Below are 54,995 nucleotides of genomic sequence, written 5' to 3'. Positions count from 1 at the left end.
GAACACTATCTGTGGGGTAATACGGCCTATGCCTTTGCTACCCGCTTGACGGACAGTTTCGCCCGGTATCGCTGGTGCCCGAACATTATCGGCCCGCAGAGTGGTGGTGCAGTGGAGGACTTGCCGCTGCATCACTTTCACAGCATGGGCGAGATCGAAACCAAGATTCCTACCGAGGTGCTGGTATCCGACCGACGCGAATACGAGCTGGCGCAAGAGGGCTTCATTGCCCTGACCATGCGCAAGGGCAGTGACAATGCAGCGTTCTTTTCCGCCAGTTCGGTGCAAAAACCCAAGTCTTTTGGAATCAGTGCCGAAGGCAAGGCTGCCGAGCTGAATTACCGGCTCGGTACCCAATTGCCGTACATGATGATCGTCAATCGCCTGGCCCACTATCTCAAGGTCCTGCAGCGTGAACAGCTGGGGTCGTGGAAGGAGCGCACCGACCTTGAGCTGGAACTCAACAAATGGATTCGCCAATACGTCGCCGACCAGGACAACCCCAGCACCGAAGTGCGTGGACGGCGCCCGCTTCGGTCTGCGCGCATTGTTGTCAGTGATGTCGACGGGGAGCCCGGCTGGTATCGCGTCAACCTGAGCGTTCGCCCGCACTTCAAGTACATGGGGGCAGACTTCACTCTGTCGCTCGTCGGCAAGCTCGATAAAGAATGAGCCGCCGCCACGTGATTACCCAGAACCGCAGCCTTTTCGAGCGCCTGGAGTCCGGCGTGGGGCGCAGCCCGCAAGGTTGCGTCGTGGAATCCGTGGCGGGTCATCTGGCGAAAATGCTCAGCACCCGTGCGGGCAGTGTCCAGACGCTACCTGATTACGGGTTACCTGATCTGAATGACATGCGCCTCAGCCTGCATGACGCGTTGAGCCAGGCTCGGTTCCTGATTGAGCGCTTTATCCAGGCCTACGAACCCCGTCTGAAGGATGTCCGTGTCAAGGCATTGCCACAGGACCGTGACCCGATGGTGCTGGCTTTTTCCATCGAGGGGGCCATGGAAGTCAATGGCATGACGCAAGCGGTCGCCTTTTGCGCCAGCCTGGCTCACGGCGTACGGGTCGAGGTCAAACCGGATGTCGTTTAACCGCTACTACCGGGGCGAGCTGAGTGCACTGCGACAGTTGGGGCGACGGTTCTGCGAGCGCAACCCGGCACTCGCGCCGTTTCTTGGGGACGCTGGCCAGGACCCGGACGTAGAACGGTTGCTTGAGGGTTTTGCATTCCTCACCGGTCGCCTGCGGCAGAAGCTTGATGATCAATTGCCGGAGTTGAGTCACTCGTTGATGCATCTGCTGTGGCCCAACTATATGCGGCCGCTGCCGTCGTTCAGCATGCTGCAGTTTGATCCGCTCAAGCGCACAGGGCCGGCCATCAGGGTCGAGCGGGATACACCGGTGGAAAGCATTGCGATCGACGGTGAACGCTGCCGTTTTCGTACCTGTTACCCGACGCAGGTCTTGCCGCTGCAACTGGCCGCCATGGAGTACTCGGTACAGGGCGAGGGCGCTTTGCTCTGCCTGCGCCTGGAAATGACGGCCGAGGGCAACTTCAGTGAGCTGGAACTGAACTGCCTGCGTTTGCATCTCGCGGGGGAGCAGCCCGTCAGCCAGGCGCTTTACCTGGGGCTTTTGCGCCACCTGGACGGGTTCGAGTTGCTGCCTTTCGGGCGCGACGCGCTGCCGGTCATCGGCGCCGACGGCGAGCCTGTTTCGTTGCGTCTGTCCAGCAACGATATCAGTCCTGTGGGCTTTTCCGAGGATGAGGCACTGATCCCTTATCCGTTGAATACCTTTCGTGGCTATCGCCATTTGCAGGAGTACTTCGCCTTTCCCGACAAATACCTGTTTGTCGATGTGAGTGGCCTTGGCGCGCTGAGCAGGTTGCCTATTGACGTACTCAAGCAGGTACATGGCGTGACGTTACGCTTCGACATGCGTGGTCGCGGTATTGAGCGAATGGCGCCTACCCTGGACAACGTGAAGCTGTACTGCACGCCCATCGTCAATCTGTTCAAGCACGACGGCGTACCGATTCGCCTGGACGGCAAGCAGGACGAATACCTGTTGTTGCCTGGCGAATACGCCAGGGGCAACTGCGGTGTATTTTCCGTCGACAAGGTCACGGGATGGCGGCCGGGAGGCCTCGGGTACCAGGAATATGTTCCGTTCGAATCGTTTGAGCACGATTTTGGCAGCGCCGCGCCCAGCTATGGCGTTCGCCAGCGCCCATCCCTGCAACATGCCGGCCTGGATACCTGGCTGAGCTTCGACCGGTGTCCAGTGCATGAACAGGAAACCCTGTCGATTGAACTGACCTGCACCAACCACAACCTGCCATGCCTGCTGCAGGTGGGCGATATCAATCAGGCGTGCGAACAGACGCCCGAGTTTCTCTCGTTTCGCAACATCACCGCGGCAACCCCCAGCTTTGCGCCACCCCTGGACAGCGACTTCCTGTGGCGACTGATCAGCAATATGTCGCTCAACTATCTGTCATTGACCGATATCAACGCCTTGAGGGTGATCCTCGAAACCTACGACCTGCCGCGTTATCACGACCGCCAGGTGGAAAAGGTCAGCAGGCGAAGGCTGGGCGCCCTCCGTTCGATCAGTCACCAGCCCGTAGACCGGCTGCACCGAGGCCTGCCATTTCGCGGCTTGCGGGTTGACCTCACCATCGATCCTGAAGGCTACCTGGGGGAGGGCGACGTGTTCGTCTTTGCCTCGGTGCTCAACGAGTTCTTCGCGCTTTACGCCAGCCTCAACTCGTACCACGAACTGCGAGTCATCAGCACACAAGGAGACGTGTACCTATGGCCACCCCGGATGGGCCAGCAGCCCCTGCTTTAACCGCACTGTCCCGAGTGATTCGCGAGTACTCGGTGTTTCAGGCGGTCGCGCAGATTATCGAGCGCCTGCGCGAGGCGCATCCCTCGCTGGACGAGGATGCGCTCTACGATCAATTGGAGTTCCAGGCCAACCCAGGCTTTGGCTTTCCCGGCAACGACATTGATCGTGTGGAGTTTTTTGTCGAGCACGGCCATTTGCGGGCACGGCTTCGCCTCAATGTGCTGGGCCTGTTTGGTACAGGGTCACCGCTGCCGGCGTTCTATGGCGAGCAAGCCTTTGCCGAGGTAGCGGGCGGTAATCCGACGCGGGAATTTCTTGATCTTTTTCACCATCGACTGCACCGGCTGATAGTGCCGATCTGGCGAAAATATCGTTATCAGGCGAGTTTTCAAACGGGCGCCCGCGATCCCTTTTCCGAGCAGATGTTTGCATGGGTGGGCCTGGGTGGCAGCGCGATTCGCAGCGCGGCTCAACTGAACTGGAAACGCCTGTTGCCCTACCTGGGGCTGCTGAGCCTGCGCGTGCACTCCGCCGCGCTGATCGAGACCGTGCTGCGTTATTACTTCAAGCACAACCGGCTGGTCATCGAGCAGTGGGTCGAGCGCAGGGTAGTGATCGACCAGGAGCAGCGCAATGACCTTGGTCGCGCCTATAGCTCGTTGGGTTCGGACCTGGTTCTGGGGGAGTGCCTTATCGACCGCAGTGGCATGTTCAGGGTTCATGTATTGGCACTCGACTGGCAGCGTTTTCACGAGTTTTTGCCCACCGGGGCGGGTTACGAGCCGCTGTGTGCGCTGGTGCGTTTCGCCGCCCGGGACCCCTTGGAATACGACGTGCGACTGGTGTTGGCGGCGGGCGAGGTCCGGCCGTTGCACCTTGGCGAGCACAACGTCTGCCGCCTGGGCTGGACCAGTTGGCTGGGGCATGAGCGGGCAGACGGCGTGGTCATCCTGGCCAGTAAAAATCATTAGGGATTGATGGATATGATGAATGTGGATCTGCAACAACTTATCCAGGCATTGACGGCGTCCACACGGCGCGACCTGGAACGCAGCGCCGAGCGTTGTGTCACCCGGGGCGGCGGCGAGGTGCTGGTGGAAGACTTGCTGCTGACGCTCCTGGAGCATCCCGAGGGTGTTCTTATGCGAGCGCTGCAGGATGCGGGCGTGGATGCCGGGGAATTGCAGGCCGTGCTGCAACCTCGGGTCGACCAGAGCGCGTCCCGCAATCCGGTGTTTTCGCCCGCCCTGGTGCAATGGCTGCAGCAGGCGTTGCTGGTTGCCCATCTGGAGCTGGGCCGACGGGAAGTGGACCATGGCGCCTTGCTGCTTGCCTTGTTGCGCAACCCGATGCAGCACGCTGGCAGCCGTTACCAGGCGGTGATGAGCACGCTTGATGCACCGCGTGTGCTCGGATTTCTCTTGAGTGAAAACGCGCAGGCGGCTCCCGCTGAGGCGGGGAGTTCCTTGCTGGAGCGCTTTACCCATGACCTGACTCGCCAGGCCCGGGACGGGAAACTCGACCCCGTGCTCTGTCGCGATAACGAAGTCCGGCAATTGATCGATACGCTCGCGCGGCGGCGCAAGAACAACCCCATTCTGGTGGGCGAGGCGGGTGTCGGGAAAACCGCGATAGTCGAGGGCCTGGCCCTGCGGATCGTCAGCGCGCAAGTGCCAGAGGTGCTCAGGAAGGTGCGCCTGCTGACCCTGGACATGGGCCTGCTGCAAGCCGGTGCCAGTATCAAGGGTGAGTTCGAGCGCCGCCTCAAAGGCTTGATCGATGAGGTCAACGCCTCGCCGCAACCGGTCATCCTGTTCATCGATGAGGCCCATACCCTGGTCGGCGCAGGCGGCTCGGCCGGCAGCTCCGATGCCGCCAACCTGCTCAAGCCAGCGCTGGCACGAGGTGAGTTGCGTACCATCGCCGCGACGACCTGGTCGGAGTACAAGAAGTACTTCGAGAAAGACCCGGCGTTGGCGCGGCGTTTTCAGCCGGTGCAGGTGCACGAGCCGACGGTTGACGATGCCGTGACGATTTTGCGTGGGTTGGTCCCGGTGTATGAGGCCAGCCACGGAGTCTACGTGCGCGATGACGCCGTGGTCGCGGCCGCGCAGTTGAGTGCCCGCTACCTGGCCGGCCGCCAGTTGCCGGACAAGGCTGTGGACGTGCTGGACACCGCTTGTGCCCGGGTGCGGATCAGCCTGGTCACGGCGCCGGACGAACTGCAGCAGTTGCGCGCCGAACTGGCCGAGGGCACGCGCCAGCAACGTGCCGTGCGCAGGGATGCCGACGCGGGGTTGGCCATCGATGAACAGGTGCTGCAGCACCTCACCCGGAGACTGGAAGAAGTAGAAGTCGCACAGTTACAGCTTGAACAACGCTGGACCCACCAGCGCGAACTGGCCGAGAAGGTGCTCTCGCTGCGCCAGCAACTGGCCGACGCCGGTAACCTTGGCGAAAGCACTGAGGCTCTCGCTCCGCTCCTGGCCCAGAACCATCAGGCGTTGCAGGCCATACAGCACGAACAGCGATTGCTCAGCTTCGAAGTATGCCCACGGTTGGTGGCACAGGTTATCAGCGCCTGGACGGGTATTCCCCTGGAGCAGCTTGCCCGCGAACACAGCGCGAAGGTCCTGAACTTTGCGGATGATCTGCGTGGTCGCATCCTCGGCCAGGAAGGTGCCGTGCAGGTCCTGGACCGTTGCCTGCGGGCTGTCGCGGCCGGCGTGAACAGGCCTGATGCCCCCGTGGGGGTATTTCTGTTGGTGGGCCCCAGTGGTGTCGGCAAAACTGAAACAGCCCACGCCCTGGCCGACCTGTTGTATGGCGGCGAGCGCTTTGTCACCACGATCAACATGTCTGAATACCAGGAGAAACACTCACTGTCCCGGCTGATCGGCGCACCACCGGGTTATGTCGGTTACGGGGAGGGCGGGGTGCTGACTGAGGCGGTGCGGCAAAAGCCCTATTCAGTGGTGCTGCTCGATGAGGTAGAGAAGGCGGATCCGGATGTCCTGAACCTGTTTTACCAAGTGTTCGACAAAGGGGTAGCCAATGATGGAGAAGGACGTGAAATCGACTTTCGCAATACCCTGATCCTGATGACTTCCAACCTGGGCAGCGATCTTGTCACCGGGCTGTGCGCCGACAGTCAACGACCGGCTGTCGAAGTACTGCACGCCGCGATCCGGCCGGTACTGACAGCTCATTTCAAGCCGGCGCTGCTGGCCCGTATGCGAGTCGTGCCGTATTACCCGGTGGCAGGCGCGGTGCTGCACCAACTGATTGAACACAAACTTCAGCGCCTGGGCCAGCGTCTGCTTCAGCGCAAGCTCGCATTCAGTCACGCAGGGGATCTTGTCGCACACATGGCCGAGCACTGTAGCCACAGTGGGAGTGGCGCGCGGTTTGTCGACCAATGGATCGAGGAAAACCTGTTGCCGCAGGTGGTGGATCGCCTGCTGGATGCGATGGCCGTTGGCAAGTCCCTGCAGTTCGTCCATGCCAGGCTGGATGCCAATGGCACCGTAATCTGTGAGTTCAGCTGATGGCGGACAATCCGTTTACCCAGTTGCCAAGCCCGCTGGACTACGCCGCTGCCTTGTTGGGATGGTTTACCCGGTTGGGCATCAATAGTGACGAATCGACATTGGCCGATGACTTTGCGGCAGGCGCCGCGCAATTGAGCGGCTGCGAGCTTGGCCAGTTGTACTTGCTCGACCAGGCCACCGGCCGCCTCGAACTGGCTGCCCAGTATTTGCCGGGCCTGTCGCCGCCAGGGGCGGTTGTGAGCTCGGGCGCGGATTTTCGGAACGAGCAACTGTTGCAGTACGTGCTGCAACAGAACCGGGTGTTTAACCTCACCGAGGCAGGCAGCAGTGTGTATGACACGGGGTTTCTGCCAGCGGGCGCGGCGTCCTGGCAATCACTCCTGTGCGTGCCGTTACCGGGGCCGAGCAAGCAGGTATCCGGGATGGTGTTGTGTGCCAGCCTGCGAGCGACGGAGCTGGCTGGCTACGGTGCGTCCCTGGGCCAATTGGGCAGTTTTGTCTTGAGCCAGTTGGCCCTGTTGCGGCGAATGCGTCGGGCTCCCGGTGCGTTGAAGGTGGTTCGCAGCACCCGCAGCACCAGCGCCTACGGCTTGATCGGAAACAGCACGGCCATGGACGAGACGTGCCGCCTGATCGGCAAGGTGGTGCATAGCCCCTACACCGTGCTGCTCCGGGGCGAGACCGGCACCGGTAAAGAGGTGGTCGCCCGGGCCATTCATGCTGCCGGCCCGCGCAGCAGCAAGGCATTTGTGGTGCAAAACTGCGCAGCGTTTCCCGAAGGCTTGCTCGAAAGTGAGTTGTTCGGTTACCGCAAAGGCGCGTTCACCGGGGCCGAAAGAGACCATGCCGGCCTGTTTGACACCGCCCACGGCGGCACGCTGCTGCTCGACGAAATCGGTGATATGCCGCTGTCACTGCAGGCCAAGTTGTTGCGGGTCCTGCAGGAGGGCGAGATTCGGCCGTTGGGTGCCAACACGTCCCACAAGGTCGACGTGCGAATCGTCGCGGCGACCCACCGGGACCTCACCAGCATGGTGGCTGAAGGAAGCTTTCGCGAGGACCTTTATTACCGGCTGGCGCAGTTTCCTATCGAGTTGCCGGCGCTGCGCCAGCGGGACGGGGACGTGCTGCAACTGGCCCGGCATTTCGCCGACAAGGCCTGTGCACTGTTGGGGCGAGCCACGGTGGGCTGGTCGAGTGCGGCCCTGGATCAACTGTCCAGCCACCACTTTCCCGGCAATGTTCGTGAGCTCAAATGCATGGTGGAGCGGGCGGTGCTGCTGTGCGACGACGAGGTGATCCTGCCTGCGCATTTATCGCTGCCATCAACCCTGTCCGCGCCCGCTGTCGACGCAACGCTGCGCCAGCGCATGGAGCGAGTCGAGCGGGTAGTGCTGATCGACTGCCTGCGCAAGAACCGTGGCAATCGAACCCGCACCGCCCGTGAACTGGGCCTCGCCCGGCGCACGTTGTTGTACCGCCTTGCACGCCTGGACATTCCGTTTGGCGAAGTCCAGGGAGAGTGCTGAATGGCACACCCTTTCAATTCCGGGAGATACCTGATGCCTGTTAGTCAGTGGCAAGCCCTGGTGCTTGTGTTGTTTTTGCTGAGTGGCTGTAACACCAATCATGTCTTTGACGACGATGACTACCGTCCGCTGGGTGATCCACGGTCCACCGGTCGTGGCCTGTGAGCGCGGAGGAGTCCTGCCATGCAGCTAGTGTTTGAGGTGTGCCCTGCGGGGCCAGCAGAGTCCGCGCCGGCGCTGCGCAAAGTCTTTGACGGAGTGGGGGGCGTCATCGGTCGGGGGGGTGGTTGCGACTGGACCCTGCCTGACACCAGTCGCCAGGTTTCCGGTCGTCACGCGGTGATCAGTTATCGTGACGGCCGGTATTTCCTGACGGATATCAGCAGCAATGGAACCCGCCTGGCAGGCCGCAGTGAGCGTCTGCATGAGGGGCAGCAGCAACCGATAGATGACGGCGCGGTATTTCAGCTGGGGCCGCTGAGTATTCGCGCACGACTGGTCAGCCCACCGCTGGGACAGGGCCAGGACGGATTACACAGGCTGATTCCCGATGATGCATTCCTTGAGCTGGACCCACTGCGGGCAATGGCCAGCGAACTGCAGCGCGAGGACGGGTCGCAAGAGCTGGCGGCCCTGAACATGACCACCTACGAGACATTGCGCTGGACGGACCACGCGGCGGCGGACCGGGATCACCTGACGGTTCCCGAGCTTGTGAAGCCTGCGCGCCAGGTTGCCCCAAGTCCGCAATCGCCCGTTCCAGGTCACGGCTCAGGGCCATTCTGGTTGGGGTTTGCGCAGGCACTCGGTATTGATCTGGGCGACCTCGATGAGTCGGCAAGAGAAGTCCTGGCGATCAAGGCCGCGAGCTTGCTCCGGCAAATGACTGAAGGGTTGCAACAGAGCCTGGGCACCCGTAACGAGCTCAGGCAAGAGCTGAAACTGGCACTCACCCAGACGCCGCTCCAAAGCCCCAACCCACTTAGAGACAGCGCAGACGCCAGTGCGGCCTTGGGGTCGCTGCTGGGTGTCGGGCAGCTGGGGCAGGTTTCCGCCGAGATGCTTGTCATGCGGGCGTACCGCGACATGCAGGCTCACGAGGTGGCCTTGCTGGCGGCCTGCCGCGCGGCAGTACGCGGCGCTCTGGCAGCCTTTGCGCCCGGCCATTTGCTGCTGTGCTTCGAACGCCAGGCAAGGCCGCCGCTGATCCCCCGGTGTGGCGCCCGCTGGCGCGCGTATCAGCGCCATTACCAGGCACTGATCGAGGACGAGCACTTGAGCGAGCGCCTGCTGGGCAGCGACTTCGCCAAGGCGTACGAGGAACAGATTCGCCTGATCTCAACCCTTCACCGTTATCCAGGATGATCTTCATGTCCCGAGTCACCGTTGCATTGTTGTGCGCTGTAATGGGTTTGCTGGGTGGTTGCTCCCTGTCGCCCTTTTCGAAGTTGACCAAGCTGGACCTGACACTGACCGCCAGCGAACGGGTCAACCCTGATCTCCATGGTCGCCCGTCGCCGATCGTGGTGCACCTGATGGAGCTTCGACACCCCGTGGCTTTTGAAAATGCGGACTTTTTCAGCCTTTATGCTCATGCCGAGCACACGTTGCCCAAGGACCTGGTGAACCTCGAAGAGCTGGAGTTGCGCCCCGGCGATCACTCCACGCTCAAACTCAGCCTCGAGCCAGGCAGTCGTTATGTCGGCGTGCTGGCGGCGTACCGTGATTTGCCTCACTCGCAATGGCGCTATGTGCTGCCGGTGACCGCGCAGCGATTGACCGGCGCTGAACTGATCCTTGATCAGGCCGGCATTCGGTTGGTCAACCCGCAACCCGCGAAGGCGGGCGACTGACATGTACAGCCAAAAAGTCATCTGGCAGGAAGGCATGTTGTTGCGCCCTCAGCATTTTCAGCAAAACGATCGGTACCACGATCAGCAACTCACGCGCCGCACCCAGCTGTTGTGCCGTCACGCCTGGGGCTTCCTGGCCCTGGAAATCGATGTGCAATACCTCAATATGGGCAAGGTCGTTATCAGCCAGGCCAGCGGCATATTGCCGGATGGCAGCCTGTTCGAGCTGGGCGGCGCGATGGAGTCGCTGGTGCTGGAGGTTCCGGTCAATACCGGGAAGCAGTCGATCTACCTGGCCTTGCCGCTGGCCACAGGTAACTGTGTTGAAGCCCGTCGACCCGAGCAGATTGATGTGTTGGCGCGCTACAAGACTCTTGCGGTAGACGTCAGCGACTCCAACGCCGGGGAAGAAGCTCGTCGTCAGGTCAATTGCGGGCAGCTGGATTTTCGCCTGTTGCTGGGGGAGCAACACAGCGACCCGCATTACGTGAAGCTCAAGGTTGCCCAGGTGCTCAGTTGCACCGAGGAGGGCGTCAGCCTGGACCCCGATTTTATCCCGAGCTTCATTCACCTGCATGGCTCCGGCTACCTGCTGTCTTGCCTCAAGGAAGTGATCAGCCTGCTCGCTTACCGGGGGGATGCCATCGCCGAGCGGATTCGCGCCAACGGTACCGCCGCCGGCGCGGAGGTTGGCGACTTCCTGATGTTGCAATTGATCAATCGCACCGAACTGGTCTTGCGTCACTACCTGAGCCTGAGCCAGGTCAGCCCTGAAACGCTGTATCGAACATTGCTGTCGATCCTGGGTGAACTCGCGACGTTTGCCAGCGACAGCAAGCGTGCGCACTTCGAGGGGCATTACCGGCACAGCGACCAGGGCGCCAGCTTTCGTGGATTGATGGAGCCGATTCGCAGCCTGCTGTCGATGGTGCTTGAGCAGCATGCCATTGAGCTGGCGCTGCAGCCTCGCCAGTACGGGGTGCTGGTGTGCCCGGTGAGCGATCTCAACCTGCTGGGTTCGGCGACCTTCATTCTGGCCGCCAGCGCCCATTGTGACGCCGAGGAGCTTCGCCACCGGCTGCCGGCGCACCTCAAGGTCGGCCCTGTGGAGCGGATTCGCGAGTTGGTCAACCTGCAGTTGGCGGGCATCAAGGTCAAGCCGCTGCCGGTGGCTCCCCGGCAGATACCGTTTCATGCCGCCAACACCTATTTCATGCTTGAACTCGGTGCCCGGGACATTGAGCAGTTGAAGCAGTCGGGAGGATTTGCCTTCCACGTCAGCGGTGAATTTGCCGAACTGGAACTGAAATTCTGGGCCATCAGGAACTGAGACCATGGACAGGGAATACCCGCAGGACGAGAAAACCGTCCTGCTTGATCGACAGGGACGCGGACCGGCGCAGGGACCGATGACCGACTTCGCATCGCCGCCGCGTTTCGAACAACTGGAAGACCGGATGATCTACGCGGCCCGCTTGCAGGGCGCGGAGCATTTCGACATTGGCCTGAACAGTTTGGTGGCGCCTGCCTGGGAGCTTCTGTCCGAGGTGGTCCGCCTCAAGCGCAGTTCCGCCGAGGAAAGCCTGCGCGCCCTGAATGAACGACTCTCGGCGGCAGTCACGCTGTTCGAGACGCGGGCCCGGCATGACGGGGCCCAAGGCAGCGAGGTCATGGCGGCGCGGTATGTGCTGTGCAGCGTGATCGACGAGGCAGTGGTCACCACCTCATGGGGCAGCCAGAGCGATTGGTCGAAGATGAGCCTGCTGAGCAGTTTTCACAACGAAACCTTCGGCGGCGAGAAGTTTTTCCAGTTGCTTGAGCGCATGTCGAGGGACCCCTTCAAGCACCTGGCGATGCTGGAGTTGATGTACCTGTGCCTGTCCCTCGGGTTTGAGGGCAAGTACCGGGTCATGGAGCGTGGGTTGTTGCAGCTTGAACAGGTTCGGGACGCGCTGTATCGGCAGATCCGGCATGTGCGGGGTGATACGCCTGCGGCGTGCGCGCCGTCGCCCAGGCCGGAACAGCCGCGCCGGAAACGGCTGAGAGTCGTGTCGCTCACCTGGATTGCAGTGTTTGTCGCCGCCAGCCTGTTGAGCCTGTATGCAGGATTTGCCTGGGTGCTGGGCCAGCAGCGTGAAGCGGTGTTGCAACCGTATCAACTCGTGGCGCCGGATATTTTCCGGGCGCCGCTCTAACGCAGGGAGCAACGCATGAACGCATTCTTCAGGAGCGCGGGCGCCGTGCTGGGCAGGGTTTGGGTCTGGAGCCTGCTGCTGGTGCTCGCGGTCGCAATGACCGTGTGGTTCTTCGGGCCACTGCTGGCTGTCGACGACTATCGATTCTGGCAAGCGGCGGCATCGCGCTTGCTGACAATCAGCGGGCTGTTTTTGTTGTGGGGCCTGGCGATGGTGTATGCCAATTGGCGCAGTATGGCCCGGCAATCAACCGTCGATGACGGCGAACCACGCCCGCGCAAAGGCCAGGTTGAAAACGAGCAGCGGCATCTGCGCGGTCGCTTCAAGGACGCTTTGTACACCCTGAAACACTCCCGGATTTATGGTGAACGCAGCCCGCGCTGGCGTGATGCATTGCCCTGGTATTTGCTGATCGGCAAGGAAGGCAGTGGCAAGTCCCGGATGTTGGCCGCCAGTGGCTTGCAGTTGCTCCAGGATCAGGGCGCGTCGGTAGCGACGCAGGGCGGTGCCACGCGGGACTGTGACTGGCATTTCGCCGAGGACGGCGTGTTGCTCGACGTCGCCGGCCGCTACCTTACCCAGCCTGACAGCCAGGTGGATGGCGCGGGTTGGTCGACGCTGCTGGAGCTGCTCAAGGTGCGGCGCCGGACACGCCCGCTCAACGGTGTGGTGGTGGCGCTGTCCACGGACACATTGCTCCATGGCAGCGAGCGTCAGCTGGAGAATGAGGCGCGGACAGTCCAGAGTCGGTTGCTGGAGATCCGCCAGACGTTGCATGTGGAGGTGCCGGTCTACCTGGTGGTGACCCAGGCCGACCGCCTGCCGGGGTTTGCGGAGTTCTTCGACCGGCCGTTGGGCGAAGGCAGTGATGCGGTGTTGGGCGAATCTATCGTCCCAGGCAAAGCGGGTATTGGCATTGCCCAGGTACGACAGGCGTTTGAAGCACTGCTGCAGCGCTTGAGCGGTGAGCTTGTGCAGCGCCTGCACCAGGAACGCAACAGTGATCTGCGCGGACGGATGCTCGACTTCCCCCATCAGGCGGCCCGGATTGGCGAGCGCCTGAGCCTCTATATCGACGTTGCTTTTTGCGGCCCGCGTTATCAGCACACCAACGGCTTTCGTGGTTTCTACTTGACCAGCGCCGACGGTGGCCCACAGGCACTTGAACCACGTTCGCACTTTATCCAGGGCTTGTTCAGCCGGGTGATTCTGGCGCAAGCCGACCTGGCGGACCTCGATAGCCAGGAGCGCCGTCGAATCCGCCGGCACCAGGGGGGGCTGGCCCTGGGCGCACTAGTGGTCGTCGTGGCGGCGGGCTTGCTGTGGACCCACAGTTACTCCTCCAATCATCAACGTCTGGAGCAACTGCAGGCGCTGGCACGACAGCCCGCACCCGTGCAGCCTGGGTCAGACGCTACCCAGGCACTCCTGCCGCTGCTGGACAGCCGCCTGGCGGCCACGCGGATTTTCCCCTTGCCGGGCGAAGCCAGGCTGGTTGAGCGGATGGGGTTGTATCAGGGCAGTATCAGCCGTCCGGTGCTGGAGCAGGCCTACGAGCGTGCCTTGGGCCGGCTGTTGCTGTCCCACGTCAGCGAGATGCTGCAGGAACAGGTTCGCGGCAGCCTGGAAGATCGTGAGCGGCTGCTGGATAACCTCCGGGCATACCTGATGCTCAACCTGCGGGAGCGGCGGGATGTCGGCTGGCTGCGTGAGCGGGTGGCGGGGCATTGGTCTGTACGGTTTGCCGGTGAGCCCTCCGTGCAAAACCGGTTGAATGAACATTTCGCGCGCTTGCTTGAGCAACCGTTCGTGCAGCCGCTCGATGACGAGCTGGTGGCCCGCGCGCGCCACGTGTTGCGCGGCGAATCGCTGGTTGACGTGGTGTACCGGGTGCTGCGCGAACAAGCTCGCGGCCTTGAACCGTTGCGCCTTGCACACGGGCGGGTGTTTGAGGGGGGCGAGCGTTCCATTCCGGGGTTTTATACCCGCACGTACCAGCGGCATTTTGAAGCGCAGGGCGCGCGGCTGGTGAATACCATCGTCCAGGACAACTGGGTGCTGGGAGAGGGCGCCGACCTGAGCGCCATGGATTTGCAACGGTTGATGGTGGAGCTTGAACAACGCTACTTCAGCGAGTATGCCGATGCCTGGAGCGAGGCGCTTGGGCAGGTTGGCCTGCGTGAAACTGAAAACTCCAGGCAAGGCGCCGAGCAGCTCGCCAGCTTGACGTCGGCCCAGTCGCCGTTGTTGCAGTTGTTGCAGCAGGTTCGTGACCACACGCGCCTGCCGTCGGCCAGTGAGCGCCTCGACGAGCTGGCTGCCAAGCTGCCTGGGCCTGCGGCAGAGCGGTTGCCGACCGCCGCCGGGCTGGTCAATGCCTTGCCCGACAGCGCACGGCGAGCCATGCAGCGCCGCTTCGAGCCCTTGCACCAGTTGCTGGACAGCCAAGAGAACCCGGGGGCCGAGTTGACCGGCGTGTTACAGGCGCTCAACGACTTGCACCTGCAGTTGGCGAGCTTGAATCGCGAAGGCGCGCCGGAGCCGGTCGCGTTCGAGATGGTCAAGCGGCGGATCCAGGGGCAGCAGGATGCGCTGAGTAACCTGCGCAACGTGGCCGCGCGTTTGCCGCTGCCGCTGGCGGGCTGGTTCGAAAGCCTGGCCGACGAGCATTGGCGCCGCCTGCTCGACCAGGCCTATCGGCATGTGAACCAGCGTTATCAGAGCGAGGTATATGGTTTCTACAGCAGGGCGATCAAGCTGCGTTTCCCGTTCAATGCCCACGCCAGCAGCGACGTTTCCCTCAACGACTTCCAGGAGTTTTTCAAGCCTGAGGGGATCATGGCGCGATTCTTTGACAGCTATCTGAAGCCTTTCGTCAGCGGTGATTCCGGGCGCTACAGGCTGCGTAGCCTGGATGGGCGCAGCTTGCCGATGTCTCGGGCGTTGCTCGACCAGCAGGCGAAGGTGCAGGTGATCAGGCGCGGTTTTTTTGCGGATGAGTCGGGGGACTTGCAGGTTCGTTTCACGCTCGCACCCTATAGCCTGGACCCGTCGGTGAGTCGCGCGGTCTTGCGTTTGGGTGGCCAGCAGATGGAGTACCGGCACGGGCCGATTGTCCCCATGGCGATGCAATGGCCAGCCGAGGCTGAGAATGGTCGCAGCAGCCTGGTACTGGAGCGTGGCCGCGAGCGGGCGCTGGGGCTCGAAAAAAATACCGGGGCCTGGTCCCTGTTTCGCTTGTTCGACTTGATGCAGAGCGAACCCTCCAGCGGGCAGGATGAGCTGATCCTCAAGGCTGACCTGGCAGGCTTGCGCGCCAACTACCTGCTGACCAGCCGACGCACCCCCAATCCATTCCAGATGGCGCAGTGGCGAACTTTTCGCCTGCCGGAGCAGTTGTGAGCCAACCTCGCGACCGCTGGCACAGCGCCGGTCGCACAGACCGTGGAAAGGTCCGTTTACGCAACGAGGATGCCTTTCTCGATTGCCCCGGGACGCGCTGCTGGGCCGTGGCGGACGGGATGGGCGGGCATCAGGCGGGGGATATCGCCAGCCAGCTGGTGGTCGATGGCCTGGCGTCATTGCCCGGCCAGGGCAGCCTGGATGAACGCGTCGAGGCGACCCGTCGTTGCCTGCAATGGCTCAACCGGCGGCTGGGCGATGAATTGACGCTGGCCTCCCATGGCGCCGAGGCCATCATGGGAAGCACGGTCGTGGCGTTGTTGCTTCAGGGCGATCGCGCTGCGTGTGTCTGGGCCGGTGACAGTCGTTGCTATCTGTGGCGCGGGCAGACGCTGTACCAGCTGTCGCGAGACCATTCGCTGTGTGAGCAATTGATTGACCAGCAGGTGAGCCCGGAACAGGCCAGGGCCCATCCAGACGCACGTGCCTTGACCCGGGCCATCGGCTCGCGGGCACCACTGAGCCCGCAGGTCCTGGAACTCGGTACCTTGGCAGGGGATGTGTTTCTGTTGTGCAGCGACGGCCTGTACCAGGCGCTTAGCCACTCTGAGTTGGGCCAGGCCTTGAGCCAGGGAAACCCGCAACGTGTCCTGGACCAGCTGTTTGCAGGTGTCTTGCGCGGCACGGCCGGCGACAACCTGACCGCTGTGGTGGTGCAGTCATGCGCGACCTGACCCACTTTGCCTTTGCCAAGGCCCCGGTAAACCCACCGCGCGACGGAGCCCCCGAGTTGCTGGCCGGGCGATACCTGATCGAGCGCGTGTTGGGCGCAGGCGGCATGGGCGTGGTCTATCGTGCGCGGGACCTGCTGCACGAACAGTTTGGCGAACCCTGTTCCAGTGTCGCGATCAAGGTGTTGGGCGAGGCCATCCGCGAGTCTGCGGATGCCCACGTGTTGCTGTACAACGAGTTTGCCCTGACCCGCAGCCTGCGGCATGAGCAGGTGGTGCGTGTGTATTCATTTGAAGTGGATGCTCCCGGCCAGATCGCATTCTTTACCATGGAACTGCTCCAGGGCATGACTCTGGACCGGTTGCTGCTGGAGTGCCCCGGCGGTTTACCCTGGCAAGCGCTGCAAGGCATCGCCGTGCAATTGCTCGACGCGTTGCGCCATAGCCATCAGCAGGGTGTGCTGCACGGGGATGTGAAACCCGCCAATGTCATGGTGGGAGACGGCGGCTTGCGCTTGTTCGATTTCGGTCTGGGCGAGGCTTGCGGACAGGCCCCGGCGGGTTCTCCAGGCTTGAGTCGCAGCCGCTTCAATGCCTGGACGCCCGCGTACGCCGCGCCGGAGTTGCTGGCTGGCGGAGCACTGTCGGCCAGCGCCGACCTGTATGCAGTGGCCTGTGTGTTGTACGAATTGGCACAAGGCCGGCGCCACGCCAGTGACAGGCCGGCCCGGCCCAGGCAACTGCCTCGCCATTGCTGGCCTGTATTGCGTACGGCGTTGACGGCTGACCCTGAACGCAGGGCCGTTACTCTTGATGAATTGCGCGCGGTGCTCGCTGATCGCAGGAAGGGCCTGGGCCGCTGGTTCTAGACGGGCAAGTCGTGCAGCTGGCAATACTCGAACCAACTCAGGCCTGCCATTTGCGCCACCTCCTTGTGCACCTCAAGGCGTTGCGCCTCGAAATCCGCCGGGGAATGCGCCGTCAATTTCAGCGTCAGTTCCCAGGCGAACAAGCCCTGTTGCTCGGCTTCTGCCTCGAAGGCTTCATGCAGGCGCTCGGCGCGGTACTGCTCCATGGTTTCCCCTTTGGCCTGGGCCGCCAGGGGGTTCAATGTATTCAGTTCCGCGGCCAGGGCCGGGTGTTCACTCAAGAATCGGTCCAGGGCTAGCTGGTGGTTTTCGCCGGGTTGGGACAAAGGTTTACTCCACGGTAAGAGAGACGGTCAGTGTGGCTTGGACATTAAAAAAGCCGCCATGGCTGCATAGGCGGGCAAGGTCACCCCATCATTGGCGGCGTTGCCGGCCACCGGGTGGGAGGCATAGCGAACAATCACCATTTCGGCCTTGGGGTCGATGTAGATGCTCTGGCCATGCACCCCGCGGGCCATGAAGGCGCCGTCGGGATTGTGGGTTACCCACCACATGTTGCGATAGCTCCAGCCCTTCAATTGAGCGTAGCCGGCCTGGGCGAACGCCTGCTTGTCACCGCCCTGGCGAATATCCGTCACCACGTTTTCGGGCACGATCTGCTGGCCATTGAAGCGCCCGCCGTTGCGCAGCATCTCGGCAAACCGGGCCAGGTCCCGCAGCCCGGTGTTCAGGCCGCCACCGGCGAAGGGTGTGCCGATGGAGTCGACGGTGAAGTAGGCGTCCTGTTCGGCGCCAAGCCGACTCCAGATGCGTTCGCTGAGCAGTTGCGCGACGTTGCGCCCGGTCGCGCGGGCAATCACCCAGCCGAGTACGTCGGTATTGACGGTCTTGTAGCCGAAGGCACGCCCGTGTTCGCCGCGCTGCTTAACCGTTTGCAGGAACTCGTAGTAGCTGCGCGGCCCGGTGTAGTCCTTGGGTTTGGGCAGCGGGTTGCCGGCCTGGGCGTGGGCCCAGACTTCGGCGTTGGGGTCGGCATAATCTTCGCTGTAGTCCAGGGCGGTGGTCATGTCCAGCACCTGGCGCAAGGTGGCGCTGCCAAAGGCCGAACCGCCGAGTTCGGGCACGTAGTCGACGATCTTTTTCTGTGGGTCCAGGGTGCCATCGGCCACCAGCATCGCGCCCAGGGTACCGATCACCGATTTGGTGACCGACATGGCCGCGTGTTGCCCATCCTCCTTGAGCACCCCGAAATAACGCTCATAAACCACCGTGCCGCGATGCATCACCACGATGCCATCGGTGTAGGTGGCGTCCAGGGCCTGGCGCCAGGTCAGCGGCTGGGCTGCACCCACTGGCTGCACGGGGATTGCATCGAGTGCCGGGTCGAGTTTGCGTGGCAATGCCAGCGGTGCGCTGAGCCCGCGGGAGACGTTAACCGTGGGCATCAATTGGCGAAAGTTGGCGACACTCCAGCGCATCGCCGGGAAGCGGAAATAGCTGCCGTCTTCAAAGCGTACGGTGCGGTCGGCCGGCGGCGGTGCGCCGACCATCCATTGCAGCCTGGCCGGGTCGCTGGCCTGGGCATCGGCGAAGGTCGGGGTGGCGGCGCCGGCCAACGGGCTGGTCAGCCCAAGCAGCGCACAGGCCATGAGGGGAGTGAATCGCAGCATCAGTCGAGTCCGTTCGAGGGGTGCGTCGTTTTTTACGACAACCAGTGCGCCAAAGGATGGGCCAACCCGAGCCAATCGACAAGCAGCAAGCCCCTGCGGTGATTCTGAATAAATGCGCCAGGGGCGGCAAAAGCCTTTCGCTTGCGGTGTCAGGGCGTGTAGCGTTACCCCGTGATAAGGCGACAGCCAGGTGTTATTTTGCGACCCTGGCATCAGGGACCGAGGGACAGGTGATGGCGCAAACGCTGTTCAAGCTTTTCTTCACCCAGCGGCTGGCGGCCCTCGCCAGTACCGAGTCGTTGCGGGCCATACGCGAGGGGCTGTTGTGGATCCTGCCGTGCCTGCTGGTATCGGCCGGTTTCCTGATCCTGTCCGAATGCGCCCGAGTGCTGGGTTTCGACCCTCAGGTGGTGGCCTTCCTGGCGGGGTTGCACAACCAGATCAGCTCGGTGATCCCGCTGCTGGTGGCAGCCTCCATCGGTTACATGCTCGCGATCCAGCACCGCCTGCCGCAACTCCCGGTAGCGTTCCTGTGCCTGGCCCATGTAGTGATCGCCACGTTTGTGCTGCGGGATTTTCCCCGAGCCTCGGCGACCTTCGTGTTGTTCATCGCCATCGCCTCACCGCTGATCAATGTGCCCGCCATCGCCTGGCTGCATCGGCGTCGCTGGACGCGGTTGATCAACGAAGACCTGGTGGGGCACAACCTCAAGGGCACCCTCAATATGGTGGTGCCGGGGGCAATCACGGCGCTCGGGCTGGTGCTCGTGCTGTCGTTGCTGTTGCAGATTCCGCAGGTGGCACAGCTTCAGGGGCCGCAGGTGCTCGATGCACTGGAGACGCCCTATGGCAGCGGCCTGTTTGTGACCCTGATGAATTCGCTGCTGTGGTTTTTCGGGATCCATGGGGTCTACGCCATGCAGCCGTTTTTTGATGTGCTGGACCAGGCGGTCGGGCTCAATAATGCGGCGGTGGCCGCCGGCGAGCCGGTCAAATATCTACTGAATGGCGGCTTGCTGGGCAGTTTCGCGTTTATCGGCGGTTCGGGTGGTGCCCTGTGCCTGCTGCTGGCGATCCTGCTGTTTTCCAAAAGCCGGTCCATGCGATTGGTGGCGATGGCGAGCCTGCCGTTGTCATTGTTCAATGTCAGTGAAGTGCTGTTGTTTGGCTTGCCGATCATTCTTAACCCGCGGCTGTTCATTCCCTTTCTGGTGGTCCCGGCGTTCAACGTGATACTGGCGTTGATAGTGGTGCAGATTGGCTGGGTGTCGCCTGCGGTGGTGAGCGTGCCATTTACTGCGCCGGTGTTGCTCAACGCCTACCTGAGCACCCACGGCGATCTCGCGGCAGTGTTGCTGCAGGTGGTGTTGCTGGGGGTTGGCATGCTGATCTATGCACCCTATGTGCGTGCGATCAACCGCCAGGCCACGGAGGGCGGCACGGTGTATTTGAAGTCGCTGGACATGACCTTTCGCGGCCTGGAAGAAAAAGGCCGCTTGCTGGAGCTGGACCCGGTGATGGCGTCCCACAAGGCCCAGGCGCGCCAGGTCAGCGAGTTGAGCCATATCCAGCAGATCAGCGACTATGAGTTCTACCTCGAATTCCAGCCGCAGATTTCCACCCGGACCGGGCTATGCACCGGTTGCGAAGCGTTGATGCGGGCCCGGGACGCCGGAGGTACGGTGCATTCACCCTGGGAGTTCCTGCAATGGCTGGCCCATGCCAGGTTGATGCCCGACGTGGATGTGTGGGTGGCATCCCAGGCTGTGCGCCAGTACCAGAAGTGGCAGAAGGTCGGGTTTACGTTGCCGATGACGATCAATATCTCCAGTGCCACGCTGACTACCCCGGCGTATGGTGATCGGCTGGTGGAGATACTGGCCCAGGCCCACGGGCAGGTTTCGGTGGAGATCACCGAGGATGCGCTGGTGGGCGATATCCAGGGCACGCGGCAGATGATCGAGAAGCTCCAGGCGATTGGTGCCAAGGTGTATATCGACGACTTCGGCACCGGATTTTCAGCGCTGAGTTACCTGCACCAGTTCCCCGTGGATTTCATCAAGATCGATCGCAGTTTCGTGGTCGCCCAGCATGATCCAAAGGGCGCCCAGGTGTTGACCGGGATGCTGCGGTTCTGTGAGGCGTTGAACCTCGGGGTGGTGGTGGAGGGCGTGGAAACCGCCGAGCAACTGGCGTTTTTGCAGTCGGGCTCGGAGCTGATCATCCAGGGCTGGTACTTCAGCAAGGCGCTGCCGGGCGATGAACTGGAGCGGTTCGTGCGCGGGCGGTATACCCAGATGCAATCTAACGCTCCAGAACCCCTCTGAAGGTTGCGCTCAACGCCCGCAATGTCTCGCGGGAGCGGCCGTCGCTGATGCGGCTGTGCAGCACGATTTCACTGACGGGCAATGCCGGTAATCCGTACTGTTCGCTGACGTCCACGGCGCCCGCCGGCGCCACTCGCCGGGCCAGCGCCGCCACACCCAGGCCGGCGCTGACTGCCGCACCCACCGCCATTACGCCGCCGCCGACAAACACTTCGGTCCAGTCAATCCGCGCCTCATCCAGCGCGCGCACCGCCAGGTGTCGCACGCCGCAGGGCGAGGCCATGGTTGCCATGCGCAGGGGCGTGCCGGGCGTGTGCTGCCAGGTAGGCGCGGCGAACCAGCCAAAGCGCTCCACCACCAATACCTCACCGTCCTGGCGATCGCCTTCGTTGCGCACGATCACCGCGTCCAGTTCGTTGCGGTCGAACGCCGCCACCAGGTCGCGGGACGAAGCAATCCGCACCTCCAGGATCACCAGCGGGTCATAGGCGGCCAGGCGGCTGAGCCACAGTGGCAGGTCCGGCCCGGCCACGTGGTCGCTGATGCCGATCACCAACCGTCGGGGGGCGCCATTGCCCATGTCACCCAACGCCCGTTCGTGGGCATTGAGCAATGCGCGGGCGGCGACGATGAACTGCTCGCCCTGGGGCGACAGCCGCACATGCCGCGGTGTACGAACCAGCAGGCGATAACCGAGGCGTTCTTCCAGGCGCTTGAGCTTGAGGCTGATGGCTGCCTGCGAGGTGTCCAGTGCCTGGGCCGCGCGGGTGAAGCTGGCGAAATCGGCGACCAGGACAAAGGCGTGCACGGTGTCGATATCCAGCGGCTTGAGTGCGTCGGTCATTTCAGTTCCTTATCACACCTATATCCGGTGATATCTTGCGGAAATCATGGGCGCTGCGCAAGCTGGGCACTCATCTGAACAGGAGCGCCATGATGTTTGCCAAACAGTATTCACACCGCTTGCCAGCCGATTACGACATGGGTGTCATCCGTGAGCGGGCCGCTCGCCTGGGGCCGTTGTGGGATCATGCCGAGGGTTTGCTGTTCAAGGCGTTTATCGCCCAGGAGCGAGGGCAGGGGCCGGGGGTGGGTAACCTGTATTCGTCGGTTTATCTGTGGTCGGATCCTTTGCAGGCTGCGGATTTCTTGCTCGGCGAGCGCTTCCAGAAGGTCCTCGACAGTTTTGGCCAGCCGCACATTGAGTCCTGGTTACCGCTGGACGTGCAGCGAGGTCCGGCGCAAGACGCCTTGAGCCTGTATCGGGAGGAGTGGGCGCTGGCGCCGGGGGCGGACCGCGGGCAAATCCTCGCCGCAGAAAAGGCCCGCAACCAGCAGCTCGCGGACAGCAGCGATAACTTCGCGGTGTTTCTGGCGCTGGATGTGCAGGCGTGGAAGCTGGTGCGAATTACCTTGTCGGCCAAGGCGCTGGATGTGAACCATCCGGGCAATGGCTACGAGGTGTTCTACCTGGCGCGGCCCGGGGTGTGAATGCCGGTAGCCGCCGATGCGTCGGCGGCTACCTGTACCGTCAGGAGTTGAGACGCGCCTGAGGCTGGCTCAGCTTGCGCTCGGCCACGGCGCCGAACACCAGGCCCAGGGTGGTCCACAGCACCAGTTGAATCCCCAGGGAGGCCACGCGGAATTTCCACAGCAACACTGCCGAGAACTGTTCCGGCACTTCGTTGATGGTCGGGAACAAGCTGCCGGCCACCGACACGATCACGATGTACAGCGCCACACCGAGAATCGCGCCTGCCCATAGGCCACGGCTGGCAATCAGCTTGCGCGCCGCGTTGATCGCAATCACCGCAGCCGCCACCGACACCAGCAGCATCAGGAAGAACAGCTTGGTGCGTTGCGCGATGGTGGCGGGGTCGCCCACCGATGGCGGGTTGGCCGGATACTTCAGCCCCGGCACCACGATGATCGTCACAAACGCCGCCAATGCCAGCAGCGCTGCCAAGCCACGAGGGCCGACCTTGCCGATGCGGCCCAGGGAGTAGGCGAACACCAGGGCGAAAATGCCACCCAGGGAGACGCTGTACACCACCACGCCGGTGAACAGGCCGAAGGTGCTTTGTACTTCGCGGCTCACCAGTTCTTCTTCCGGCGCGTCGCCGTGCATCTGTGCCATCTGATCTTCGAAGGCGATGGCCTTGTCGATCTGCGGCTCACCAAAAGTCTTGGCGAAGCCGAAGGCCAGGATGCCGGCGAGCAGGCCCACCAGCATCCCGCGAACGAGTAAATGCCCTGTCATGTCGTCACGCTCCAATCAATGGCAGGGGAAACCCAGCAGGTGGCGACCGTCATGCACAAACTCATGCACGTACATGCCTTTGAACACGGCCGTCGCGCCTTGCTCGGCGCCGACGAAGTAAATCGCGAGCAACAGCAGCAGGCCGCCGAAGATCGCCCAGGGCAGGATTTCGCCCAGGGGAATGGACGGTATTGAAACGTCGGAGCCAGTTGCAGCGGTATAAGCCATGAGAACCTCCAGGGATGACGCGTCCCGAAATGGATAGCGAGTTGGCTGAAACAGGGTCTGGCTTACGGCTAAAAGGCCGAATACAGTGGCGCGACCGCGCCGGCATTGAACCGGCTTCCTGTTGCAGAATAGTTGAAACATGTTGAAACAACTTCGCAAGTCTACGCTGACTGCCCCTTAAAACCAGAGCGATTTGTCATGCAGGCCACCCGTTTGACCCTTGTTGCCCACGCCGGCACCCGTGCCCAGAAACAGGCACGCTTTGCGCTGGATGAGTCGGTGGAGATGGACTGGCAGCAGGCGGCGCTTTCCCAGGGGCAACGCTTCAAGCGTGCACCCCGGGTGCTGTGCGGCCCGGAGGCGCGGACACGGCAGACGGCGGCGCTGTTTGCCGACGATGCTTTGGTTGAAACAGCCCTGCGCGATTGTGATTTTGGCCGCTGGCAAGGGTTGGCGATCGAGGAGGTTCAGCAGGCCGAACCCGAAGCGCTTCAGGCCTGGTTGACCGACAGCACCTCGGCGCCCCACGGCGGCGAGTCGGTAGTACAACTGTGTGAGCGGATAGGGCAGTGGTTGCAGTCCCTCGAGCAATCCCCGGGGCATGTCGTGGCGGTGACGCATCCATTTGTGATCCGCGCAGCGCTGCTGCATGTCATGCAATGCCCACCCGCCATGTTCAACCTGATCGACGTGGAACCGCTGTCATCCACCGAGTTGCGCTTCAATGGGCGTTGGCGCCTGCGCCTGGAAACTCACGCCTGACGTCCCGAACATGGCAAAATCCGTTCCCCGCACCGAGACCACCCATGAAGACTTTCCCATGAAACGCATCCTGATCATCGGCATTGGCGCCGGCAACCCTGACTACATCACGATGCAGGCGGTCAAGGCGCTCAACCGCACCGACGTGTTTTTCCTGATGGACAAGGGCCAGAGCAAGGACAAGCTGATCGACCTGCGCCGGGAAATCTGCGAGACCTACATCACCGATCACGCCTACCGCTTTGTCGAGGCCGATTGCCCCGAGCGGGTGCGTGGCGATATCGACTACACCACCGCCGTGAAGGACCTGAACCGCAACAAGCAGCAGACCTTCGAACGGATGATCAATGAAGAAATGGCCGACGGCGAAGTGGGCGCATTCCTGGCCTGGGGCGATCCCGCACTGTACGACAGCACCATTCGTATCCTGCAGGCGATCCTCGCCAGCGGCAGCTGCGAATTCGAATTTGAAGTGATCCCCGGGATCACCAGCGTCCAGGCGTTGGCGGCGCAGCACAAAGTGCCGCTGAACCGCATCGGTCGCTCCATCGAAATCACCACCGGGCGCCGGTTGGCGGCGGGGCAGGCGAGTGATGCCGACACCCTGGTTGTCATGCTCGATGCCGAAGATTCCTACCGCACCGTGGCCGATCAGGACCTGGATATCTACTGGGGCGCCTACCTGGGCACACCGGATGAAATCCTGATCAGCGGCAAAGTGGCCGAGGTTGCCGAAGAGATTGAACGTGTGCGCAAGGCGGCGCGCCAGGCCAATGGCTGGATCATGGATACCTATTTGTTGCGCAAACCCTAGAGGTTGATGCTCATGCTCAAACTGATTGCCCTGACGGTGGCGCTGTTTACCGGCGCCGCACAGGCCGAAGACGTATTGCACACCGACCTGCCGCTGCCTTACCTGGAACAGACCCAAAGCGATGCGCGCAACGAGCCGCTGGTGATCTTCCTGCACGGTTATGGCAGTGACGAGGCCGACCTGTTCGGGCTCAAGGACCGCTTGCCGTCGACCTGGACCTACCTGTCTGCACGGGCACCGATGCCGGTGGAGGGCGGTGGTTATCGCTGGTTTCGCAAGAAGCCGGGCGATGGCGATTTTGATGGCGAGACCGCCGACCTGCAGAGCAGCGCCAAGCTGATCGAGGCCTTCGTCGCCCAGGCCACCACCAAGTACCACACCCAACCTGAGCGGGTGTTTCTGGTGGGGTTCAGCCAGGGTGCGATCATGTCGTACGAAGTCGGGTTAAGACATCCCGAAACCCTGCGCGGGATTGCGGCGTTGAGCGGCAGCCTGCTGCCGGTACTCAAGGCCGAACTCAAGCCGGATGCGCGACTGGGCAAGCTGGCGATTTTCATCGGTCACGGGACGCTGGACCAGGCGCTGCCGTACTACTCGGCAACGCGGGCCAACGAGGTATTGCAGGGGATTGGCCTCACGCCGGAATTCCACGGCTACCCGGGGATGATTCATACCGTCGGTGAGGCGGAGTTGCTGGACTTGAAGCAGTGGCTGGAAAAGAGCCTGCGTTGAATCCTGCGATGTGAGCGCGATCAAAAATGTGGGAGCGGGCTTGCTCGCGAAAGCGGTGGGTCAGTTAATACCTGTGTTGACTGAAACACCGCTTTCGCGAGCAAGCCCGCTCCCACATTGGATTTTCACTGCCAGATAAAACCGGTTATTTACCGCCGATAATCTGCTTCACCAACAGTGCATGACCGGCTTCATCATCCGCCCGGGAAATGGCCTGCACCACCAATTGGTGGCTGCCGGAGCCCGTCAGGAAGGTGGAACTCAGTGTCTTGCCACCGCCCATGGTCGCGGTGCTGTCGACCTGGCGCAAAGCCAGGCCTTTCACGTTGAGTTTCTTCTCGGCGCCTTTCTTGAAGTCCGGCAGGGCGGCGCTTTGTTCCTTGACGAAATCCGCCACGGCACCGTCGAGGAACTGCGGGTCGTTGTCCTTGATCAGGCTGGCGACACTCGGTTTTTCGACGACGAAGATCACGCTTTTGGTGGCCTGGTCACTGTACATCGTGCCGCTGGCGCCTGCGGTGCCGTGCTCGGCATCACCGGCCGGCAGTGGGTCGGCCAGGTAGGACTTGGGCAGGTTGAAGCTGAACTTGCCATCCAGGGTGGAGATGGTCTGGGTGGCGGTCTTCTGCGCCACTGGCTTGCTGGCGGCGAGGACTTGGCTGGCGCCGAAGCCGGCGGCCAGCGCGAGGGCCAAGAGGGCTGCGGTCTTGCTGAGGGTGGCCATGAAGCTCTCCAGGGATGAACGAAATTGCGCCGTATTCTGTCAGAAAACTCGCAAGATCGTTCATCTCCATCCCTACACCTTGTCGGACTCTTCCTCGATCCGGTCCATCTCAAACAGCCGTGCCAGTTCCGTCCGGGCTTCCTGGGCAGACTGCATCACCTTGGCCGCGTCGTCATACACGGCGTGTTGGGCCGCCAGCAATTGCAGGTCATGGTTTTTGAAGCGGCTGATGCGCGCGTCGGCCTGGGCCTGGGTCAAGCCAAGGCCCACCAGGGTGCGGCGGCTCATTTCCAGGCTGGAGTAAAACGTCTCGCGCACCGGTGACGCGTCGAGGTCCACCAGGCGGTGCACATGCTGGCGGTTACGGGCGCGGGCGATGATCTTCATGTGCGGGTAGAGGCTGCGCACCAGCTCGGCGGTCTTGATGTTGATCTCGGGGTCGTCCATGGCGATCACGAAAAACTCGGCCTGGTCGACTTTCGCTGCGTGAAGGATTTCCGGGCGCTGCGGGTCGCCGTAGAACACCGGCATGCCGCCGAAACTGCGGGTCAGTTCGATGGTTTCCACCGAGGTGTCGAGGGCAATGAACGAGATGTTCTGTGCCCGCAGGATCCGCGCCACGATCTGCCCCATGCGGCCCATCCCGGCGATCACCACCCGTGGCGCATCGCTTTCGATGGCACGGTATTCCTCGGGCACTTCCACCGGCTTGGCCTTGGGCTTGAACAGCTTCGGGCAGAGCAACAGCAGCAATGGCGTCACGGCCATGGACAGGGTGATGGTCAACACCAGGATGTCGTAGAGGTGCGGCTCGAACAGGCCTTGGTCGCGGCCGATCTTGAACACCACGAATGCGAACTCACCACCGGCTGCCAGCACCACGCCCAGGCGCAGCGCGCTTTCAGGGTTCAGGCCGCCTGCCAGGCGACCCACGCAAAACAGCAGCGGCAACTTGATGGCGATCAGCAGCAGGGTCAGCCCCAGCACGATCACCGGCGCGCTGAACAGCAGGCTGATATTGGCGCCCATGCCCACGCTGATAAAAAACAGACCCAGCAGCAGGCCCTTGAACGGTTCGATCTGCGATTCCAGCTCATGCCGGTATTCGGAGTCTGCCAGCAGCAACCCGGCGAGGAAGGCGCCGAGGGCCATGGACACGCCCACCAGCTCCATCAGCCATGCGGTGCCGATCACCACCAGCAACGCGGTGGCGGTGGAGACCTCCCGCAGGCCGGTCTTGGCGACGATGCGAAACACCGGCCGCAACAGATAGCGCCCGCCGATGATCACCACGGCGATGCTGCCCAGTACTTCCAGGCCGTGTCGCAGGCCCTGGGAGGTGGTGGCGGGATGATCGCTGCCCGCGAGCAGCGGCACCATGGCGATCAACGGGATGGCGGCGATGTCCTGGAACAACAGGATCGCAAAGGCCAGGCGCCCGTGGGGCTGGTTGAGTTCCTTGCGCTCGGCGAGGCTTTGCAGGCCAAACGCGGTGGAGGAGAGCGCCAGGCCAAGGCCCAGCACAATCGCGCTGTTCCATGATTGGCCAAACACGAACAGCGCGACCACGCCGATCACGGTGCCCGTCAGCAACACCTGCGCCAGGCCTACACCGAACACTGCCTTGCGCATCACCCACAGACGCTTCGGTGACAACTCCAGGCCAATGATGAACAGCAGCAACACCACCCCAAGTTCGGAAAACTGACTGACGCTTTGCGGGTTGCCCACCAGGCCCAGCACCGATGGGCCGATGATCACCCCGGCCAGCAAGTAACCCAGCACGGCACCCAGTTGCAGGCGCTTGGCCAGGGGCACGGTCAGGACGGCAGCGAGCAGGAATACAACGGCCGCTTGTAACAGGTTGCCTTCATGGGGCATTGGGGACTCCGGGATCGTTTTGCTGAATCAACAGGTTTTCCTGTAGGAGCGAGCTTGCTTTGCAGGTCCCAAGGCCTTCGCCTCCGGGTTCATTGGATGTCGTCCGGTTCTTTCGCGGCACTCTCCAAACTATTAATACCATTTATTTCAATGAGTTTTATGCACGTGGCGGTCGGGATCATCCGTGGTGCCGGCGCTGTGGTCGTGTCTTCAGCCGCGCGAAAGGGTGGTTTTTTATGGGCTGAGCATTGTGCGGGAATAATCTACAAACACTTTTCCGGGACAAACGGAAGCCTGTACACGCCAGGAACTCCTACAATTATGCCCTTGAGTTTATATTCCATGGATGGAATATTTGCATGAGTTGGGACATTGAATACACGGACGAGTTTGGAATCTGGTGGGGCGGTCTGGATGCAAAGGAGCAATCCTCAGTATCGGTCAGTGTGGATTTACTGAGCCTTCTGGGGCCAGGCCTTGGCTTCCCCCCGCAGCAGCGATATCAAGGGCTCCAGGCATGGCTGCCTGCGAGAGTTGCGGGTGCAGCATGCCGGGCGGCCTTACCGCGTTCTGTATGCATTTGATCCGCGCCGGTGTGCCTTGTTGCTGATTGGCGGGGATAAAACCGGTCGAGGCCGTTGGTATGACGAATACGTCCCGCTGGCTGAGAAGTTGTATGACGAACATTTGGAAACACTGCTTAAAGAGGGCCGTCACCATGGCTAAAAAATTCAGTGAGCTGCAGGCTCGCATGACACCGCAAGCCCGGGCCGATGCAGAGCGCATCTTCCAGCAACACCTGAAAGAAATGCCCCTGCATGAACTGCGCAAGGCGCAACAGATGAGCCAGGATACGCTGGCCAAGGCGCTGAATATCAATCAGGCGGCAGTGTCCAAAATGGAGCGGCGTACCGACATGTATATCAGCACGCTGCGTAACTATATCCGCGCCATGGGAGGAGAACTGGAGATTGTCGCTACGTTTCCTGATGGCCAGGTAAAGATCGAGAACTTTGCCCACTGAGTCATCCGCTCCGTCAAAGCCCGGCCATGCGCCGGGCTTTTTTGTTCGCTGAATGCCTGTCGTCATTGTGCAGCTTAATGGACAATACTCGCCATTCTTGCCCTCATCGGACATCAACGTGAACCAACTCCTCGCCATGCGTGCCTTCGTCCGTGTCGTCGAAACCGGCTCCTTCAGCCGCGCGTCCGACCAGTTGGCACTGCCGCGTTCTACCGTCAGTAAACTCATCACGGACCTGGAGAAGCACCTTGGCGTCAAGTTGATGCATCGCACCACCCGTGCGCTGGCGGCGACGCCGGAGGGGTTGGAGTACTACAGCCACGCGCTGTGCCTGGTGGCGGAACTCGATGAACTGGACAATGCCCTGCGCGGGCAGAAGCTCAAGCCCGGCGGCCACCTGAAAGTGGATGCGCCGGCGTCCTTTGCCAATTGCCTGCTGATCCCGGCGCTGGTGGATTTTCATCGTGAGTACCCTGAGATCACCATCGCCCTGGGCATCAGCGACTGCGCCGTGAATATCGTGGGGGAGGGCGTGGATTGCGTGCTGCGCGCTGGCAAGCTCGATGACATGGCGATGATCGCCCGCAAGGTTGTCGACCTCGAGTACGTCACTTGTGCGGCCCCCGGCTACCTGGAGCGCATGGGTACGCCCGTGTCTCCCGAGGACCTCGAGAAGAACCACCTCAAGGCGGGGTATTTCTTTGCCGGGTCGGGTAAGCCGGAGCCGTTGATTTTCGAGAAGGGCGCGACTCGGTATGAGGTAGGCAACTGCGCGTTTTCCACCAACGAAGGCAACGGCCTCAAGGAAATGCTGCTCGCCGGCCTGGGCGTCGGGCAGCATTTCAAGACCATCGTTGACTACTACGTAGAGGCAGGCCAGTTAGTCCCGGTACTCGAAGACTGGACCCGGCCCGCCACGCCGTTGCACATCATCTATCCACCCAATCGCCATCAGAACGCCCGGCTGAAGGTATTTATCGACTGGGTGATCGAGCGGTTCGGCGTCAGGCAATAATCGCTGTCACGCGGATTTCAATGCGCATTGCCGGCAGCCCCAGGGCTTCTACTCCCAGCTCAGTCCAGATGGGGGCGTGATTGGGCATGTAATGGCGGTACCACTTGACCATCTGCTCGTTCACCTCCGGCGGGAAACCTCCCACGTGGTAGGAATTGACGTGTACCACATGCTCCCAGCCGGCGCCGGCTGCCGCCAGGGTGCGTTCGAGGTTTTGAAAGGCCAGGGCGATCTCGTCGGTGAGGGATTCGGGAATCTGGAACTCGTCATCCCAGCCGCCCTGGCCCGAGGTTTCGACGCGGTTGCCGATTTTGACCGCCTGGGTGTAATGCAGGGTCTCGCGTGCAATGTCGCCGTAACCGGGTGTGATGAAAAACTCGGGCTTGCTCATGGTGTTCCTCGGTTTCAGTGGTTGACCCGACAAAGGTTAATGGACTGAATCTGCGAACAAAATCCGCGTTTTTTGTCATCACTGTGCAGCGATATGGATAGTCCGAGTATCAGTTTTTCACATTCCCGTAGCCCGCCCTTTGTTACTATCGCCCTCCGTCGTCGCCAGGAGTCACCGTCACATGCAACACCAGTGGGATGAAATGCACCGCACCCGCAAGCCCACGTTTGTGTTGTGTGGCGAGCCCCAGGGGGATGTGCTCAATCTCTACGTGCATGGTTATTCGGCGTTCTTCAACCAGCAACAACTGGGTAGTTTCTCCCGGCAACTGGCAACCATCGAAGGCTCCACCAACCTGATGCTGTTCTGGCCGGCAGGGCATTTCCTGGAAAACCTGTTTGCGCCGTTCAAGGATGTGATTACCTCGATGTTGGGTGGCGGTAGCCTGGGTGCCGCAACCATCGGGGTGGGCAAGGCGATTGCCTATTTCCTCGACCACTACAAAAGCGTCGAGGCGCGGGTGGATGAGGTCGCCAAAAGCCTGCTGCCCGAATTGGCCAACTACCTCCATGGCGAGTCGATCAAGGTGCGGCAGATCAACCTGATCGGCCACTCCCTGGGCGCGCGCATCCTGGTCAAGAGCCTGCTGGCCAGCCCTGAGGTGGCCCGTGAGTTGCCGCTGAACAACCTGCTGCTGATGGGCGGTGCAATTTGTACCTCCAGCCCCTGGGACCTGGTCTCGGCGCCGCTCAGCGGTCGGGTGATCAACTGCCACTCGAGCAAGGATTGGGCGCTGGCGCTCAAGCCGGACACCGAGCGCTGCATCGGTCGTTATGCGATCCCGCTGACACCGGCGCTCAAGGCCAAGGTCGCCAACGTGCACCTGGCCACGTTCGACCACGCCGCGTATTGGCCGCAACTGAAGACGGTGGTGCAGTACACCGACCTGCTGCAGGAACGCCGGGGCATGATCCGCGCCGATCAACGCAGCAGCGAAGTGCGCTTTGCCGAAGAGGATGTCGAGCTGTTCCCGCTGCTGGTGCAGGCGCGGCCGGAGGAGTTGCAGTTTTTCGCCGAGCTGATGGCGCAAAAGCGCAGTGCCTCTATCGACGCCACCGTGCGCGAGCCCTTGAAGCTGGCCATCGAGTTGCAGCGCATGGGCGGCGACACCTTTATGAACCTGGCCCGTGGTCATGGCGTGAGCTATCGCGAAATCGCCCAGGACGTGGCGCAGCGGGTGGGTATCAAGTTTGATCAACCGATCGAGAAAGTGGCCCTTGCTGATCTGGAACTGCAGGTTGCCGAGCGGCTGATCGAGCAATACAAGGACAAGCTCAGCCAGGCTGATCGCCAAGTGTTCGAGGCAGAGTTGAAGGCCGCGGCACAAAAGGAACAGGGTTTTTTCAATCGTTTCGATGTCGGGCGCTCAGCCACCACTGCCCTCAGCGGGACCGCGCTGGCCGGGTTGACCGGGTTTATCCTGCGCCGGGGCGCGGCCACGGCCATTCCGGTGGTGGGGCAGGCGCTCGCGGCGGCGATGCTGCTGGTGACCGGCGTGCGGGCGTTTTCCGGCCCCGCGTATTCCATCACCACCCTGGCGGTGCTGGTGATCGGGGTGATTCGCGAGCGCCTGGAGCGTGAAGCACTGAACCAGGAGATGGATCTGGTGGTCCAGGTGGTAGAGGCATTTGATCTGCCCCGGGAGACGGTGATGCGTACCATTGCGTCTGACTGATAAGCTGCGTTCACGTCTTGTGTGAAAGCCTGGTACCCCGCGTGAAATTCAGCCTGCCCAAAATCGCTACCGCCCCGTTCTGCCCGCCGGAAGTCGCCGGCTCCATCGTCGTTGATCCCCGTGCCTCGTTTTTCAAACGTGCGCTGATGTTTGCCGGCCCTGGCTTGCTGATCTCCATCGGCTATATGGACCCGGGCAACTGGGCCACCGCCATCGAGGCCGGTTCGCGCTACGGCTACAACCTGTTGTTCGTGGTGCTGCTGGCGAGCCTGGCGGGGATGGCGGTGCAGTGCCTGTGCTCACGGCTGGGCATCGCCACCGGCAAGGACCTGGCGCAACTGAGCCGCGAGCGCTACAGCCGGCGCTCGTCGTTCGTGCAGTGGATCCTTGCGGAAATCTCGATCATCGCCACCGACCTCGCCGAAGTCCTCGGCTGCGCCCTGGCGTTTCACCTGTTGCTGGGCGTGTCACTGACCACCGGGATTGTCATCACTGCCTTCGATACCTTGCTGATCCTGGCCCTGCAAAATCGAGGCTTCCGCCGGCTGGAAGCGATCATGCTGGCACTGGTGGCGACTATCGGCGTGTGTTTCTTCATCGAGCTGGTGCTGATCAAGCCTTACTGGCCCGACGTGTTTCGTGGTTTCACCCCGTCGTTGTCCGCCATCAGTGATGCCGCACCGTTGTACCTGGCCATTGGCATACTGGGGGCCACGGTGATGCCCCATAACCTCTACCTGCACAGCTCCATCGTGCAAACCCGGCTGTTCGGCAAGGACCTGGCCAGCCGCCAGGACGCGGTGAAATTGGCGCGTATCGATACCATCGGTTCCCTGTCCCTGGCACTGCTGGTCAACGCGGCAATCCTGATACTGGCCGCCGCTGCGTTCCACCAGACCGGCCACACTGATGTGGTGGAAATCCAGGACGCCTATCACTTGCTCGACCCGCTGGTGGGTGGCGTGTTCGCCAGCGTGCTGTTCGGTGTTGCGCTGTTGGCTTCGGGCCAGAGCTCCACGTTCACCGGCACCATTGCCGGGCAAGTGATCATGGAAGGCTACCTCAACCTGCGCATTCCCTGCTGGCAGCGACGGCTGATCACCCGTGGCCTGGCGCTGATCCCGGCGTTCCTCGGGGTGTGGCTGATGGGGGATGATGCCATCGGCAAGCTGCTGATCCTCAGCCAGGTGGTGTTGAGCCTGCAGTTGCCGTTTGCGTTGTTTCCGCTGATCCGCATGACGGGTGACAAGCGCCTGATGGGGCCGTTCGTCAACAGCTTGCCTACGCGGCTGCTGGCCTGGAGCTTGTTTGTGGTGATCAGCGGGGCGAATGCCTGGCTGATCGGGCAGTGGTTGTTTTGAGCGAAGTGAATTAAGTCAAAACGGCCAATGATGTGTATTTCGCCACCATGGGGTCGGCTGTCACTAACTTCATCGGCTCAATGATAGCCGTTGCAATGATGAGCCGATCAAACGGGTCCCTGTGATGGTGTTCAAGGTCCTTGACCGCGATGGCGTGCTCCGAGGTGATGGGCAGTTCCACGTAGCCGCTTTCCAGGCAGTATTCGCGAATTTCGTCCAGGTTTACGTTGAGCTTCCCGAGCCCGACCTTTATCGCCAGCTCCCAGAACGTGGCGGCACTGACGTAAATTTCAGCCGCGTTCTCGATCAGCTTTCTGGCCTTCGCTGGCAGTTTTGGATCATCGCTCAGGGCCCAAAGCAGGATGTGGGTATCCAGCAGTATTCTCATGGGTGGTTTCCCTCAAACGCATCCAGCATGTCGTCTAGCAATGGCGCATCGAAGTCATCCGGCACCACCAGTTTGCCCTTCATCGCGCCGATTCGCCGGCCTGTCGGTTTCCCGACAGGAACAAGGCGAGCCATCGCGCGCCCATGCTTGGCTATGGTGATGATTTGGCCGGCGGCGGCATCATCGACCAGTTTTGATAAATTATTTTTTGCTTCACCCAACGGTACGGTAATCATTTGGTCTTCTCGAGGTTTTGGCCAAATATAGCCAAAATTTCGTAAGCAGGCAAAGATCAACCGACTGCTGGCGGAGGGTGATTTTTGCGGGGACGATTGCAGGTTTCCGAACGGGTAATGACTGGCATCCATGACGTCTCTCCTGAAGGAATTCCTCGAAGTCTGCCCGAGTGCAAGCGGTTTTTGACCCGTGTTGTGGAAAATCAGATCGGACTTACTTGAAGGGGGATTTTTCCCGACAGTGCGGGCCGAATAGTTTCCCACAGTTGCTCAACGGTCCCAGTAAGGCACTGCCCCAAAACACTCGACGAAGTAATCAATCACGGTCCGCACCTTCAACGACAGCCGCCGGCTACCCGGCCACAGCGCAGCAATCTGTTGCGGCTCCAGGGTCGTCGCCACTTCATAGTCGCTGAGCACCGCCTGCAGCGTGCCGGCGCGCAGGCCTTCACCGATCAACCATGACGGGAACACCACCAGCCCCAGGCCTTGTTCGGCAGCGTGGGTTAGGGTGTCGGCGTGGTTGCCGGTGATCGGGCCCTTGACGCTGTAGGACGTCCAGTCGCCCTGGTCCCGGCGGAAGAACCAGCGCTGCTGGCCGGTGACGCCCTTGTAGGCCAGGCACTGGTGGTTCACCAGTTCGTCCGGATGCCGGGGCGTACCGAAACGCTCCAGATAGCCGGGGCTGGCAGCGAGACGAAAGCGCTGGGGGGCGAAGATTCGCGCCTGCATGCCGGAATCGTTCAGCACACCGATGCGAAACAGCAGGTCTGTGCCGTCTTGCAACGGGTCGACGTAGGTGTCGGTTTGCTGGATATCCAGTTGCAGCTTCGGGTAACGCCGACACAGCTCCCCAAGCCACGGCGAGAGGTGGCGTTGGCCAAACACCATCGGCGCATTGATGCGCACCAGGCCGCTGGGTTCGCTTTCCTGTTCCTGCAACGCCTGGCCGGCGGCTTCCAGTTGCTCCAGCATCAATCGCGCATGCCGGCCCAGCAGGCGACCGGCTTCGGTAGGGCTGACCGCACGGGTATGGCGGTACAGCAACTGTTGGCCCAGGGCCTGCTCCATCAACTGCACCTGCCGGGAAATGGAGGAGGGCGCCAGGCCTTCGCGGCGTGCGACTTCGGAAAAGCTGCCGTAGTCCAGTACCGCGACAAACAGGCGAAGCGCCTTGAAGCTCAGTTCGTTCAAACCCTGCATCATCACTCCATGCTGTGCGTATTGCGCAAAGGTGTTGTCGGTATGCTCCCATTTATCGCACAGCAGTGCCACCGGATAATACGCGCCATTGTTCCTCTCTCTAACGCGCAGGTGATGTATGCAGGCTTCTTCAGTGGCGGGTGTGGCTCAGGCCAAGCCCAAGACGTTTCTTCGGTTGTTGCTATTGCCGCTGGTGATCTTCGCCGGCATGGGCTTGTCGGTGGAGGCCGGCTTGCTGGGCCCGCTGGGTGTGCAGGTCGGCCACTTGTGGGCGACCTTGAGCATCTTCGGCGTCGGCTCGGCGATCCTGTTCCTGCTGTTGCTGTTCAGCGGCCCGCAAAAGGGTCCGGCGTTGACCGACCTGCCGCGCTGGCAATTGATCGGTGGCTTCCTGGGGCCGATGTACGTGGTGGTGCTGACCCTGGCGACCCCGCATATCGGGATCGCGATGACCATGATTGCGATCTTGTCGGGCCAGGTGGGCAAGAGCGTGCTGATCGACCACTTCGGCTGGTTTGGCACTGCCCGCAAGCGGGTCAACGTGGAGCGCTGGATTGCATTGGCGTTGATTGTGGTGGCACTTGTTCTGATTGCGCGAGGTTAAGGGGATGAACCTGATTCTGTTGTTGGTATTGGTAGTGGCCGCTGGTGCGGTATTGAGTGTGCAGGCCGCCATCAATGGCCGCCTCGGGCAGGCGGTGGGCGTATTGCGCAGCAGCCTGCTGACCTTTGTCGTGGGCGCGATCAGTACCGGGTTGCTGATTCTGTTCTTTGAGCCCGCCCACGCGGTCAGCCTGCTGGACGTGCCGAAGTGGCAACTGACCGGGGCGTTGTTCGGGGTGGTGTACATGATGGTGATGGTAGGCGCGGTCCCGATTGTCGGCACGGCAGTGGCAACGGTGGCGGTGATTGTCGGGCAGCTGGGCATGGGCATGCTGATCGATAACTTCGGCTGGCTCGGCAACCCGGCGATCGAACTGTCCGGCAGCCGCATCGTGGCGATGCTGTGCCTCGCGCTGGCCCTGGTGTTCATGTACCGCAGCAACGCTCGTCGGGCTGACTGACGGGCCTTTGAACCTTGAATCGTTGCCTATAGTCATTGCTTGAGGTGCCGGCGTTCGCCGCACTTGGACGACCACGAAAAAGGAGTCTGACCATGCAAGACATGCAAGAAAAAAAATGCGCCTGCCAGGACTGCAACTGCCCGTTGGGGGAAACTGCGGTGATGAAGGATGGCAAGGGGTATTGCTGCCAAGGCTGCGCCGAGCATCATGCCCATGGCGAGCCTTGTGCTTCGGCGACCGGGTGCGAATGCACCAAGTCCGCCCACGGCTAACGCAGGCTGCCTTCTGTAGGAGCGAGCTTGCTCGCGAAACACCCGAGAGCGACGCGGGGCACCAGGTGCCCCGCGTCATCGTTAACGACCTTCGCGAGCAAGCTCGCTCCTACAGTTTCACGCGCTGGGGCGCGCATCCGAGCGGCGCCATTGCACGTTTTCGATGCCGAATTTCTCGGCCTGGGGCTGGCTCGTCTTCTTCACCTGCTCACGGGCAAAGCGCCCGATGCGGCCTACGCCGGCGTCGCAGCTCGCCCAATGCCAGGCTTCGGCGTTGTCGAGTTTTTCCAGGCGGATGATGAATGACTTGGGCTGGCCATGCAGCGTGTAGTCGATCACGAAAAGTTTTGCGTTAGTCATGGATCCGTAAACCCTCCTTGTGTCTTTAAGTGACCCTGCGCAGGCAGTAAAAATTCACTCGGATTGTCCGGGTCACGTCTTATCATGGCGCTCCATACTTGAACGATGTGTCTTCCATGGCCCTTGCCGCGCCTCCCGACCTCAGTGATCACGCCGTCCCCGTGCAACCCTTGGCGCGCACCTACCCGCGTGGGTTGTATGTCGAGCCCCATCAACACGATTGGGGCCAGTTGCTGTATGCCATGAGCGGCGTGATGTGGGTCGAGACACCCCGGGAAGCGCTGGTGGTGCCGCCCCAGCGCGCGGTGTGGCTGCCGCCGGGTGTCGATCATGGGATTCGCGTGGTGTCGGACTTGCAGATGCGCAACATTTACCTGCGCCCGGCGCTGGCAGCGACCCTGGACAGCCAGGTGCAAGTGATCGAGGTCGGCGGGCTGCTGCGCGAACTGATCGTGGCGCTGGTGGAGCAGGGCGACAAGGGGGACCAGGCCTATTACGAGGCCGTGGTCGGCCTGGCCCTGCTGGAATTGCAACGGGCCCGGCGCTCACCGATCCGCATCGCCTTGCCCGTGGGCGCCGACCGACGCCTGACCAGCGCCTGCCAGGCGGTGATGGCGTCACCGTCCCTGGACATTCCCTTTGAACAGCACGCCGAAGCCGCCGGCGCCAGCGTACGCACCCTGGCCCGGCTGTTCCAGAACAGCCTGGGCATGGGCTTTGCCGAGTGGCGCCGCCAGGTGCAGTTGGCCACCGCCGTGGCCGAGTTGATCCAGGGCCAGTCGGTCAGCGCGATCGCCCGTTCCCTGGGTTATTCGCCGAGCAGTTTCAGCGACATGTTTCGCCGTGAACTGGGGATGGCGCCGTCGCAGTATCCCGTCTGAGGCTTGGCCGAAATCCTGAAGCACTTGGCCGATGCTTCGGTTTCAGCCCCCCTACACTGACCGCATCAACCCTTGCTGCGGAGTGTTCCATGAATTACCTGATTTCCTTGGCCATCGGCCTGTTGGTCGGCGTGATTTACGGTGCCCTGGACTTTCGCTCGCCTGCGCCTCCTGCCATCGCCCTGATCGGGCTGATGGGCATGCTGATGGGCGAGAAGCTCTGGCCCATGGGCCGGCAAATGGTCAGCGCCTGGTTCTCCTGAAACCCTTTTTAACCTCGATGGATATTGGTCATGAAAGCACTGCAATTTTCCGCCACCGGCGATCTCGCTGCCCTTGCTTACGTTGATGTCGCCACGCCGGTGCCGGCGGCCGGTGAAGTCCTGGTGCAGATCAAGGCTGCCGGGCTGAACCCCAGCGACGTGAAGAACGTGCTCGGGCGTTTCCCCTACACCACGTTGCCACGCATTCCCGGCCGTGATTTTGCCGGGGTGGTGGTGGAAGGTCCGCAGGAACTCGTTGGCCAGGAAGTCTGGGGCACCGGTCGCGACCTGGGTTTTTTCGCTGACGGTTCCCACGCCCAGTACCTCACCGTGTCGGCCAAGGGCGTGGCGCACAAGCCCAGCCATCTGAGCTTTGCCCAGGCCGCCAGTCTCGGCGTACCGTACACCACGGCGTGGGATGCCCTTGAGCGCAGCGGTGTCGGCAAAGGCACTCGCTTATTGGTGATTGGTGCCAATGGGGCTGTAGGCAGCGCGGCGTTGGCCCTGGCGAAGATTCGTGGGGCCCAGGTGCTCGGGGCCGTGCGTCGGCCGGAACAGGTCGAGGCCTTGCGCGAGCAGGGTTTCGAGGGCTTGTTACTGGGCCAGCCGGAAGCGCTGGGAGGGCAGGTTAATGCGCTGTTCGGTACGGGCGCCGATGTGATCTTTGACACCACCGGCTTCTGGTTGCCGGCAGCGGTGGCGGCGCTGGCGCCTTTTGGCCGTATCGCGATCATCGCCGCGCCGGTGGACGGGCACGTGCAACTGCCGGCCCTGGCGTTGTATCGCAAGGGTGGTTCGGTGGTGGGGATCAATTCGCTGCTCTACAACTGCGAGCAATGCGCCGTGATGCTGGAGCAGTTCGGGCGGTTCTTCGATGAGGATTTGTTGCCGCTGCCGACTGGTTTGCGAGAAGTGTCGCTGGCCGACGGTGTGAAGTGCTTTGAGCAAGTGAACCAGGGCAGTGCCGACAAGATTATCTTCCTGCCCTGACCCGCTTATTGTGGGAGCGGGCTTGCTCGCGAATACGGTGTGTCAGCCAATACATTCGGCACTGATCCACCGCTTTCGCGAGCAAGCCCGCTCCCACATTTGATCTTTATTCAGGCTTCGGGAACGCCTTTTTCCCACGCCGACCAGTTCTTCAGAATCGCTTGTACCAGCGGATTACCAGTGCGATACAGGTTCTCCAGCGCCGGTACAAATCCGCCCTGGTCCGCATACTTCAGCAGATTGTCCACTTCGCTGTAGCCCGGGTATGGCCGGTCAAAGTCGGAACCCGCCCGCACGACGGCCAACCGCTGGATATCCACCAAACCTTCGCGGCTGGCTCGCAGCAACGCTTCATAGGTGGAGTTGTCTTCCTGCTGGGTGGTGCAGTACACGCCTTTATTGTCCGTCAGCAATTTGGTCCAGACCTCGGCGCGCTCACTCAGGCGCGTCCCGGAGAACCAGGTATTGCCCGCCAGGGTGTCGCACTGGGTGACCTGCGGCGGCTGATTGGCCGGCGCGTACGGATAGTGTTTGCGCCAGGCCGTGGACTCCTTGCTTTCACTGAGCTCGACTTTTTGCGACAGCGCAAACGCCTTGGCTTGCAGCTTGGGATTGAGCTCGAACACTTCGGTCTTGTAGTCCAGCGGCGGCTTCTCGTTCGGCCCCTTGGTATTGATGCCGATATAGCCGGTCGGCCAGTCCTTCGGCGCGTCCCGTGAATCCAGTTCCCATTGGGTTCCGAATTCCACCAGGTAATGGGCCCACGCGGCGGTGCCGATGGTGCCATGGTGCGGGTTGATCCCGGCGATCCCGGCGATCAGGAAGTAGCTCTGGCGCAGGTCGAACTTCGGCGACAACGCCAGCGCCAGGGTCGAGGCGGCAGCGTTGGTCTGGCCCATGCCGGTCACCAGCAGGCACACGTCCTGGGTGTTGCAGCGGATCACTGGATACTCGGCCGACAGGCCTGGCACGCGAACTTCCTGCTTGAGTTCCAGGCGATCGATCCAGTTCTGCGCTTCGGGGGCGAACATGGTGATCAGCATCACCTTGGGCTTGATCGGTGCCGGGGCATCAGCCAGCACGACGTGCGGCAACAGAGCCCCGGCGGCCAGCCCGATGGCGATTGAAAGGCGGGTAAAGGTCTTCATCTACTGCTCCTTGTTCACACTCAGAATTGATAGCCCACACCGGCGTAGTAACCCCAGCCGTTGGAGCGGGCGCGGAAATTGCCGTCGCCAAAGTTCAGCTCGCTGCCGTCTTCCCAGTTGCCGCCGTTGTGGAAGTAACGGCCTACCAGGGTGAAACGCAGGTGAGTGAACGAATACAACAGCACGTTTGTTGCAACCAGGGAGTTGGCGGTGCGCGCGGGGTTGTCTTTGTGCAGATCCGAGCCGAAATCGTAGTTGGTGAAGCCGATATAGGTCAGCGACGCACCATTGTCGAAGCTGCCGATGGGCACGATGTATTTCATCTGCGCACGGTAGCCGTCCCATGAGTATTCGTTGCTGGCGCCGTAGTTTTCCCACTGGTAACGGCCATAGAAGTTGGCCGACAGGTTGACCCGCGAGTGGGTCTCGATGTCGGTGCCCAGGCCGCTGTACAAGGTGTTGGCACGGTTGTCCTTGTTGCTGCCGTGGTCGTAGATCCAGTCGAACGCCACATACCATTCCTTGAACGGGCCGATGGCCAGGCTGCGACCGGCCAGGTAGTCGATGGAGATGCGCGGTTCGTGCTCCATGAACACCGGCGAGCCGTGGTCCCACGCGCCTTTGTCATTGCTGTTGCCGATCCCGAAGATCTTCGGGATATCGACGTAGCCATACAGTTCGAACGGGCCCTTGCGGCCGAAGTATTCGTACTCCAGGTACACGTCATCGGAGGGTTTGGGGCCGAAGCTGATGTCTTTGCTGCCGATCACCGTCAGGTCCTGATTGAACCAGTCCGACAGGTACACGCCTTTTTTCGACGGGCTGGCTTCCGGGGCCAGGGCTTCGCCCTGTGCTGAGTCATCGGTGGGTTTTTCCTGCGCCAAAATGGGTCCGCTGAGTACTCCCGTAACGGCAGCCAGTAGCAGGGAAACAGCAAAAGGGGTAGCCGACGCGGATCGTCTGGAAGTGGGTTGCATTGAAAATCCCTGTTCGTACGCGGTTGGGGCCCGATTCTTCGGGTTGAGGTGAACCTGGTTGCCAAGTTCGTTCCGCAAACGTTTGCATAGGTTGTACCAATTTGTGTCAATTGCATGAAGGAATTGAGAAAAGTGGGAAATAGTCGGCCTTTTGGTCAGAAATGCGCCTTGGTAAACGGCAGCGCCTGATCACCATTGCGGTTAAACAGGTACATCGCGGTTTCCCGGCGATATTCGCTGGGCGTCTGGTTCATCTCGATGCGAAAGTGCCGGTTAAAGTTGGAGAGGTTGGCGTAACCCACTTCAAAACAGATATCGGCCACTGACATCTCGCTTTGCAGCAACAGGCGGCAGGCGCGCTGCACCCGGAACTTGCGCATCAGGTCGATAAAGCCGTGACCGGTGACGCGCTTGAAAAAACGCGAGAAGCCCGGTTCGCTCATGTCCAGCCGTTGGGCGATCACCGACAGCCGCAGGTCGCCGGTCAATTCCGTCATCAGGTATTCGAAGGCCTTGTGGATACGCTCCGAGCTGCGGGCATCCAGGCTTGGCGTGTAGCAGGCACTGGCCAGGCAATGGGATTCCCCGGAGGGTGCCTGCCCCAAGGTATGCAGTAACTGGATGAACAGAATCAGGCGCGCCAGGCCCTCGGCGGGGCCGATGGACTCCAGCAGGTGCGCAGCCTTCAGGGCGGTTTCACCGGTGAATTCCAGGCCGCGCCGGGCCCGGTCAAACAGGCCTTGCAGGTCGCCCAGCTCAGGCAGCGTGGTGCGCAGGGCCAGCAATGCTGCGCCGTCGAACTGCAACACCACATCGCGCCCCGTCAGGTACTCGCCGGGGGTCAGGTCGCCGATCCAGTCGTGGGGCAGGTCGGGGCCGATCAGTGCTACATGGCCGGCGCCAAACGCACCGATATAGTCGCCCGCCACGAGCTTGCCGCTGCCGTGGCGGATCAGGTGGATTTCGAATTCGGGGTGATGGTTCCAGCGGGCCAGCTCGAATGGATAGTCATGTTCGTACCAGCGAAAGCCATGCTCGGGCTCGGCCAGAATCACTTCCAGCTCGGCGGGGCGTTGCTCGAAAAGGGCGGATCGGCTTGCTGGCATGGGCTTGGCCCTTCTGGGCTTTTTGGAATGGCACCAAAATACGCCCTTTGTCCAAGTAGCCGCTACCCCGGGTTTTGCCCGCCACTGATACTTTTTTGATCTTGGCGATGCGGTTAAAAAAGTATCAGCCGGGCATCCGCCAGTCGTTTGTCCGGCCTTGGGCAAGCTGCTGTAATCGGGCCGTCAACAACAAAAACAATAAGTGGAAACCGCCATGCTCAAGATTCCGAAAGCGCTGTTCCTGCTCTCCGGCCTCACTCTGGCGATGGCCAGTCACGCGGCCGAAACCGTGACCATCGCCACGGTCAACAACAGCGACATGATCCGCATGCAGCGCCTGTCCAAGGTGTTCGAACAGCAGCACCCCGAGGTGAAACTAAACTGGGTGGTGCTCGAAGAAAACGTCCTGCGCCAACGCCTCACCACCGACATCGCGACCCAGGGCGGCCAATTCGACGTACTGACCATCGGCACCTACGAAACCCCGTTGTGGGGCGCCAAGCACTGGCTGGAACCGATCACGCCGCTGCCCGCCGACTACGACGTGGAAGACATCTTCCCCGCGGTACGCCAGGGCCTGTCGGTGAACAACACCCTCTACGCGTTGCCGTTCTATGGCGAAAGCACCGTCACCTATTACCGCACCGACCTGTTCAAGCAGGCCGGCCTGGCGATGCCCGAGCATCCGACCTGGACCCAACTGGGCGAGTTCGCCGCCAAGCTCAACCAGCCCGCCAAGGACCAATACGGCATGTGCCTGCGGGGCAAGGCCGGCTGGGGTGAAAACATCGCGTTGCTGAGCACCATGGCCAACGCCTTTGGTGCACGCTGGTTCGACGAGCAATGGAAACCCGAGCTGACCAGTCCCGAGTGGACGGCGGCGGCGAACTTCTACGTCAACACCCTGAAAAACTATGGCCCGCCGGGCGTCTCCAGCAACGGTTTCAACGAAACCCTGGCGCTGTTCAACAGCGGCAAATGCGCGATCTGGGTCGACGCCAGCGTTGCCGGCTCGTTCACCACCGACAAAACCCAAAGCAAAGTCGCCGACAGCGTGGGTTTTGCCGCCGCACCCACCGAGGTCACCGACAAGGGTTCGTCGTGGCTGTACGCCTGGTCCCTGGCGATCCCGGCCACCTCCAAGCACAAGGACGCCGCCAGAGCCTTTATCACCTGGGCCACCTCCAAGGAATACATCCAGCTGGTAGCGGATAAGGACGGCATCACCAACGTACCGCCGGGCACGCGCCAGTCCACCTACAACGCGGCGTACCTGGCCGCAGCGCCGTTCGCCAAGGTGACCTTGCAGATGATGCAACACGCCGACCCCGCGCACCCGTCGGCCAAACCCGTGCCGTACGTGGGCATCCAATACGTGACGATCCCCGAGTTCCAGGCCATCGGCACCTCGGTGGGCAAGCTGTTTTCGGCAGCGCTCACCGGCGGCATGACGATCGACAAGGCACTGGCCGAGGCGCAGTCCACCACCGAGCGTGAAATGAAACGCGCCGGCTACCCGAAATAATCACCTCAGGGACACTGCATTGATGAATCGACTGGAAGGTAAAAGTGCGCTGGTCACCGGCAGCGCGCGGGGCATTGGCCGGGCGTTTGCCCAGGCCTACATCAACGAAGGCGCGACCGTCGCCATCGCCGACATCAACCTGGAGCGGGCGCGGGCCACCGCCACGGAGCTGGGCCCGAAAGCCTACGCGGTGGCGATGGATGTCACCGACCAGGCGTCCATCGATGCCGCGATTGCCGCCGTGGTGGCGCAGGCCGGCAAGCTCGACATCCTGATCAACAACGCCGCCTTGTTCGACCTGGCGCCCATCACCGACATCACCCGCGAGAGCTTCGACCGGCTGTTCTCGATCAACGTCGCCGGTACCTTGTTCACCTTGCAGGCGGCGGCCCGGCAGATGATCAAGCAGGGGCATGGCGGCAAGATCATCAACATGGCCAGCCAGGCCGGGCGCCGGGGTGAGCCTCTGGTGGCGGTGTACTGCGCGACCAAGGCGGCGGTGATCAGCCTCACGCAATCGGCGGGGCTGAATCTGATCAAACAGGGCATCAACGTGAACGCCATCGCGCCGGGAGTGGTGGACGGCGAACATTGGGACGGGGTGGACGCGATGTTTGCCAAGCACGAAGGGCTGCCGCTGGGCGAGAAGAAAAAGCGCGTAGGAGCAGAGGTACCGTTTGGGCGGATGGGGACTGCCGAGGATTTGACCGGAATGGCGGTTTTCCTCGCGTCCAAAGAAGCCGACTACGTGGTTGCCCAGACCTACAACGTCGACGGCGGCAACTGGATGAATTGAGCGGGACGCAGCTTCTCGAACCATCGCAGATCAAAAACTGTGGGAGCGGGCTTGCTCGCGAAAGCGGTGTATCAGTCAATCTATCCGGCGACTGACACTCCGCATTCGCGAGCAGGCCCGCTCCCACAGTTGATCTTCATTGTTCTGGGAAGGGGGCTTGGTCTTATTCGGCAAAGCTGCGATCAAAGAAGTACACCGCCCCAGGCTTCAGATTCTCCACTGTCGCCTGCGGCCGTCCGCCCTCGCCATGCTTCTTGCGCCCCGTCTCCCGCAAAAAACCGGCCTCGGTCAACTTCAGCAACCGCTGGCGGATACTGGTCTTCAGCACCGGCCGCGCCAATACCAGCGAAAAGATCGTAGTCGCCTCCGGCGCACTGAACTCATTGCCCAAAAACATCAATGGCAAGCTGCTGTACAGCGACTTGGAAAACAGCCTTTCCTGTACCGCTGCCACAATCGCGTTGTGATCGAAGGGCAGCTTGACCCCGCCAGTCGCCACGGCATCAACAGAGCACCACTTTTGATGCCCCCCCAGCTCCACCTCATCAGCCACGATCGCCAGGTAATAGGTCGACGACGACCAGCAGCGCGGATCGCGAAACGCATCGCCCACCGTCCCCACTTGCTCATACCAGGCCAGCGGCAACCCAACCTTGTCACTGGCCCGCAACCGCTCCACGGCATCCTGCAGGCTCAGATCTTGCACGCCGCCATTCACCACTACACCGGGCAAGGCCCAGTGCCCGGCGAAGGGCTCGGCGTCGCGCTGGTTGAGCAATATCTTCAGTTCCCCGGATGCACGGCAATAGAACAGCACGCACAAGTCCACGGTGTGCAGGTAGGCGCTAAGGGTTGGGGCGTGGTCTGGCATGTCGGGTCCTGTTGGCAGCGGTGGGGCACAGTCTAACGGATCAAACGGGTGTGTCGTGTACTTGATCCAGCATAGATAACAAAATGTTTCTTGCTATGAAAGTACATGACGTGTACTTTTATGTCCGGGCCACAGGAGAACACGACCATGACCGTCTCTAAGAACGCTATCGCCTCATTCGACGTTGACGCCCAGAAGAGCTTCACACCGCTGTGCCCCAACGAATTGCCGGTCGCTGGCGGTGACCAGATCGGCGCCGAGCTCAATTACATGGCCAGCCTCGCCGCGCGCCGTGTCGGCAGCAAGGACGCCCATACCCCGCACGCGCCCTGGGTGGTGCAACAGCACAGCGAGATGCTGCAACCCACCGGGCTGGTACATGCCGATGTCACCTGGGTCGCCCACTGTGTGCCCGGCACTGAAGGTTTCACCCTGTTGGACGAATTGCCCACGCCTTATGACTACGACTACTTCATCTGGAAGGGCGTCGAACCCGACCTGCATCCCTACGGCGCCTGCTACCACGACCTCCACGACAAACTCTCTACCGGCGTCATCGAATACCTCAATGCCCAGGGCATCCAGCGTGTGATTGTCGGCGGCCTGGCCCTGGACTACTGCGTCAAGACCACCGCCTTGCAACTGCTCAAGGCCGGTTTCGAGGTGATCCTGCACCTGCCGGCATGCCGTGGCATCAGCGAGGAGGGCGGTGTGCAGGCGGTCAGCCATTTGCAACAAGCAGGCGTTGTAATTACCCGCAATCGGGAAGAACTGGCCGCGATGGCCGCGCGTTAAGGAGTACCTCATGGAAAGTGCATACGACTACGAAAACGCTGTGATCCAGGGCCTGCTGGACACCGACTACTACACCTTCACCATGATGCAGGCCGTGTTGCACCAGCACCCGAATGTCGATGTGGAATACCAGTTCATCGTCCGCTCCAGAGAGAAACTGGGGCACCTGATTCCCGAGCTGCGGGTGGAGCTGGAAAAACTCGCCGGCCTCAGCATGCGCGAAGGCGAGCTGCGCTTTCTGTTCAACCAGCGCCGTGAGTACTTGACCCCGGATTTCGAGCGCTTCCTGGGGCTGTTCCGCTTCAACCTGCGCTATATCCACGTCAGTGAAATCGACGGCCAACTGAACGTCCGCGTGGTCGGCCCGATGCTGCACTGCATCATGTTCGAACAGCCGGTATTGGCCCTGGTCAGCGAGCTGCGCAACCGCGACAAATACCCCGACGTCAGCCTCGAAGACGTCACCCGCAAGCTCTACCAGAAATTCGACTGGCTGGAAAAAAACCTCACCCGCGACGAACTGGCCGACCTGCGTGTCTCGGACTTCTCCACCCGCCGGCGGTTGTCGTTCAAGGCCCAGCGTGAAGTGGTCGACATCATGCGCCGCGACTTTCCCGGCCAGTTCATCGGCACCAGCAATGCGCACCTGGCCTACGAATTCGACCTGCCGCTGATCGGCACCATGGCCCACCAGTGGCTGATGGTGCACCAGCAACTGGGGCGGCTGCGGGAAAGCCAGAATGCGGCACTGGAAAACTGGGTGCGCGAATACCGTGGGCGCTTGGGTATCGCCCTGACCGACTGCATCAGCACCGACTTTTTCCTCAAGGATTTCGACCTGTACTTTGCCAAGCTGTACGACGGTTTGCGCCAGGACTCCGGTGACCCGATCGTCTGGGCCGACAAGGTGTTGGCCCGCTACAAGGAGCTGGGCATCGACCCGATGACCAAGGACCTGATGTTCTCCGATGGCCTGAATTTCGAGAAATGCCTGCCGATCCTGCGGCACGTGCGGGGCAAGGCCAAGTTCGGCTTTGGCATGGGCACCAGCCTGGCCTGTGATGTCGACGGAGTGGAGCCGCTGAGCATCGTGATGAAACTGGTGCGGGTGCACGGTGAGCCGGTGGTGAAATTCTCCGATGACCCGATCAAGAACGTCTGCGAAGACGCCTCGTTCCTGCAGTATGCGGCGCAGGTGTTCAACGTCGGCAACGTCAATCCGCAACTGGGGGTGTGACATGGACACTCAGGCACGTATCGCACAAGAACTGAAGATCAACCGGCTGCTCGGCAAGGGAGGCGAGGGCGCTGAGCTGCAACGGCGCATCGACTTCATCAAGGGCACCTTGCGCCAGTCCGGCTTCCATGCGCTGGTGCTGGGCATCAGTGGCGGTGTCGACTCACTGACCGCCGGGCGGCTGTGCCAACTGGCAGTGGAACAACTGCGCAACGAAGACTACGAGGCGCGGTTTATTGCCATGCGCCTGCCCTATAAAACCCAGGCGGACGAGCGCGACGCCCAGGCTTCCCTGGACTTTATCGCACCGGACCGGATCGAGACGCTGAACATCGCCGCCTGCGTCGACGGGCTGATGGGCTGCCTGTCTGCCGCGCAAGCCAGCGCCGAACGCATCGACTTTATCAAGGGCAACGTCAAGGCCCGGGCGCGGATGATGGCGCAGTACGCCGTGGCGAACCTGCACAACGGCCTGGTGGTGGGCACCGACCATGGCGCGGAGGCGCTGATGGGATTTTTTACCAAGTTCGGTGACGGCGCCTGCGACCTGGCGCCGCTCTCAGGGCTGACCAAGACCCAGGTGCGCCTGCTGGCCAGCGCCCTTGGCGGGCCACGGCAGTTGGTGGCCAAGGCACCGACCGCCGACCTGGAAGAACTGGCACCGGGCAAGCCGGATGAGTTGGCGTATGGCTGCAGCTATGACGAGATCGACCGCTACCTGATGGGCGAGGCAGTGAGTGAGCGGGTGAGGGCGATTGTCGAGAGCGCCTACCTCAAGACCGCCCACAAGCGAGCATTACCGGCTGTTCCCGACTAGGGTTTCCTGCTCCTTCCCGGCACTGTTGACGTTGACCGTACGCGCCACGCTCACGCGGTCACCGTCAAACCCGCATACCACCCGATCGCGAAACGCGGTTTGCGGGTAGATCCAGGTCATCTCCAGCGTCCTGGTATCCAGCCAGCGCGCGCCGGCAACGATCTGCGCATCCTTGAACTCATAACCGTGGTGCAACGCCCGGCCCGGCATGTTGGTGGTGCCGGCGATCCAGTGATCAATCCCCACCTCTAGGGCATGAGTCGCCTTGCTGTCGGTCAGTTGGAAGCGCAGTACATTGCCTTCGACGGCGAACGCCAATTGCTGCACATCCAGCCCGTTGGGCTCTACCTGATACACGCCCGTGAAATCTCTCGGCCCTGCACACGCTGAAAGCAACTCAGGCCGCTGTGCCATGCTCGCCAGACGTTGCTCCAACCGTGAATCCGCTTCGGGTTTGACCGTGCAATCATCGCCAAACGCCGCCGGAAAATGCCGCTCGACAAACGGAATCAGCTCCGCCGAATTCTTCATCCCGCCGATCACCACCAGCGTTGCACCGTACTCGCGGAATACCATCGCCATCTGCACAAACACCCCGACAGCGCTGAAGGCGTGTGCCGGTTTCATCATCCAGTGATAACCGTAGCGGCTGTCCGGCCCGCCTTGTGGTCGGGTGGCCGCTGCAACCCAGGCCGCCGGTAGAACCTGCTTGCCATCCCACACGCCGCCTTGTGCATGCAGCACACCCAGCTTGAGCATGGCCGAGGTCGGCGCCTTCAAGCCATTGCCGCCGGGATTCACGCCATCGGGGCCGATGTCCCAGCTTTCATTATGGATATCCAGCGGTACAAACAGCCGGGGCTTGAGGTACGCGTGCAAGGTTTGCCCGGTGACCTTGTTGATCAGCGCCGAGAGCATGTAGCTGGCCGCACTCGTATAGACGTAGGTGGTGCCCGGTGCATAGGCCAGCGGAATCTTGAAGAACTCGGCAATCCAGCTGGTCTCGATACCCCGCCACACTGACCCCGAGGTATTGGTGGCGTGGCCGGTGCGCATGGTCAGCAGGTGTTCTACGGTCATGTCCGCCAGGCGCGGGTCGGCATCCATCGGCACACACTCCGGAAAGAACGCCACCAGCCGGTCATCCAGTTTCAGCAAGCCTTCATCCACGGCCAGGCCAATGGCGCAGGCGGTGAAGCTCTTGGCCACCGAGTGCAATACCCGCGGCTCGTTGGGGTCCACCGGCCAGCTCCAGCCTTCGGCGACCACGTGGCCGTGGCGGTGCAGCATCAGGCCTTGCAGGTCGAGGCCGGCCGCTTTCACTTCATCGAGAAAGGCAATCAGGTGCTCGGGATCAACGCCGACGCTGCTGGCGCTGGCGCGGGACAAACCATCGTAGGACATGGGCATAAACAGGCTCGTAGGGGGAGGGAAATCAACGGCTGCGGTGCACCAGCCGCGAATAGGAAATCAGCATGCTGGTCAGTTCCTGGCTGACGCTGGTGAGCGGCGACGAACGGCGGCTGATCAGGCATACATCGCGGGTCGCCAGCGGTTCTTCGATGGCGATGGTGGTCAGGGCGCTGGAGAACAGCTTCATCCCCGGCAGCATGCGCGGTTCGATGGTCAGGTAATCGGTTTCCGATACGATGTGCAGGGTTTCCAGCAACGAATCAGTGGTGATCGCAATCTTTGGTGGCGCCAGGCCCTGGGTACGGAACAGCTCGATCAAGCGGTTCTCCGCGCCGCCCACTACGCCGGCCGGGCGTACGCTGATCCACTGGCAGTCGGTGAGGGCTTGCACGGATTTTGCGTGGGCCTGCGGGTGGCCCTTGCGCGCAATGATGCCGGCGTTTGAGCTGTAGAGGCGGTCGATGGCCAGGTCGATATCGGCCACGTTGGGCGCCAGCGGGCACAAGACGAAATCCAGGCGGCCATCGCGGACTTTTTCCACCAGGCCCTTAGTGGTGCCGCTGGCCACGTGCACCTGCATGCGCGGGAAGCGCTGGGTGAAGTTGCTCAGTACCGGCAGCAGCAATTCGGCCAAGGGTTCGGAGGTGACGCCCAGGGCGATATGGCCTTCGGGCTCGCCTTTCCAGGGTTGCAGGTCGAGCAGGGCGCGTTCGCAGTCGAGAGTGATGGAACGGGCACGGGCCAGGAACACCTCGCCGGCCGGGGTCAGGTTGATGCCTTGGTTGGAGCGTTGCAGCAGCACCACCCCGAGTTCCTTTTCGAGGGTCTGGATTGACTGGGTCAATGTGCTTTGGGCCACATCCAACTGGCGTGCGGCCGAGCGGAAGCTGCCTTTTTCAACCACGGAGCAGAACGCGCGAAGATGGGTGAGGGTCATGACGGTGGGCTCGCTCAGTGCTGCATTTAAACCATTGAATGCCAGCCAGCTTATCTGATGACTATAGGTGAGCACAGATCGGTCTGGATGATCGCGATCATTATTTCTGATCAGGAAAACCCCATCTTTTCCAGCTCAAGGCCCTGATTTCTCGGTACGGTAAGGCCAGGGCAACCCACGGACGGTTGATGATCGGATAAACCGAGCCCGATCACTCGGAGCGTTCTTCTCAAGTTGATCGGGGGGCGAATAAGATCGGTCCAGGAACATTCGCAAACCGTAATCAGCGACTAAAACAACAACAACTATTCAGGTGTTCGGCCGTGCCTCTTTTTGGGTCCTGCCAGCGTCCGAACCCAAGCGTAAGGATCATTCAAGGTGCATTTATCATGAACAAGACTTTATTCCTGGCTGGCGCCTTGTCCGCCGCGCTGGTGGGCACTGCCCACGCCGAGAATCTATTGAAAGTCGCGTTGAACGCCGACATTCGCAGCACCGAGCCAGGCGTCAACCGTGACACCAATTCCGACGCCGTCATCTTGCACATTACCGAAGGACTGGTGGCCTTCCGTGAAGATGCCACCGTCGGCCCGCTGCTGGCCAAGGACGTGCAGGTGTCCGACGACGGCCTGCGCTACACCTTCCACCTGCGCAACGGGGTCAAGTTCCAGAACGGTGCGCCACTGACCTCCGCCGAAGTGCTGTGGACCTGGAAACACTACCTCGACCCGAAAACCCAATGGCGCTGCGCCCCTGAATTCGACGGCCATGGCGGCGCGAAAATCGTCGACATGAGCGCCCCGGACCCACTCACCGTGGTGTTTACCCTGGACAAGCCCAACGGCCTGTTCCTCACCAGCACCGCGCTGCCGGAATGCGGTGGCAGCGGCATCCTGCACCCCGACTCGGTGGTCGACGGCCAGTGGAAAGCGCCCATCGGCACCGGCCCGTTCCGCCTGGGCGAGTGGAAGCCCGGCCAATACATCGACCTGCTGCGCAACGCCAACTACACCCCGCGGGACGAGAAAGAGCCGGATGGCTACACCGGCAATAAAACCACGACCCTCGACCGCGTGCGCCTGCTGGTGATCCCGGACCCGGCGGCGGCCAAGGCGGCCTTGCTGTCGAAGAACGTCGACCTGCTGATTGACGTCACGCCGCTGGACGCCACCGAACTGGCTGCCAACCCCGGCATCAAGGTCACCTCCAGCGGCACCATGTCAGTCAACGCGTTGCTGTTCCAGACCCGCGACCCCTTGCTCAAAGATGTGCGCCTGCGCCAGGCCATCGCCCATTCGCTGGACTCCGCACAAATCGTCGCCGCCCTGACCGGTGGCCGTTCCCAGGCCAACAATTCGATGGTCGCCAGTGGCAGCCACTACCACCAGGCAATCGAGAACCAGGGCTTCGATTTCGACCCGGCCAAGACCGCCCAACTGCTGCGGGAAGCTGGCTATAAAGGCCAGCCAATCAAACTGATCGTCAACAAGCGCTACGCCGCGATCTTCGACATGGGCGTGTTCGTGCAAGCCATGGCCAAGGCCAGCGGCATCAACCTGGAACTGGAAACCCTGGAGTGGGGCACCCAGTTGGAGCGCTACCAGACCGGCAACTACCAGATGATGGCGTTCCCGTATTCCGAACGCCTTGACCCGGCCCTGAGTTTCGACTCGATGACCGGCGACAAGGACAAGGAAGCGCGCAAGGTCTGGGACAACCCCCAGGCCCAGGAATGGCTGCGTGAAGCCCAGCGCGAAGGCGATATCAGCAAGCGCCAGGCGCTGTTCGACCAACTGCATCAGCAGATGCTCAAGGACGTGCCGATGATCCCGATGTACAACGGCAACGCCATCGCCGCCAGCCGTGATTACGTCAAAGGCCTGCGCACCTGGCCGGTGTCCAAGCCGCGCCTGTGGACCGTTAGCGTGCCTGCGACCGGGAGTAACTGAGGATGTTGCGTTTCATCTTTCAACGGCTGGCGATGTCGATCCCGACCTTGCTGCTGATCTCGCTGATGGTGTTCGCGATCATCCGCCTGGTGCCCGGTGATCCGGCGCTGCTGATGCTCGGCGACATGGCCGATGCCCACAGCCTGGAGGTCGCCCGTGCGTCCCTGGGCCTGGACCAGCCGCTGCCGCTGCAGTTTGTGATCTGGCTCAAGGCGGTGCTCAGCGGCGACCTCGGGCATTCCATCACCACCAATGAAGCGGTGTTGCCGCTGATCCTTGACCGCTTCCAGGTGAGTGCCGGGATCGTGCTGGTCTCGGTGTTGCTCGCGGCGTTGATTGCGGTACCGGCGGGCTTGCTCTCGGCGTGGAAACAGAACAGTTCCCTGGACTTTGGCGTGGTCTCCACCGCGACCCTGTTGCTGTCGATCCCGAGTTTCTGGCTGGGCCTGCTGTTGCTCTACGCGTTCGGCATCAAGCTCGGCTGGCTGCCGGTGGTGGGTTACGTGTCGTTCGGCCAATCGCCGTGGCAGGCCTTGAGTTTTATTGTGCTGCCGATTGTCACGCTGACGTTGGTGGAACTCGGCGCGATCACCCGCATGGCCCGGGCCAGTGCAATTGAAGTGCTGCGCCTGGAATACATCACCCATGCCCGTGCCAAGGGTTTGTCGGAGCGGGCGGTGTTGTGGCGCCATGCGCTGCGCAACTCGTTTGCACCGACCCTGACCCTGATCGGCCTGATCCTCGGCAACCTGCTCAGCGGCATCGCGGTGCTCGAAACCGTGTTCACCCTGCCAGGTATCGGCCGGCTGATGGTCGACGCCATCTACGCCCGGGACTACCCCGTGCTGCAAGGCTGCCTGCTGCTGGTGACCTTTGTTTATGTGCTGGTCAACCTGTTGGTGGACCTGCTGTACCCGCTCTTCGACCCCAGGGTTAAGTTATGAATAAGCCTCTACCTGTCGCACCCGAGGTGCTGTTGCCGGCACCGGCGCGTGCCCCCAGGGCCTGGCGTGTGCCGCCGCTGAACGCGCTGATCGGTGCGCTGCTGCTGGCCTTGTTGTTGATCATGGCCTTGCTGGGCCTGGTCTGGACGCCCCATGACCCGTTGGCCTTGAACCTGCTGGCGCGCTTGCAGGCGCCCACCGCCGCGCACTGGCTGGGCACTGACGAGTACGGTCGCGACGTGCTGAGCCGCCTGATGATCGGCGCGCACACCAGCCTGTGGGTGAGTGTGTTGACGGTGACGCTGGCGATCACCGCCGGCACGGTACTGGGCCTGCTGGCCGGGTTCCTGCGGGGCTGGGTCGACCGGGGCTTGATGATGGTCAACGATGCGTTGCTGGCGTTTCCCGGGATCCTGCTGGCCCTGGGCTTGATGGCGATCATCGGCCCGAGCCTGTACGGCATCGTGTTTGCCTTGAGCCTGGCCTACACACCGTCGGTGGTGCGGGTGGTGCGCGGCACGGTGTTGTCGTTGCGCGAGAAAGAGTTTGTCGAAGCCTCGCGGGTGATCGGTAACTCCGAGCTGTACACCATGCTGCGGCACATCGCGCCGAACTGCGTGGCGCCGGTGTGCGTGCTAGCCACCAGTATGTTCGGCTGGGCGATCCTGGCGGAAAGCTCCCTGAGCTTCCTCGGCCTGGGCGTCCCGCCGCCGGCCGCCACCTGGGGCAACATGCTCGCCGCCAGCCGGCCGTATATCGCCACGGCCAGTTGGCTGGGGCTGTTTCCCGGTGTCTGCATCGCCATGGCGTTGCTGGCGTTCAACCTGTGCGGCGATGCCTTGCGCGATCGTCTCGACCCGCGGATGAGTAAATGACCATGACTGACATCCTTCTGGCAGTCGACAAGCTG

56 protein-coding genes, 1 pseudogene and 1 riboswitch (2 of these 58 only partly in view) are annotated in these 54,995 nt (G+C 61.8%); of the genes and pseudogenes, 39 read left to right on the top strand and 18 right to left on the bottom strand.

The genetic code is table 11. The features are described 5' to 3' along the window. The 14 genes in view from tssC to HX818_RS02630 are tightly spaced (at most 33 nt apart) and all read left to right on the top strand, a layout consistent with a single transcriptional unit that may run on beyond the window. Positions 1-672 carry the end of a type VI secretion system contractile sheath large subunit gene (tssC, locus tag HX818_RS02695; RefSeq protein ID WP_177019439.1) on the top strand. 804 nt of this gene lie to the left of the window's left edge, so the window shows 672 of its 1,476 coding nt (coding positions 805-1,476); its start codon lies off the left edge, out of view; the stop codon is at positions 670-672. Beyond that, the gene (gene tssE, locus HX818_RS02690; RefSeq protein WP_087694182.1) at positions 669-1,094 is read left to right on the top strand and encodes a type VI secretion system baseplate subunit TssE; all 426 of its coding nucleotides are present in this window, start codon (positions 669-671) and stop codon (positions 1,092-1,094) included. Before tssC ends, tssE begins: the two co-directional genes overlap by 4 nt. Continuing rightward, positions 1,084-2,859 carry a type VI secretion system baseplate subunit TssF gene (tssF, locus tag HX818_RS02685; protein WP_177019438.1) on the top strand — a complete coding sequence of 592 codons (1,776 nt, stop codon included), beginning with the start codon at positions 1,084-1,086 and terminating at the stop codon, positions 2,857-2,859. Before tssE ends, tssF begins: the two co-directional genes overlap by 11 nt. Continuing rightward, complete coding sequence (gene tssG, locus HX818_RS02680; RefSeq protein WP_177019437.1) at positions 2,823-3,830, top strand: type VI secretion system baseplate subunit TssG; 1,008 nt, start codon at positions 2,823-2,825, stop codon at positions 3,828-3,830. The genes tssF and tssG overlap by 37 nt, the downstream gene beginning before the upstream one ends. A 12-nt stretch (positions 3,831-3,842) precedes the next feature. Continuing rightward, positions 3,843-6,407, top strand: coding sequence for a type VI secretion system ATPase TssH (gene tssH, locus HX818_RS02675; RefSeq protein ID WP_177019436.1), 2,565 nt, complete (start codon positions 3,843-3,845; stop codon positions 6,405-6,407). Continuing rightward, a complete protein-coding gene (locus HX818_RS02670) occupies positions 6,407-7,939 on the top strand; it encodes a sigma-54-dependent Fis family transcriptional regulator (protein ID WP_087694178.1) in 1,533 nt (510 codons plus the stop codon). Before tssH ends, HX818_RS02670 begins: the two co-directional genes overlap by 1 nt. 33 nt (positions 7,940-7,972) lie before the next feature. Then, on the top strand, positions 7,973-8,104 hold the full coding sequence (locus tag HX818_RS02665; protein ID WP_003208049.1) for a hypothetical protein: 132 nt from the start codon (positions 7,973-7,975) through the stop codon (positions 8,102-8,104). Between the two features lie 18 nt (positions 8,105-8,122). After that, positions 8,123-9,304 carry a type VI secretion system-associated FHA domain protein TagH gene (gene tagH / locus HX818_RS02660; protein ID WP_177019435.1) on the top strand — a complete coding sequence of 394 codons (1,182 nt, stop codon included), beginning with the start codon at positions 8,123-8,125 and terminating at the stop codon, positions 9,302-9,304. A 5-nt stretch (positions 9,305-9,309) separates the two neighbouring features. Further along, positions 9,310-9,792 (top strand): type VI secretion system lipoprotein TssJ, encoded by a 483-nt coding sequence (gene tssJ / locus HX818_RS02655; protein ID WP_023658927.1) that lies wholly within the window; start codon positions 9,310-9,312, stop codon positions 9,790-9,792. A 1-nt stretch (position 9,793) separates the two neighbouring features. Next, positions 9,794-11,122, top strand: coding sequence for a type VI secretion system baseplate subunit TssK (tssK, locus tag HX818_RS02650; protein WP_177019434.1), 1,329 nt, complete (start codon positions 9,794-9,796; stop codon positions 11,120-11,122). 4 nt (positions 11,123-11,126) lie between these two features. Further along, positions 11,127-11,987 carry a type IVB secretion system protein IcmH/DotU gene (gene icmH / locus HX818_RS02645; protein ID WP_177019433.1) on the top strand — a complete coding sequence of 287 codons (861 nt, stop codon included), beginning with the start codon at positions 11,127-11,129 and terminating at the stop codon, positions 11,985-11,987. Positions 11,988-12,002: 15 nt separating this feature from the next. Continuing rightward, complete coding sequence (tssM, locus tag HX818_RS02640) at positions 12,003-15,389, top strand: type VI secretion system membrane subunit TssM (RefSeq protein WP_177019432.1); 3,387 nt, start codon at positions 12,003-12,005, stop codon at positions 15,387-15,389. Then, the gene (locus tag HX818_RS02635; RefSeq protein ID WP_023658926.1) at positions 15,386-16,123 is read left to right on the top strand and encodes a PP2C family serine/threonine-protein phosphatase; all 738 of its coding nucleotides are present in this window, start codon (positions 15,386-15,388) and stop codon (positions 16,121-16,123) included. Before tssM ends, HX818_RS02635 begins: the two co-directional genes overlap by 4 nt. Continuing rightward, positions 16,111-16,989, top strand: a complete 879-nt coding sequence (locus HX818_RS02630) for a serine/threonine-protein kinase (RefSeq protein WP_003208060.1) — start codon at positions 16,111-16,113, stop codon at positions 16,987-16,989. The genes HX818_RS02635 and HX818_RS02630 overlap by 13 nt, the downstream gene beginning before the upstream one ends. Here the strand turns inward: HX818_RS02630 and HX818_RS02625 are convergent. Continuing rightward, a complete protein-coding gene (locus HX818_RS02625) occupies positions 16,986-17,315 on the bottom strand; it encodes a DUF6388 family protein (protein ID WP_003208062.1) in 330 nt (109 codons plus the stop codon). The genes HX818_RS02630 and HX818_RS02625 overlap by 4 nt on opposite strands. A 27-nt stretch (positions 17,316-17,342) precedes the next feature. Further along, entirely contained in the window at positions 17,343-18,638 is a 1,296-nt protein-coding gene (locus HX818_RS02620; RefSeq protein ID WP_371315690.1) for a serine hydrolase domain-containing protein, read from the bottom strand. A 254-nt stretch (positions 18,639-18,892) separates the two neighbouring features. Between HX818_RS02620 and HX818_RS02615 the strand changes: the two genes are divergently transcribed. After that, positions 18,893-20,986: an EAL domain-containing protein gene (locus HX818_RS02615; protein ID WP_177019430.1), complete on the top strand. Its 2,094-nt coding sequence runs from the start codon at positions 18,893-18,895 to the stop codon at positions 20,984-20,986. Here the strand turns inward: HX818_RS02615 and HX818_RS02610 are convergent. After that, positions 20,964-21,830 carry a LysR family transcriptional regulator gene (locus HX818_RS02610; RefSeq protein ID WP_087694167.1) on the bottom strand — a complete coding sequence of 289 codons (867 nt, stop codon included), beginning with the start codon at positions 21,828-21,830 and terminating at the stop codon, positions 20,964-20,966. The genes HX818_RS02615 and HX818_RS02610 overlap by 23 nt on opposite strands. 92 nt (positions 21,831-21,922) lie before the next feature. Between HX818_RS02610 and HX818_RS02605 the strand changes: the two genes are divergently transcribed. Beyond that, positions 21,923-22,477, top strand: coding sequence for a DUF4865 family protein (locus HX818_RS02605; protein ID WP_087694166.1), 555 nt, complete (start codon positions 21,923-21,925; stop codon positions 22,475-22,477). Positions 22,478-22,517: 40 nt separating this feature from the next. Here HX818_RS02605 and HX818_RS02600 read toward each other — a convergent pair whose 3' ends face one another. Both HX818_RS02600 and HX818_RS02595 read right to left on the bottom strand, forming a co-directional pair. Beyond that, complete coding sequence (locus tag HX818_RS02600; protein WP_032899583.1) at positions 22,518-23,246, bottom strand: CbtA family protein; 729 nt, start codon at positions 23,244-23,246, stop codon at positions 22,518-22,520. Between the two features lie 15 nt (positions 23,247-23,261). Beyond that, positions 23,262-23,474: a CbtB domain-containing protein gene (locus HX818_RS02595; protein ID WP_003208073.1), complete on the bottom strand. Its 213-nt coding sequence runs from the start codon at positions 23,472-23,474 to the stop codon at positions 23,262-23,264. Positions 23,475-23,505: 31 nt separating this feature from the next. Next, a riboswitch (cobalamin riboswitch) is annotated at positions 23,506-23,645 on the bottom strand. 27 nt (positions 23,646-23,672) lie between these two features. Here HX818_RS02595 and HX818_RS02590 point away from each other — a divergent pair. From HX818_RS02590 to HX818_RS02580, 3 genes are read left to right on the top strand one after another with little or no spacing between them, the layout of a single operon-like run. Continuing rightward, on the top strand, positions 23,673-24,236 hold the full coding sequence (locus HX818_RS02590) for a histidine phosphatase family protein (protein ID WP_177019429.1): 564 nt from the start codon (positions 23,673-23,675) through the stop codon (positions 24,234-24,236). 58 nt (positions 24,237-24,294) lie between these two features. Next, positions 24,295-25,050 (top strand): precorrin-6A synthase (deacetylating), encoded by a 756-nt coding sequence (cobF, locus tag HX818_RS02585; protein WP_177019470.1) that lies wholly within the window; start codon positions 24,295-24,297, stop codon positions 25,048-25,050. Positions 25,051-25,062: 12 nt separating this feature from the next. Further along, entirely contained in the window at positions 25,063-25,782 is a 720-nt protein-coding gene (locus HX818_RS02580; protein WP_087694209.1) for an alpha/beta hydrolase, read from the top strand. A 145-nt stretch (positions 25,783-25,927) separates the two neighbouring features. Here the strand turns inward: HX818_RS02580 and HX818_RS02575 are convergent, their stop codons facing one another. After that, positions 25,928-26,506: a hypothetical protein gene (locus HX818_RS02575; protein ID WP_177019428.1), complete on the bottom strand. Its 579-nt coding sequence runs from the start codon at positions 26,504-26,506 to the stop codon at positions 25,928-25,930. 72 nt (positions 26,507-26,578) lie between these two features. Continuing rightward, the gene (locus HX818_RS02570; protein ID WP_008437055.1) at positions 26,579-28,387 is read right to left on the bottom strand and encodes a monovalent cation:proton antiporter-2 (CPA2) family protein; all 1,809 of its coding nucleotides are present in this window, start codon (positions 28,385-28,387) and stop codon (positions 26,579-26,581) included. A 359-nt stretch (positions 28,388-28,746) separates the two neighbouring features. Between HX818_RS02570 and HX818_RS02565 the strand changes: the two are divergent. The 3 genes and pseudogenes from HX818_RS02565 (at position 28,747) to HX818_RS02555 (ending at position 30,426) form a co-directional block, all read left to right on the top strand. Next, a pseudogene (locus HX818_RS02565) lies at positions 28,747-29,113 on the top strand (type II toxin-antitoxin system RelE/ParE family toxin). Further along, positions 29,106-29,411, top strand: coding sequence for an XRE family transcriptional regulator (locus HX818_RS02560; protein WP_003208085.1), 306 nt, complete (start codon positions 29,106-29,108; stop codon positions 29,409-29,411). The pseudogene HX818_RS02565 and the gene HX818_RS02560 overlap by 8 nt, the downstream one beginning before the upstream one ends. 118 nt (positions 29,412-29,529) lie before the next feature. Continuing rightward, complete coding sequence (locus HX818_RS02555) at positions 29,530-30,426, top strand: LysR family transcriptional regulator (RefSeq protein WP_371315688.1); 897 nt, start codon at positions 29,530-29,532, stop codon at positions 30,424-30,426. Here HX818_RS02555 and HX818_RS02550 read toward each other — a convergent pair. After that, on the bottom strand, positions 30,416-30,817 hold the full coding sequence (locus HX818_RS02550) for a RidA family protein (protein ID WP_003208087.1): 402 nt from the start codon (positions 30,815-30,817) through the stop codon (positions 30,416-30,418). The genes HX818_RS02555 and HX818_RS02550 overlap by 11 nt on opposite strands. A gap of 181 nt (positions 30,818-30,998) precedes the next feature. On the opposite strand from HX818_RS02550, the gene HX818_RS02545 reads away from it, so the two are divergent. After that, positions 30,999-32,552, top strand: coding sequence for a DUF726 domain-containing protein (locus HX818_RS02545; protein WP_177019427.1), 1,554 nt, complete (start codon positions 30,999-31,001; stop codon positions 32,550-32,552). A gap of 41 nt (positions 32,553-32,593) precedes the next feature. Next, positions 32,594-33,913, top strand: coding sequence for an Nramp family divalent metal transporter (locus HX818_RS02540; RefSeq protein WP_177008242.1), 1,320 nt, complete (start codon positions 32,594-32,596; stop codon positions 33,911-33,913). Between the two features lie 10 nt (positions 33,914-33,923). On the opposite strand, the gene HX818_RS02535 is transcribed toward HX818_RS02540, so the two are convergent. From HX818_RS02535 to HX818_RS02525, 3 genes are all read right to left on the bottom strand, one after another. Next, the gene (locus HX818_RS02535; RefSeq protein ID WP_003208092.1) at positions 33,924-34,301 is read right to left on the bottom strand and encodes a type II toxin-antitoxin system VapC family toxin; all 378 of its coding nucleotides are present in this window, start codon (positions 34,299-34,301) and stop codon (positions 33,924-33,926) included. Next, on the bottom strand, positions 34,298-34,669 hold the full coding sequence (locus HX818_RS31130) for a type II toxin-antitoxin system Phd/YefM family antitoxin (protein ID WP_256346357.1): 372 nt from the start codon (positions 34,667-34,669) through the stop codon (positions 34,298-34,300). The genes HX818_RS02535 and HX818_RS31130 overlap by 4 nt, the downstream gene beginning before the upstream one ends. A 138-nt stretch (positions 34,670-34,807) precedes the next feature. After that, entirely contained in the window at positions 34,808-35,740 is a 933-nt protein-coding gene (locus tag HX818_RS02525; protein ID WP_023658922.1) for a LysR family transcriptional regulator, read from the bottom strand. A gap of 118 nt (positions 35,741-35,858) precedes the next feature. Between HX818_RS02525 and HX818_RS02520 the strand changes: the two genes are divergently transcribed. From HX818_RS02520 to HX818_RS02510, 3 genes are all read left to right on the top strand, one after another. Further along, positions 35,859-36,344, top strand: coding sequence for a DMT family transporter (locus tag HX818_RS02520; protein WP_008437061.1), 486 nt, complete (start codon positions 35,859-35,861; stop codon positions 36,342-36,344). A 4-nt stretch (positions 36,345-36,348) separates the two neighbouring features. Further along, positions 36,349-36,804: a DMT family transporter gene (locus HX818_RS02515; protein ID WP_003208100.1), complete on the top strand. Its 456-nt coding sequence runs from the start codon at positions 36,349-36,351 to the stop codon at positions 36,802-36,804. Positions 36,805-36,905: 101 nt separating this feature from the next. Continuing rightward, positions 36,906-37,076, top strand: a complete 171-nt coding sequence (locus HX818_RS02510) for a metallothionein (protein ID WP_177019467.1) — start codon at positions 36,906-36,908, stop codon at positions 37,074-37,076. Positions 37,077-37,193: 117 nt separating this feature from the next. Here the strand turns inward: HX818_RS02510 and HX818_RS02505 are convergent, their stop codons facing one another. Next, positions 37,194-37,436 (bottom strand): DUF6555 family protein, encoded by a 243-nt coding sequence (locus tag HX818_RS02505; protein ID WP_003208104.1) that lies wholly within the window; start codon positions 37,434-37,436, stop codon positions 37,194-37,196. A 116-nt stretch (positions 37,437-37,552) separates the two neighbouring features. Between HX818_RS02505 and HX818_RS02500 the strand changes: the two genes are divergently transcribed. The 3 genes from HX818_RS02500 (at position 37,553) to HX818_RS02490 (ending at position 39,570) form a co-directional block, all read left to right on the top strand. Beyond that, positions 37,553-38,317, top strand: a complete 765-nt coding sequence (locus HX818_RS02500) for a helix-turn-helix domain-containing protein (RefSeq protein ID WP_177019466.1) — start codon at positions 37,553-37,555, stop codon at positions 38,315-38,317. An 89-nt stretch (positions 38,318-38,406) separates the two neighbouring features. Further along, positions 38,407-38,580 (top strand): DUF1427 family protein, encoded by a 174-nt coding sequence (locus tag HX818_RS02495; protein ID WP_003208108.1) that lies wholly within the window; start codon positions 38,407-38,409, stop codon positions 38,578-38,580. Positions 38,581-38,610: 30 nt separating this feature from the next. Continuing rightward, entirely contained in the window at positions 38,611-39,570 is a 960-nt protein-coding gene (locus HX818_RS02490; RefSeq protein ID WP_102369314.1) for a zinc-binding alcohol dehydrogenase family protein, read from the top strand. Positions 39,571-39,680: 110 nt separating this feature from the next. On the opposite strand, the gene HX818_RS02485 is transcribed toward HX818_RS02490, so the two are convergent. The 3 genes from HX818_RS02485 to HX818_RS02475 form a co-directional block, all read right to left on the bottom strand. Continuing rightward, complete coding sequence (locus HX818_RS02485; protein ID WP_087694158.1) at positions 39,681-40,718, bottom strand: purine nucleoside permease; 1,038 nt, start codon at positions 40,716-40,718, stop codon at positions 39,681-39,683. A gap of 20 nt (positions 40,719-40,738) precedes the next feature. After that, the gene (locus tag HX818_RS02480; RefSeq protein ID WP_177019426.1) at positions 40,739-41,695 is read right to left on the bottom strand and encodes a nucleoside-specific channel-forming protein Tsx; all 957 of its coding nucleotides are present in this window, start codon (positions 41,693-41,695) and stop codon (positions 40,739-40,741) included. A gap of 155 nt (positions 41,696-41,850) precedes the next feature. Continuing rightward, positions 41,851-42,801: an AraC family transcriptional regulator gene (locus HX818_RS02475; RefSeq protein WP_177019425.1), complete on the bottom strand. Its 951-nt coding sequence runs from the start codon at positions 42,799-42,801 to the stop codon at positions 41,851-41,853. Positions 42,802-43,066: 265 nt separating this feature from the next. Here HX818_RS02475 and HX818_RS02470 point away from each other — a divergent pair, with 265 nt between their 5' ends. Both HX818_RS02470 and HX818_RS02465 read left to right on the top strand, forming a co-directional pair. After that, positions 43,067-44,326 (top strand): sugar ABC transporter substrate-binding protein, encoded by a 1,260-nt coding sequence (locus HX818_RS02470; RefSeq protein ID WP_371315689.1) that lies wholly within the window; start codon positions 43,067-43,069, stop codon positions 44,324-44,326. A gap of 22 nt (positions 44,327-44,348) precedes the next feature. Next, positions 44,349-45,122 carry an L-iditol 2-dehydrogenase gene (locus HX818_RS02465; protein ID WP_008437073.1) on the top strand — a complete coding sequence of 258 codons (774 nt, stop codon included), beginning with the start codon at positions 44,349-44,351 and terminating at the stop codon, positions 45,120-45,122. A gap of 163 nt (positions 45,123-45,285) precedes the next feature. On the opposite strand, the gene HX818_RS02460 is transcribed toward HX818_RS02465, so the two are convergent. Then, the gene (locus HX818_RS02460) at positions 45,286-45,993 is read right to left on the bottom strand and encodes an NUDIX hydrolase (protein ID WP_008437074.1); all 708 of its coding nucleotides are present in this window, start codon (positions 45,991-45,993) and stop codon (positions 45,286-45,288) included. Between the two features lie 147 nt (positions 45,994-46,140). Here HX818_RS02460 and HX818_RS02455 point away from each other — a divergent pair, with 147 nt between their 5' ends. From HX818_RS02455 to nadE, 3 genes are read left to right on the top strand one after another with little or no spacing between them, the layout of a single operon-like run. Continuing rightward, positions 46,141-46,788, top strand: a complete 648-nt coding sequence (locus tag HX818_RS02455) for a nicotinamidase (protein WP_003208124.1) — start codon at positions 46,141-46,143, stop codon at positions 46,786-46,788. Positions 46,789-46,798: 10 nt separating this feature from the next. Next, positions 46,799-48,025 carry a nicotinate phosphoribosyltransferase gene (gene pncB, locus HX818_RS02450; protein WP_003208126.1) on the top strand — a complete coding sequence of 409 codons (1,227 nt, stop codon included), beginning with the start codon at positions 46,799-46,801 and terminating at the stop codon, positions 48,023-48,025. 1 nt (position 48,026) lies between these two features. After that, positions 48,027-48,842, top strand: coding sequence for an ammonia-dependent NAD(+) synthetase (gene nadE, locus HX818_RS02445; protein ID WP_177019423.1), 816 nt, complete (start codon positions 48,027-48,029; stop codon positions 48,840-48,842). Here the strand turns inward: nadE and HX818_RS02440 are convergent. Together HX818_RS02440 and HX818_RS02435 are read right to left on the bottom strand one after the other, a co-directional pair. Further along, positions 48,822-50,252, bottom strand: coding sequence for a serine hydrolase (locus HX818_RS02440; protein WP_177019422.1), 1,431 nt, complete (start codon positions 50,250-50,252; stop codon positions 48,822-48,824). The two genes, nadE and HX818_RS02440, sit on opposite strands and share 21 nt — an antisense overlap. A 25-nt stretch (positions 50,253-50,277) precedes the next feature. Further along, positions 50,278-51,192: a LysR substrate-binding domain-containing protein gene (locus HX818_RS02435; protein WP_003208132.1), complete on the bottom strand. Its 915-nt coding sequence runs from the start codon at positions 51,190-51,192 to the stop codon at positions 50,278-50,280. A gap of 389 nt (positions 51,193-51,581) precedes the next feature. On the opposite strand from HX818_RS02435, the gene HX818_RS02430 reads away from it, so the two are divergent. The 4 genes in view from HX818_RS02430 to HX818_RS02415 are tightly spaced (at most 2 nt apart) and all read left to right on the top strand, a layout consistent with a single transcriptional unit that may run on beyond the window. After that, entirely contained in the window at positions 51,582-53,141 is a 1,560-nt protein-coding gene (locus HX818_RS02430) for an ABC transporter substrate-binding protein (protein ID WP_003208134.1), read from the top strand. Positions 53,142-53,143: 2 nt separating this feature from the next. Next, positions 53,144-54,085: an ABC transporter permease gene (locus HX818_RS02425; RefSeq protein WP_003208135.1), complete on the top strand. Its 942-nt coding sequence runs from the start codon at positions 53,144-53,146 to the stop codon at positions 54,083-54,085. Continuing rightward, complete coding sequence (locus HX818_RS02420; RefSeq protein WP_168197512.1) at positions 54,082-54,960, top strand: ABC transporter permease; 879 nt, start codon at positions 54,082-54,084, stop codon at positions 54,958-54,960. The genes HX818_RS02425 and HX818_RS02420 overlap by 4 nt, the downstream gene beginning before the upstream one ends. Next, positions 54,957-54,995 carry the 5' end (the start) of an ABC transporter ATP-binding protein gene (locus tag HX818_RS02415; RefSeq protein WP_023658920.1) on the top strand. Its footprint extends 1,605 nt past the window's final position, so the window shows 39 of its 1,644 coding nt (coding positions 1-39); its start codon is at positions 54,957-54,959; its stop codon lies off the right edge, out of view. The genes HX818_RS02420 and HX818_RS02415 overlap by 4 nt, the downstream gene beginning before the upstream one ends.

Origin of the sequence: Pseudomonas sp. F9001 (genome assembly GCF_013385435.1) — a bacterium.
Lineage (GTDB): Bacteria > Pseudomonadota > Gammaproteobacteria > Pseudomonadales > Pseudomonadaceae > Aquipseudomonas.
Note: the sequence above shows the minus strand (reverse complement) of the source record. Positions and strands in the feature narration are given on the sequence as shown.

What these genes read in the sequence shown, in the direction of transcription:
- HX818_RS02515 (WP_003208100.1), top strand. Translation starts at nt 36,349, where the DNA reads ATGAACCTGATTCTGTTGTTGGTATTGGTAGTGGCCGCTGGTGCGGTA.
- HX818_RS02630 (WP_003208060.1), top strand. Translation starts at nt 16,111, where the DNA reads ATGCGCGACCTGACCCACTTTGCCTTTGCCAAGGCCCCGGTAAACCCA.
- HX818_RS02485 (WP_087694158.1), bottom strand. Translation starts at nt 40,718, where the DNA reads ATGAAGACCTTTACCCGCCTTTCAATCGCCATCGGGCTGGCCGCCGGG.
- HX818_RS02610 (WP_087694167.1), bottom strand. Translation starts at nt 21,830, where the DNA reads ATGACCGACGCACTCAAGCCGCTGGATATCGACACCGTGCACGCCTTT.
- pncB (WP_003208126.1), top strand. Translation starts at nt 46,799, where the DNA reads ATGGAAAGTGCATACGACTACGAAAACGCTGTGATCCAGGGCCTGCTG.
- HX818_RS02510 (WP_177019467.1), top strand. Translation starts at nt 36,906, where the DNA reads ATGCAAGAAAAAAAATGCGCCTGCCAGGACTGCAACTGCCCGTTGGGG.
- tssK (WP_177019434.1), top strand. Translation starts at nt 9,794, where the DNA reads ATGTACAGCCAAAAAGTCATCTGGCAGGAAGGCATGTTGTTGCGCCCT.
- HX818_RS02600 (WP_032899583.1), bottom strand. Translation starts at nt 23,246, where the DNA reads ATGACAGGGCATTTACTCGTTCGCGGGATGCTGGTGGGCCTGCTCGCC.
- tssJ (WP_023658927.1), top strand. Translation starts at nt 9,310, where the DNA reads ATGTCCCGAGTCACCGTTGCATTGTTGTGCGCTGTAATGGGTTTGCTG.
- HX818_RS02500 (WP_177019466.1), top strand. Translation starts at nt 37,553, where the DNA reads ATGGCCCTTGCCGCGCCTCCCGACCTCAGTGATCACGCCGTCCCCGTG.
- HX818_RS31130 (WP_256346357.1), bottom strand. Translation starts at nt 34,669, where the DNA reads ATGGATGCCAGTCATTACCCGTTCGGAAACCTGCAATCGTCCCCGCAA.
- HX818_RS02455 (WP_003208124.1), top strand. Translation starts at nt 46,141, where the DNA reads ATGACCGTCTCTAAGAACGCTATCGCCTCATTCGACGTTGACGCCCAG.
- HX818_RS02605 (WP_087694166.1), top strand. Translation starts at nt 21,923, where the DNA reads ATGTTTGCCAAACAGTATTCACACCGCTTGCCAGCCGATTACGACATG.
- tssG (WP_177019437.1), top strand. Translation starts at nt 2,823, where the DNA reads ATGGCCACCCCGGATGGGCCAGCAGCCCCTGCTTTAACCGCACTGTCC.
- HX818_RS02560 (WP_003208085.1), top strand. Translation starts at nt 29,106, where the DNA reads ATGGCTAAAAAATTCAGTGAGCTGCAGGCTCGCATGACACCGCAAGCC.
- HX818_RS02475 (WP_177019425.1), bottom strand. Translation starts at nt 42,801, where the DNA reads ATGCCAGCAAGCCGATCCGCCCTTTTCGAGCAACGCCCCGCCGAGCTG.
- HX818_RS02525 (WP_023658922.1), bottom strand. Translation starts at nt 35,740, where the DNA reads ATGCAGGGTTTGAACGAACTGAGCTTCAAGGCGCTTCGCCTGTTTGTC.
- HX818_RS02460 (WP_008437074.1), bottom strand. Translation starts at nt 45,993, where the DNA reads ATGCCAGACCACGCCCCAACCCTTAGCGCCTACCTGCACACCGTGGAC.
- nadE (WP_177019423.1), top strand. Translation starts at nt 48,027, where the DNA reads ATGGACACTCAGGCACGTATCGCACAAGAACTGAAGATCAACCGGCTG.
- HX818_RS02550 (WP_003208087.1), bottom strand. Translation starts at nt 30,817, where the DNA reads ATGAGCAAGCCCGAGTTTTTCATCACACCCGGTTACGGCGACATTGCA.
- HX818_RS02480 (WP_177019426.1), bottom strand. Translation starts at nt 41,695, where the DNA reads ATGCAACCCACTTCCAGACGATCCGCGTCGGCTACCCCTTTTGCTGTT.
- HX818_RS02420 (WP_168197512.1), top strand. Translation starts at nt 54,082, where the DNA reads ATGAATAAGCCTCTACCTGTCGCACCCGAGGTGCTGTTGCCGGCACCG.
- HX818_RS02595 (WP_003208073.1), bottom strand. Translation starts at nt 23,474, where the DNA reads ATGGCTTATACCGCTGCAACTGGCTCCGACGTTTCAATACCGTCCATT.
- HX818_RS02505 (WP_003208104.1), bottom strand. Translation starts at nt 37,436, where the DNA reads ATGACTAACGCAAAACTTTTCGTGATCGACTACACGCTGCATGGCCAG.
- HX818_RS02620 (WP_371315690.1), bottom strand. Translation starts at nt 18,638, where the DNA reads ATGGCCTGTGCGCTGCTTGGGCTGACCAGCCCGTTGGCCGGCGCCGCC.
- HX818_RS02430 (WP_003208134.1), top strand. Translation starts at nt 51,582, where the DNA reads ATGAACAAGACTTTATTCCTGGCTGGCGCCTTGTCCGCCGCGCTGGTG.
- HX818_RS02665 (WP_003208049.1), top strand. Translation starts at nt 7,973, where the DNA reads ATGCCTGTTAGTCAGTGGCAAGCCCTGGTGCTTGTGTTGTTTTTGCTG.
- HX818_RS02670 (WP_087694178.1), top strand. Translation starts at nt 6,407, where the DNA reads ATGGCGGACAATCCGTTTACCCAGTTGCCAAGCCCGCTGGACTACGCC.
- tssF (WP_177019438.1), top strand. Translation starts at nt 1,084, where the DNA reads ATGTCGTTTAACCGCTACTACCGGGGCGAGCTGAGTGCACTGCGACAG.
- icmH (WP_177019433.1), top strand. Translation starts at nt 11,127, where the DNA reads ATGGACAGGGAATACCCGCAGGACGAGAAAACCGTCCTGCTTGATCGA.
- HX818_RS02570 (WP_008437055.1), bottom strand. Translation starts at nt 28,387, where the DNA reads ATGCCCCATGAAGGCAACCTGTTACAAGCGGCCGTTGTATTCCTGCTC.
- HX818_RS02590 (WP_177019429.1), top strand. Translation starts at nt 23,673, where the DNA reads ATGCAGGCCACCCGTTTGACCCTTGTTGCCCACGCCGGCACCCGTGCC.
- HX818_RS02465 (WP_008437073.1), top strand. Translation starts at nt 44,349, where the DNA reads ATGAATCGACTGGAAGGTAAAAGTGCGCTGGTCACCGGCAGCGCGCGG.
- tssH (WP_177019436.1), top strand. Translation starts at nt 3,843, where the DNA reads ATGATGAATGTGGATCTGCAACAACTTATCCAGGCATTGACGGCGTCC.
- HX818_RS02490 (WP_102369314.1), top strand. Translation starts at nt 38,611, where the DNA reads ATGAAAGCACTGCAATTTTCCGCCACCGGCGATCTCGCTGCCCTTGCT.
- HX818_RS02545 (WP_177019427.1), top strand. Translation starts at nt 30,999, where the DNA reads ATGCAACACCAGTGGGATGAAATGCACCGCACCCGCAAGCCCACGTTT.
- HX818_RS02535 (WP_003208092.1), bottom strand. Translation starts at nt 34,301, where the DNA reads ATGAGAATACTGCTGGATACCCACATCCTGCTTTGGGCCCTGAGCGAT.
- HX818_RS02425 (WP_003208135.1), top strand. Translation starts at nt 53,144, where the DNA reads ATGTTGCGTTTCATCTTTCAACGGCTGGCGATGTCGATCCCGACCTTG.
- HX818_RS02470 (WP_371315689.1), top strand. Translation starts at nt 43,067, where the DNA reads ATGGCCAGTCACGCGGCCGAAACCGTGACCATCGCCACGGTCAACAAC.
- HX818_RS02495 (WP_003208108.1), top strand. Translation starts at nt 38,407, where the DNA reads ATGAATTACCTGATTTCCTTGGCCATCGGCCTGTTGGTCGGCGTGATT.
- HX818_RS02435 (WP_003208132.1), bottom strand. Translation starts at nt 51,192, where the DNA reads ATGACCCTCACCCATCTTCGCGCGTTCTGCTCCGTGGTTGAAAAAGGC.
- HX818_RS02580 (WP_087694209.1), top strand. Translation starts at nt 25,063, where the DNA reads ATGCTCAAACTGATTGCCCTGACGGTGGCGCTGTTTACCGGCGCCGCA.
- HX818_RS02440 (WP_177019422.1), bottom strand. Translation starts at nt 50,252, where the DNA reads ATGCCCATGTCCTACGATGGTTTGTCCCGCGCCAGCGCCAGCAGCGTC.
- HX818_RS02575 (WP_177019428.1), bottom strand. Translation starts at nt 26,506, where the DNA reads ATGGCCACCCTCAGCAAGACCGCAGCCCTCTTGGCCCTCGCGCTGGCC.
- cobF (WP_177019470.1), top strand. Translation starts at nt 24,295, where the DNA reads ATGAAACGCATCCTGATCATCGGCATTGGCGCCGGCAACCCTGACTAC.
- tagH (WP_177019435.1), top strand. Translation starts at nt 8,123, where the DNA reads ATGCAGCTAGTGTTTGAGGTGTGCCCTGCGGGGCCAGCAGAGTCCGCG.
- tssM (WP_177019432.1), top strand. Translation starts at nt 12,003, where the DNA reads ATGAACGCATTCTTCAGGAGCGCGGGCGCCGTGCTGGGCAGGGTTTGG.
- tssE (WP_087694182.1), top strand. Translation starts at nt 669, where the DNA reads ATGAGCCGCCGCCACGTGATTACCCAGAACCGCAGCCTTTTCGAGCGC.
- HX818_RS02615 (WP_177019430.1), top strand. Translation starts at nt 18,893, where the DNA reads ATGGCGCAAACGCTGTTCAAGCTTTTCTTCACCCAGCGGCTGGCGGCC.
- HX818_RS02520 (WP_008437061.1), top strand. Translation starts at nt 35,859, where the DNA reads ATGCAGGCTTCTTCAGTGGCGGGTGTGGCTCAGGCCAAGCCCAAGACG.